62 protein-coding genes and 1 pseudogene (2 of these 63 only partly in view) are annotated in these 57,671 nt (G+C 44.2%); 23 read left to right on the forward strand and 40 right to left on the reverse strand.

Going from position 1 to position 57,671, the window contains the following annotated elements; all coding sequences use genetic code 11:
* The 5 genes from MN199_RS07485 to MN199_RS07505 form a co-directional block, all read left to right on the forward strand.
* Positions 1–2,538, forward strand: the 3' portion of a protein-coding gene (locus tag MN199_RS07485) for a nitrate reductase subunit alpha (RefSeq protein ID WP_335738944.1). It extends 1,179 nt beyond the left edge of the window; 2,538 of the gene's 3,717 nt are visible here — the last part of the coding sequence; its start codon lies beyond the left edge, outside the window; the stop codon is at positions 2,536–2,538.
* A 16-nt stretch (positions 2,539–2,554) separates the two neighbouring features.
* Positions 2,555–4,090, forward strand: coding sequence for a nitrate reductase subunit beta (gene narH, locus MN199_RS07490; RefSeq protein WP_335738945.1), 1,536 nt, complete (start codon positions 2,555–2,557; stop codon positions 4,088–4,090).
* 5 nt (positions 4,091–4,095) lie between these two features.
* A complete protein-coding gene (gene narJ / locus MN199_RS07495; protein ID WP_132583974.1) occupies positions 4,096–4,836 on the forward strand; it encodes a nitrate reductase molybdenum cofactor assembly chaperone in 741 nt (246 codons plus the stop codon).
* 10 nt (positions 4,837–4,846) lie between these two features.
* Positions 4,847–5,536: a respiratory nitrate reductase subunit gamma gene (narI, locus tag MN199_RS07500; RefSeq protein WP_132586771.1), complete on the forward strand. Its 690-nt coding sequence runs from the start codon at positions 4,847–4,849 to the stop codon at positions 5,534–5,536.
* Positions 5,537–5,635: 99 nt separating this feature from the next.
* Positions 5,636–6,403, forward strand: coding sequence for a peptidylprolyl isomerase (locus MN199_RS07505; RefSeq protein WP_335738946.1), 768 nt, complete (start codon positions 5,636–5,638; stop codon positions 6,401–6,403).
* Positions 6,404–6,977: 574 nt separating this feature from the next.
* Here the strand turns inward: MN199_RS07505 and MN199_RS07510 are convergent.
* Positions 6,978–7,535: a hypothetical protein gene (locus MN199_RS07510; RefSeq protein WP_335738947.1), complete on the reverse strand. Its 558-nt coding sequence runs from the start codon at positions 7,533–7,535 to the stop codon at positions 6,978–6,980.
* Between the two features lie 236 nt (positions 7,536–7,771).
* Between MN199_RS07510 and nrdG the strand changes: the two genes are divergently transcribed.
* Positions 7,772–8,221, forward strand: a complete 450-nt coding sequence (nrdG, locus tag MN199_RS07515; protein WP_335738948.1) for an anaerobic ribonucleoside-triphosphate reductase activating protein — start codon at positions 7,772–7,774, stop codon at positions 8,219–8,221.
* A 21-nt stretch (positions 8,222–8,242) separates the two neighbouring features.
* Positions 8,243–10,066, forward strand: coding sequence for an anaerobic ribonucleoside-triphosphate reductase (gene nrdD, locus MN199_RS07520; RefSeq protein ID WP_335738949.1), 1,824 nt, complete (start codon positions 8,243–8,245; stop codon positions 10,064–10,066).
* Positions 10,067–10,155: 89 nt separating this feature from the next.
* Here nrdD and MN199_RS14775 read toward each other — a convergent pair whose 3' ends face one another.
* From MN199_RS14775 to MN199_RS07530, 3 genes and pseudogenes are all read right to left on the reverse strand, one after another.
* Positions 10,156–10,542: a CZB domain-containing protein gene (locus tag MN199_RS14775; RefSeq protein WP_418338084.1), complete on the reverse strand. Its 387-nt coding sequence runs from the start codon at positions 10,540–10,542 to the stop codon at positions 10,156–10,158.
* Positions 10,543–10,593: 51 nt separating this feature from the next.
* Positions 10,594–11,259, reverse strand: a pseudogene (locus MN199_RS14780) (methyl-accepting chemotaxis protein); the annotation flags it as partial.
* 32 nt (positions 11,260–11,291) lie between these two features.
* On the reverse strand, positions 11,292–11,672 hold the full coding sequence (locus tag MN199_RS07530; RefSeq protein WP_335738951.1) for a SirB2 family protein: 381 nt from the start codon (positions 11,670–11,672) through the stop codon (positions 11,292–11,294).
* A gap of 324 nt (positions 11,673–11,996) precedes the next feature.
* Here MN199_RS07530 and MN199_RS07535 point away from each other — a divergent pair, with 324 nt between their 5' ends.
* The 6 genes from MN199_RS07535 to MN199_RS07560 all read left to right on the forward strand — a co-directional run bounded on the left by MN199_RS07535 (position 11,997) and on the right by MN199_RS07560 (position 18,609).
* Positions 11,997–14,252: a nitric-oxide reductase large subunit gene (locus MN199_RS07535; protein ID WP_335738952.1), complete on the forward strand. Its 2,256-nt coding sequence runs from the start codon at positions 11,997–11,999 to the stop codon at positions 14,250–14,252.
* Between the two features lie 107 nt (positions 14,253–14,359).
* Positions 14,360–15,550: an HPP family protein gene (locus tag MN199_RS07540; protein ID WP_335738953.1), complete on the forward strand. Its 1,191-nt coding sequence runs from the start codon at positions 14,360–14,362 to the stop codon at positions 15,548–15,550.
* Between the two features lie 150 nt (positions 15,551–15,700).
* The gene (locus MN199_RS07545; RefSeq protein ID WP_335738954.1) at positions 15,701–16,846 is read left to right on the forward strand and encodes a multicopper oxidase domain-containing protein; all 1,146 of its coding nucleotides are present in this window, start codon (positions 15,701–15,703) and stop codon (positions 16,844–16,846) included.
* A gap of 18 nt (positions 16,847–16,864) precedes the next feature.
* Positions 16,865–17,614, forward strand: coding sequence for a formylglycine-generating enzyme family protein (locus tag MN199_RS07550; RefSeq protein WP_335738955.1), 750 nt, complete (start codon positions 16,865–16,867; stop codon positions 17,612–17,614).
* On the forward strand, positions 17,611–18,273 hold the full coding sequence (locus tag MN199_RS07555; protein ID WP_335738956.1) for an SCO family protein: 663 nt from the start codon (positions 17,611–17,613) through the stop codon (positions 18,271–18,273). Before MN199_RS07550 ends, MN199_RS07555 begins: the two co-directional genes overlap by 4 nt.
* Positions 18,274–18,285: 12 nt before the next feature.
* The gene (locus tag MN199_RS07560; protein ID WP_335738957.1) at positions 18,286–18,609 is read left to right on the forward strand and encodes a c-type cytochrome; all 324 of its coding nucleotides are present in this window, start codon (positions 18,286–18,288) and stop codon (positions 18,607–18,609) included.
* Positions 18,610–18,687: 78 nt separating this feature from the next.
* Here MN199_RS07560 and MN199_RS07565 read toward each other — a convergent pair whose 3' ends face one another.
* Complete coding sequence (locus MN199_RS07565) at positions 18,688–20,649, reverse strand: methyl-accepting chemotaxis protein (RefSeq protein WP_335738958.1); 1,962 nt, start codon at positions 20,647–20,649, stop codon at positions 18,688–18,690.
* Between the two features lie 168 nt (positions 20,650–20,817).
* Here MN199_RS07565 and MN199_RS07570 point away from each other — a divergent pair, with 168 nt between their 5' ends.
* From MN199_RS07570 to MN199_RS07580, 3 genes are all read left to right on the forward strand, one after another.
* Positions 20,818–21,222 carry a ribonucleotide reductase subunit alpha gene (locus tag MN199_RS07570; protein WP_335738959.1) on the forward strand — a complete coding sequence of 135 codons (405 nt, stop codon included), beginning with the start codon at positions 20,818–20,820 and terminating at the stop codon, positions 21,220–21,222.
* 155 nt (positions 21,223–21,377) lie between these two features.
* Complete coding sequence (locus MN199_RS07575) at positions 21,378–21,650, forward strand: type II toxin-antitoxin system TacA family antitoxin (RefSeq protein ID WP_335738960.1); 273 nt, start codon at positions 21,378–21,380, stop codon at positions 21,648–21,650.
* The gene (locus MN199_RS07580; RefSeq protein ID WP_472511584.1) at positions 21,650–22,144 is read left to right on the forward strand and encodes a GNAT family N-acetyltransferase; all 495 of its coding nucleotides are present in this window, start codon (positions 21,650–21,652) and stop codon (positions 22,142–22,144) included. The genes MN199_RS07575 and MN199_RS07580 overlap by 1 nt, the downstream gene beginning before the upstream one ends.
* A 40-nt stretch (positions 22,145–22,184) precedes the next feature.
* Here MN199_RS07580 and sugE read toward each other — a convergent pair whose 3' ends face one another.
* The 27 genes from sugE to ubiT all read right to left on the reverse strand — a co-directional run bounded on the left by sugE (position 22,185) and on the right by ubiT (position 41,667).
* Entirely contained in the window at positions 22,185–22,502 is a 318-nt protein-coding gene (sugE, locus tag MN199_RS07585; protein WP_335738961.1) for a quaternary ammonium compound efflux SMR transporter SugE, read from the reverse strand.
* A 109-nt stretch (positions 22,503–22,611) separates the two neighbouring features.
* Positions 22,612–22,959 carry a VOC family protein gene (locus MN199_RS07590; protein ID WP_335738962.1) on the reverse strand — a complete coding sequence of 116 codons (348 nt, stop codon included), beginning with the start codon at positions 22,957–22,959 and terminating at the stop codon, positions 22,612–22,614.
* 135 nt (positions 22,960–23,094) lie between these two features.
* Entirely contained in the window at positions 23,095–23,394 is a 300-nt protein-coding gene (locus tag MN199_RS07595; RefSeq protein WP_132584014.1) for a type II toxin-antitoxin system RelE/ParE family toxin, read from the reverse strand.
* On the reverse strand, positions 23,395–23,664 hold the full coding sequence (locus tag MN199_RS07600; RefSeq protein WP_335738963.1) for a type II toxin-antitoxin system Phd/YefM family antitoxin: 270 nt from the start codon (positions 23,662–23,664) through the stop codon (positions 23,395–23,397).
* A gap of 146 nt (positions 23,665–23,810) precedes the next feature.
* Positions 23,811–24,236: a hypothetical protein gene (locus MN199_RS07605; RefSeq protein WP_132584020.1), complete on the reverse strand. Its 426-nt coding sequence runs from the start codon at positions 24,234–24,236 to the stop codon at positions 23,811–23,813.
* Between the two features lie 424 nt (positions 24,237–24,660).
* Complete coding sequence (locus MN199_RS07610; protein ID WP_335738964.1) at positions 24,661–25,002, reverse strand: hypothetical protein; 342 nt, start codon at positions 25,000–25,002, stop codon at positions 24,661–24,663.
* 36 nt (positions 25,003–25,038) lie between these two features.
* Complete coding sequence (locus MN199_RS07615) at positions 25,039–25,791, reverse strand: hypothetical protein (RefSeq protein ID WP_335738965.1); 753 nt, start codon at positions 25,789–25,791, stop codon at positions 25,039–25,041.
* A gap of 268 nt (positions 25,792–26,059) precedes the next feature.
* Complete coding sequence (locus MN199_RS07620) at positions 26,060–26,473, reverse strand: hypothetical protein (RefSeq protein WP_313909703.1); 414 nt, start codon at positions 26,471–26,473, stop codon at positions 26,060–26,062.
* Between the two features lie 85 nt (positions 26,474–26,558).
* The gene (locus MN199_RS07625; RefSeq protein WP_335738966.1) at positions 26,559–28,277 is read right to left on the reverse strand and encodes a hypothetical protein; all 1,719 of its coding nucleotides are present in this window, start codon (positions 28,275–28,277) and stop codon (positions 26,559–26,561) included.
* Between the two features lie 54 nt (positions 28,278–28,331).
* A complete protein-coding gene (locus MN199_RS07630) occupies positions 28,332–29,423 on the reverse strand; it encodes a DUF4297 domain-containing protein (protein ID WP_335738967.1) in 1,092 nt (363 codons plus the stop codon).
* A gap of 137 nt (positions 29,424–29,560) precedes the next feature.
* Complete coding sequence (locus MN199_RS07635) at positions 29,561–29,941, reverse strand: VOC family protein (protein ID WP_335738968.1); 381 nt, start codon at positions 29,939–29,941, stop codon at positions 29,561–29,563.
* Positions 29,942–30,054: 113 nt separating this feature from the next.
* Positions 30,055–30,384 (reverse strand): DMT family transporter, encoded by a 330-nt coding sequence (locus tag MN199_RS07640; protein ID WP_335739197.1) that lies wholly within the window; start codon positions 30,382–30,384, stop codon positions 30,055–30,057.
* A 100-nt stretch (positions 30,385–30,484) separates the two neighbouring features.
* Positions 30,485–31,006 carry a hypothetical protein gene (locus MN199_RS07645; RefSeq protein ID WP_335739198.1) on the reverse strand — a complete coding sequence of 174 codons (522 nt, stop codon included), beginning with the start codon at positions 31,004–31,006 and terminating at the stop codon, positions 30,485–30,487.
* 1 nt (position 31,007) lies between these two features.
* On the reverse strand, positions 31,008–31,229 hold the full coding sequence (locus MN199_RS07650; RefSeq protein ID WP_335738969.1) for a hypothetical protein: 222 nt from the start codon (positions 31,227–31,229) through the stop codon (positions 31,008–31,010).
* An 81-nt stretch (positions 31,230–31,310) separates the two neighbouring features.
* Complete coding sequence (locus MN199_RS07655; protein WP_278355337.1) at positions 31,311–32,111, reverse strand: DODA-type extradiol aromatic ring-opening family dioxygenase; 801 nt, start codon at positions 32,109–32,111, stop codon at positions 31,311–31,313.
* A gap of 106 nt (positions 32,112–32,217) precedes the next feature.
* A complete protein-coding gene (locus MN199_RS07660) occupies positions 32,218–32,994 on the reverse strand; it encodes a hypothetical protein (RefSeq protein ID WP_335738970.1) in 777 nt (258 codons plus the stop codon).
* Between the two features lie 142 nt (positions 32,995–33,136).
* Positions 33,137–33,562 (reverse strand): hypothetical protein, encoded by a 426-nt coding sequence (locus tag MN199_RS07665; RefSeq protein WP_335738971.1) that lies wholly within the window; start codon positions 33,560–33,562, stop codon positions 33,137–33,139.
* Positions 33,563–33,640: 78 nt separating this feature from the next.
* Positions 33,641–34,057: a GNAT family N-acetyltransferase gene (locus tag MN199_RS07670; protein WP_335738972.1), complete on the reverse strand. Its 417-nt coding sequence runs from the start codon at positions 34,055–34,057 to the stop codon at positions 33,641–33,643.
* Positions 34,058–34,420: 363 nt separating this feature from the next.
* Positions 34,421–35,152, reverse strand: coding sequence for a hypothetical protein (locus tag MN199_RS07675; RefSeq protein ID WP_335738973.1), 732 nt, complete (start codon positions 35,150–35,152; stop codon positions 34,421–34,423).
* A 462-nt stretch (positions 35,153–35,614) separates the two neighbouring features.
* Complete coding sequence (locus MN199_RS07680) at positions 35,615–36,154, reverse strand: manganese efflux pump MntP (RefSeq protein WP_016390346.1); 540 nt, start codon at positions 36,152–36,154, stop codon at positions 35,615–35,617.
* A 106-nt stretch (positions 36,155–36,260) separates the two neighbouring features.
* Positions 36,261–37,139: a hypothetical protein gene (locus MN199_RS07685; protein WP_335738974.1), complete on the reverse strand. Its 879-nt coding sequence runs from the start codon at positions 37,137–37,139 to the stop codon at positions 36,261–36,263.
* A 97-nt stretch (positions 37,140–37,236) separates the two neighbouring features.
* Positions 37,237–37,674, reverse strand: coding sequence for a topoisomerase DNA-binding C4 zinc finger domain-containing protein (locus MN199_RS14785; protein WP_418338078.1), 438 nt, complete (start codon positions 37,672–37,674; stop codon positions 37,237–37,239).
* A 75-nt stretch (positions 37,675–37,749) separates the two neighbouring features.
* On the reverse strand, positions 37,750–38,184 hold the full coding sequence (locus MN199_RS07695) for a hypothetical protein (RefSeq protein ID WP_335738975.1): 435 nt from the start codon (positions 38,182–38,184) through the stop codon (positions 37,750–37,752).
* 436 nt (positions 38,185–38,620) lie between these two features.
* Positions 38,621–38,908: a hypothetical protein gene (locus MN199_RS07700; RefSeq protein WP_335738976.1), complete on the reverse strand. Its 288-nt coding sequence runs from the start codon at positions 38,906–38,908 to the stop codon at positions 38,621–38,623.
* A gap of 304 nt (positions 38,909–39,212) precedes the next feature.
* The gene (locus tag MN199_RS07705) at positions 39,213–39,434 is read right to left on the reverse strand and encodes a hypothetical protein (protein ID WP_335738969.1); all 222 of its coding nucleotides are present in this window, start codon (positions 39,432–39,434) and stop codon (positions 39,213–39,215) included.
* 296 nt (positions 39,435–39,730) lie between these two features.
* Complete coding sequence (gene hemN, locus MN199_RS07710; protein ID WP_335738977.1) at positions 39,731–41,092, reverse strand: oxygen-independent coproporphyrinogen III oxidase; 1,362 nt, start codon at positions 41,090–41,092, stop codon at positions 39,731–39,733.
* A 44-nt stretch (positions 41,093–41,136) separates the two neighbouring features.
* Positions 41,137–41,667, reverse strand: coding sequence for a ubiquinone anaerobic biosynthesis accessory factor UbiT (gene ubiT / locus MN199_RS07715; RefSeq protein WP_132584040.1), 531 nt, complete (start codon positions 41,665–41,667; stop codon positions 41,137–41,139).
* A 106-nt stretch (positions 41,668–41,773) separates the two neighbouring features.
* Here ubiT and ubiU point away from each other — a divergent pair, with 106 nt between their 5' ends.
* From ubiU to mog, 3 genes are read left to right on the forward strand one after another with little or no spacing between them, the layout of a single operon-like run.
* Positions 41,774–42,766, forward strand: coding sequence for a ubiquinone anaerobic biosynthesis protein UbiU (gene ubiU, locus MN199_RS07720; RefSeq protein ID WP_335738978.1), 993 nt, complete (start codon positions 41,774–41,776; stop codon positions 42,764–42,766).
* A 4-nt stretch (positions 42,767–42,770) separates the two neighbouring features.
* The gene (locus MN199_RS07725) at positions 42,771–43,643 is read left to right on the forward strand and encodes a U32 family peptidase (protein WP_335738979.1); all 873 of its coding nucleotides are present in this window, start codon (positions 42,771–42,773) and stop codon (positions 43,641–43,643) included.
* A gap of 15 nt (positions 43,644–43,658) precedes the next feature.
* Positions 43,659–44,195: a molybdopterin adenylyltransferase gene (gene mog / locus MN199_RS07730; RefSeq protein ID WP_335738980.1), complete on the forward strand. Its 537-nt coding sequence runs from the start codon at positions 43,659–43,661 to the stop codon at positions 44,193–44,195.
* A gap of 35 nt (positions 44,196–44,230) precedes the next feature.
* Here mog and MN199_RS07735 read toward each other — a convergent pair whose 3' ends face one another.
* Positions 44,231–45,961, reverse strand: coding sequence for a bifunctional protein-serine/threonine kinase/phosphatase (locus MN199_RS07735; RefSeq protein ID WP_132584048.1), 1,731 nt, complete (start codon positions 45,959–45,961; stop codon positions 44,231–44,233).
* A gap of 52 nt (positions 45,962–46,013) precedes the next feature.
* Positions 46,014–47,507, reverse strand: a complete 1,494-nt coding sequence (locus tag MN199_RS07740) for a NarK family nitrate/nitrite MFS transporter (protein ID WP_335738981.1) — start codon at positions 47,505–47,507, stop codon at positions 46,014–46,016.
* Positions 47,508–47,807: 300 nt separating this feature from the next.
* Here MN199_RS07740 and MN199_RS07745 point away from each other — a divergent pair, with 300 nt between their 5' ends.
* The 3 genes from MN199_RS07745 (at position 47,808) to MN199_RS07755 (ending at position 50,838) form a co-directional block, all read left to right on the forward strand.
* On the forward strand, positions 47,808–49,124 hold the full coding sequence (locus MN199_RS07745; protein ID WP_335738982.1) for an MFS transporter: 1,317 nt from the start codon (positions 47,808–47,810) through the stop codon (positions 49,122–49,124).
* Positions 49,124–50,326, forward strand: a complete 1,203-nt coding sequence (locus MN199_RS07750) for an NnrS family protein (RefSeq protein WP_335738983.1) — start codon at positions 49,124–49,126, stop codon at positions 50,324–50,326. Before MN199_RS07745 ends, MN199_RS07750 begins: the two co-directional genes overlap by 1 nt.
* 128 nt (positions 50,327–50,454) lie before the next feature.
* Positions 50,455–50,838 carry a putative zinc-binding protein gene (locus tag MN199_RS07755; protein WP_132584056.1) on the forward strand — a complete coding sequence of 128 codons (384 nt, stop codon included), beginning with the start codon at positions 50,455–50,457 and terminating at the stop codon, positions 50,836–50,838.
* On the opposite strand, the gene moeB is transcribed toward MN199_RS07755, so the two are convergent.
* From moeB to norR, 3 genes are read right to left on the reverse strand one after another with little or no spacing between them, the layout of a single operon-like run.
* A complete protein-coding gene (gene moeB, locus MN199_RS07760) occupies positions 50,835–51,590 on the reverse strand; it encodes a molybdopterin-synthase adenylyltransferase MoeB (protein WP_335738984.1) in 756 nt (251 codons plus the stop codon). The genes MN199_RS07755 and moeB overlap by 4 nt on opposite strands.
* On the reverse strand, positions 51,583–51,969 hold the full coding sequence (locus MN199_RS07765) for a YbaN family protein (RefSeq protein ID WP_132584060.1): 387 nt from the start codon (positions 51,967–51,969) through the stop codon (positions 51,583–51,585). The genes moeB and MN199_RS07765 overlap by 8 nt, the downstream gene beginning before the upstream one ends.
* On the reverse strand, positions 51,969–53,507 hold the full coding sequence (norR, locus tag MN199_RS07770; protein WP_335738985.1) for a nitric oxide reductase transcriptional regulator NorR: 1,539 nt from the start codon (positions 53,505–53,507) through the stop codon (positions 51,969–51,971). Before norR ends, MN199_RS07765 begins: the two co-directional genes overlap by 1 nt.
* Before the next feature lie 170 nt (positions 53,508–53,677).
* Here norR and ytfE point away from each other — a divergent pair, with 170 nt between their 5' ends.
* Positions 53,678–54,373, forward strand: coding sequence for an iron-sulfur cluster repair protein YtfE (ytfE, locus tag MN199_RS07775; RefSeq protein WP_132584064.1), 696 nt, complete (start codon positions 53,678–53,680; stop codon positions 54,371–54,373).
* A 73-nt stretch (positions 54,374–54,446) separates the two neighbouring features.
* On the opposite strand, the gene MN199_RS07780 is transcribed toward ytfE, so the two are convergent.
* The 3 genes in view from MN199_RS07780 to MN199_RS07790 are tightly spaced (at most 18 nt apart) and all read right to left on the reverse strand, a layout consistent with a single transcriptional unit that may run on beyond the window.
* Entirely contained in the window at positions 54,447–56,186 is a 1,740-nt protein-coding gene (locus MN199_RS07780) for an ABC transporter transmembrane domain-containing protein (RefSeq protein ID WP_335738986.1), read from the reverse strand.
* 18 nt (positions 56,187–56,204) lie between these two features.
* The gene (locus tag MN199_RS07785; protein WP_132584068.1) at positions 56,205–56,912 is read right to left on the reverse strand and encodes a YdcF family protein; all 708 of its coding nucleotides are present in this window, start codon (positions 56,910–56,912) and stop codon (positions 56,205–56,207) included.
* A protein-coding gene (locus MN199_RS07790; RefSeq protein ID WP_335738987.1) for an O-antigen ligase family protein crosses the window boundary here: on the reverse strand, positions 56,909–57,671 show its 3' portion. The gene runs 530 nt beyond the window's last position; the window shows 763 of its 1,293 coding nt (coding positions 531–1,293); its start codon lies off the right edge, out of view; its stop codon occupies positions 56,909–56,911. Before MN199_RS07790 ends, MN199_RS07785 begins: the two co-directional genes overlap by 4 nt.

Raw genomic sequence — 57,671 nt, forward strand, 5'->3', positions numbered from 1 at the left:
CGCTGGGGCCAAAAAGGTAAGTGGAACTTACAACAAGAAGATAAAGATGGCGACGTAGAATTACACTTATCGTTAAAAGATAACTGTGATGAATTTGCCGATGTTGGCTTTCCGTATTTTGGTGGCGCACCACACGAATATAAATATTTCCAACATACCGCACACAACGATGTGCAAATGCGGAAAATTCCGGCTAAACGCGTACAGTTAGCCGATGGCACTAGTGCCTTGGTTGCTACTGTTTATGACCTAATGCTCGCGCATTATGGTGTTGATAATGGTGTTAATGACCCTAATCGCGCCACTAGCTACTTAGATGACATTCCTAATACACCAGGTTGGCAAGAAGCTATTACAGGCGTTAAACCTGAAGACGTTATTCGTATTGCCACCGAGTTTGGTCGTAATGCCGATAAAACCCGTGGTCGCTCTATGGTGATAGTAGGTGCTGGTTTAAACCACTGGTATCACATGGACATGAACTACCGTGGCATCATTAATATGCTAATGATGTGTGGTTGTATTGGTCAAAGTGGCGGCGGTTGGGCTCACTACGTTGGCCAAGAAAAACTACGCCCGCAAACCGGCTGGACGCCACTGGCCTTTGGTCTTGATTGGCAGCGGCCACCGCGTCATATGAACGGCACATCCTTTTTCTATAACCATTCAAGCCAATGGCGTTATGAAAAACTGAATATGACAGAAATCATTTCACCTTTAGCTAATAAAGAGAAATGGTCTGGCAGTATTATTGACTATAACGCCCGCGCCGAGCGCATGGGTTGGTTGCCGTCTGCACCACAGTTAGGCACTAATCCATTAAAGTTAGCTGCAGAAGCTAAAGCTGCAGGTGTTGAAGTTAAAGACTATGTGTTACAGCAATTAAAAGATCGCAAAATTAAATTTGCTTGTGAAAACCCTGAAGATCCAAAAAACTTCCCACGCAATATGTTTGTTTGGCGCTCGAACTTATTAGGTTCATCAGGTAAAGGCCACGAATATATGCTTAAACACTTATTAGGCACTAAACATGGCTTATTAGGTAAAGACTTAGGTGGCTTTGGTGGTAATAAACCACAAGACGTAGAATGGACCGAAGACGGTGCTGAAGGCAAAGTAGACTTATGGGTAACGCTAGACTTCCGTATGTCAACCACCTGTTTATATTCTGATATCGTGTTACCTACTGCAACTTGGTATGAAAAAGACGATATGAACACCTCGGATATGCACCCGTTTATTCACCCATTAACTGCCGCTATCGACCCAGTGTGGGAAGCGCGTAGTGACTGGGAAATATTCAAAGGCATTGCCAAGGCATTTTCAAAAGCCAGTGTCGGCCACTTAGGCGTAGAAACAGACATTGTTACTGTGCCGATGAACCATGATACTCCAGCAGAATTAGCCCAACCCTATGGCGTTAAAGCCTGGTGGAAAGGCGAATGTGAAGCTATTCCTGGTTTAACCATGCCGCATATCAATACGGTTGAACGTGATTACCCCAATACTTATGCTCGCTTTACCTCAATTGGCCCATTACTAGAAAGTAAAGGTAACGGCGGTAAAGGTATTAGTTGGGATACGAAAGATGAAGTTAAGTTTTTACAGCAATTAAATCGGGTTCATACCGACGAAGGTGCTAACAAAGGCATGGCAAAAATAGACACTGCTATTGATGCCTGCGAAATGATTTTATCTTTAGCGCCTGAAACTAACGGTCAGGTTGCGGTTAAAGCGTGGCAAGCGTTAAGTGAGATTACTGGTCGCGACCACACGCATTTAGCCTTACCCAAACAAGATGAAAAAATTCGCTTTGCCGACATTGTGGCACAGCCACGCAAAATTATTTCATCACCTACGTGGTCAGGTTTAGAAGATGAACATGTGTCTTATAACGCCTGTTACACCAACGTGCATGAGTTAATTCCTTGGCGCACCATTACTGGCCGTCAGCAGTTTTATCAAGATCACGAGTGGATGCGTGACTTTGGTGAACAGCTATGTAGCTACAAGCCACCTATTAACTTAAAAACTGTTGCACCGGTATTAAATAAAAAGCCCAACGGTAACACCGAAATTGTGCTGAACTTTTTAACGCCACACCAAAAGTGGGGTATTCACAGTACCTACTCTGACAACTTACTGATGTTAACACTGTCGCGTGGTGGCCCAATTGTCTGGATCAGCGAAATTGATGCTAAAGCCGCGGGTATTGTTGATAACGATTGGATTGAAGTGTTCAACGTTAACGGCGCCCTAGCCGCTCGTGCTGTAGTGTCACAACGAGTACCTGAAGGCACCAGCATGATGTATCACGCTCAAGAACGTATCGTTAACATTCCAGGCAGCGAGCAAACAGGCACTCGTGGTGGTATCCATAACTCGGTAACTCGCGCCGTTATGAAGCCTACCCACATGATTGGTGGCTATGCGCAACAGTCTTATGGATTTAACTATTACGGCACTGTTGGTTGTAACCGTGATGAGTTTGTCGTGCTGCGCAAAATGCACAACGTTGACTGGCTAGATACGAAATAAGGTTGGAGTAAGCAATATGAAAGTTAGAGCCCAAATTGGTATGGTGCTGAATTTAGACAAATGTATAGGTTGTCACACTTGCTCCATTACCTGTAAAAACGTCTGGACCTCGCGTGAAGGTGTTGAATATGCGTGGTTTAACAACGTAGAAAGTAAACCTGGTATTGGTTTTCCTAAAGAATGGGAAAACCAAGAAAAATGGAATGGCGGCTGGGTACGTAATAAAGCTGGCAAGTTAGAGCTAAAAATTGGTGGTAAACGCCGTATTTTAGCCAATATTTTTGCCAACCCAGATTTGCCAGAAATTGACGACTATTACGAGCCGTTCGATTTTGACTATCAACACTTACATACCGCCGGTGATTTAAAGCACCAGCCGGTAGCTCGCCCGCGCTCGCTTATTACTGGTAAGCGCATGGAGAAAATTGAATGGGGCCCAAACTGGGAAGAGATTCTTGGAACGGAGTTTGCCAAACGTAAAGCCGATACTAACTTCAACGAAGTAGTCGAAAAAGACATTTACGGTCAGTTTGAAAAGACCTTTATGATGTACTTACCGCGCTTATGCGAACACTGCCTTAACCCAGCTTGTGTTGCCGCTTGCCCGTCAGGTGCCATCTATAAACGTGAAGAAGACGGCATTGTATTAATAGACCAAGACAAATGCCGCGGCTGGCGTATGTGTGTATCGGCCTGCCCGTACAAAAAAATCTACTACAACTGGAAAACCGGTAAGTCAGAAAAATGTACTTTCTGTTTCCCACGCATTGAAGCTGGGCAACCCACAGTATGTTCGGAAACCTGTGTTGGCCGTATTCGTTACTTAGGTGTGTTGTTGTATGACGCAGATAAAATTGAATCCGCAGCCAATACACCCAACGAGAAAGACTTGTACCAAGCGCAAATTGATATCTTCTTAGATCCGCATGATCCAGAAGTTATTGCCGCAGCGAAAGCCGAAGGTATTGGCGATAACTGGATCAAGGCCGCACAGCGCTCGCCAGTGTATATGATGGCAATGGAATGGAAAGTTGCCCTACCATTACACCCAGAATATCGCACCTTACCTATGGTGTGGTATGTGCCACCACTGTCACCTATTCAAGGTGCAGTGCAAGCTGGGCATGTTGGTATGAATGGCGAAATCCCAGATGTGAAATCACTGCGTATTCCGCTACGTTATTTAGCCAATATGCTCACTGCTGGTGACGAAGCACCCGTAGCCCGTGCTTTAGAGCGAATGGTGGCGATGCGTGCTTTTAAACGTGCGCAGCAAGTCGACGGTGTTGAAGATGCCGATGTACTAGCACAGGTCGGCTTAACGCCGGTTCAAGTTGAAGAAATGTATCGCTACATGGCTTTAGCTAACTACGAAGACCGGTTTGTTATTCCAACCAGTCACCGCGCCTATGCCGAAAACGCCTACGACATAAAAACCAGCTGTGGCTTTAGTTTTGGTAATGGTTGTGGTGATGGTAATAACGACGTCAACATCTTTGGCTCTAAAGCCAAAGCGGTTCGCCAAGTTATTCCTGTAGAACTTAAGGATTAAAGCAGATGAAAATTTTTCAGGTTATATCCTTACTATTAGATTACCCAACGCCAGCATTGGTTGAAGCGCAAGCCGATTTATTAGCAATCGTTAGCGAGTCCACTATTAGTGCCGACCTTAAAAGCAAGCTAAGCGAGTTTATTCAAACTCGCTGCGCTAGCGACTTAATGGACTGGCAATCGGATTACGATGGCTTATTTGAACGCGGCCGCTCGCTGTCATTGCTGATATTTGAGCATATCCACGGCGAGTCACGCGATCGCGGTCAAGCTATGGTTAATTTACTTAACCAGTATAAAGAAGCCGGTCTAGATTTAGATAAAAAAGAGCTGCCCGATTACATTCCGCTCTACCTTGAGTTTTTATCAACGCAAGGTGAGCTAAATGGCCAAATCGGTTTAGAAGAAATTGCGCCTATTTTAGCTGTGCTAGCCTGCCGAGCTGAGCAACGAGAAACAAATTACGCAACACTGTTTCATACGTTATTAGCCCTGTCAGAAGCCGAAGTAGATTTACGCGATATTAAAGCGCAAATTTCTAACGAGCAGCGCGACGATACGCCAAAAGCCTTAGACAAAGTGTGGGAAGAAGAGATGGTTACCTTTATGGGTAACGATCAAACTGATTCTGCCTGTGGCAGCGGCAATAAACCAAGCGAAACCCAGCGCAAAGATCAATTCATTCCGCTTAGCACTGACGAGCTTGGTTCTGAACTATTTAAAGAAGCCGCAAACCCGCGCGCTTAAGGAGCATATGATGGCACACCTTAATTTGTTTGCCTTTGGTATTTACCCGTACATTGCCATAGCGGTCATGTTTATTGCTACTTGGATCCGCTACGACCGTGAGCAATACACTTGGAAAACGGGCTCAAGCCAATTGCTGGAAAAAAAGCAATTGCGCCGCGGTAGTATTCCATTCCATATTGGTATTTTAGGTATATTTTTAGGTCACTTTGTCGGTTTATTAATGCCGGCGAATGTTTGGCATTTATTTGGCATCACGCCAGGCATGAAACAAGTGATCGCGGTAGTTGCCGGCGGTATATTTGGTTTAATTTGTTTTTATGGTTTAACCATTTTAATTAAACGTCGGCTATTTAATCCACGTGTTCGCGCCAGCAGTGGCACTATGGATATCGTGATTTTATTCCTGCTGTATGCGCAATTAATCTTAGGCTTAATCTCTATTACCGTGTCGCTAGGTCATATGGATGGTGCAGAGATGCTGAAATTAATGGCATGGGCACAAAATACCGCCACCTTTAATAGTACCGCCGCCGTTGCCGCTATTAGCAACGTTCACTGGATATTTAAATTGCACGTGTTTTTGGGTATGACAATATTTTTAGTATTCCCATTTACTCGCTTAGTGCATATGTTAAGTGTACCAGTGCAATACTTTACGCGTCAGCATCAAATTGTGCGGCAGCGTTTTGTTCGCTAAGTGGTTGTAAGCAATAGCAACAAGCTCTAGTGCTAATCTGCTAGGCAGCACATCACTGCCTAGCACGATAGGCCGCTATATTAGCCAGTAGAGGTTTATATGATTCAAGTTAACCACACCACCATACCCGAAGCCACGGTAATGGCAGAAGTGCAATATCACCCCGCTGCCAGTAAACGCGAAGCCACGCTAAAAGCCGCAGAGTCTTTAATTATCGGTGAGTTGTTTCGCCAGCGCGCTAAAGCATTAGGTATTACTGTAAAAAGCGAGCTAAACATTGCCAGCGACGATAACTTCTTAGATGCGTTAATCGAGCAAGAAGTGCATATTCCCAAAGCCTCTGATGCCGAGTGCGAGCAATATTACAACTTAAACCCACAGCGTTTTCACAGCTCGCCACTATTAGAAGTTAGCCATATTTTATTAGCCGCCGCGCCTGAAGATCACAAAGGCCGCATTGAAGCGAAAATCTTGTCTGAGCAAATTATTGAGCAATTACAACAAGGCGCCAGTTTCGCCGAGTTAGCCAAGCACTACTCTATTTGCCCGTCTAAAGCCACCGATGGTAGCTTAGGCCAAATCAGCAAAGGCCAAACCGTATCAGAGTTTGAACGGCAAATATTCACCGCCGAACCCGGTTTAATGCCACAAGGTGTAGAAAGCCGTTACGGTATTCACGTAGTGTATATCGCCCGCAAAGTAGCCGGTAACTTACTACCCTACAGCGCGGTAGAGCTTAAAATTGCTGAATACTTAAATGAAAAAGTACGGCGTAAAGCCGTAGCGCAGTATATTCATACGCTAATTGTTAACGCCGAAATTGACGGTTACGACTTTAACTTATCAGACTCACCGTTAATGCAATAAAACATTGTTAAAATATTAAACGGTTATCAAAGCCAGCAGTTAAATGCTGGCTTTTTGTTTTAAGGCGTTTAGCGGAAACAATTTAATGATGATATAGCACTTGCAAAAGCTGGGGATCTATCTAATTTACTATCCGGAATTAGTTGACCATTACAATTAGGTTTCAGCACATGAAGAAATGCCAATTAGTATTGAACAAGAATAGCGTTAGCCTAATAGCTATTCTTTTATTGTGGGCCAATAAGTCGCTAGCAATGCAACCTTGCCCATTGGGTACTAGCCCGTGGGGCGCATTTAACATTGGCTTATTGGTTTTATTTGGCATTATTGCAACTGCTTTACTTGTCACCTTTTACAAAAAAGTAACGGCTGCAACCGGCACCTACCGGCTGTTTCTTATTATTTCACTTATATTAAGCACCATTTTATTGGTTTTATGTATGTTGGGTTTATTCGTGAATATAAGTTGGGTAGGAGCATGCGTATGACGACTACTTACGTGTTAAGGTTTTATTTAGCAGACCCAGCTAACGCTGCTGGGTCTGAAAAAAATTAAATTCTGGCAATCGCACTTTTAGTGGTTATAACGGCCATTATAAGCCCACGCGTTACGTAGAATTTTATCGCGTTTTTGATCAAACTTATCGTTAGCTTTATCTACTTTTTCAGAAAATTTGTAATACGCTTTATCGACTTTATATTGAAATTTTTCGCGTTTTTTAGCAAGTTTACGCCTATCTCTGGTGTCTCTGGCGTCTTCAGAAAAATCGCGGCTTAGTTCTCTTAAATCTTTATCCAGTTCGCGCTCTAGCTTAGCCAGCTTACGTTGATGCTCTTGTCTAAGCTCGCGCAGTTCTTCTCTACTATCGCGGTCTAACGCCGGTGGCTTACCACGATAATTTTGTTGCGAGCTGTAACTATAGCGCTCGGTATAACCACGTTGCTCGGTATTGATATTAGCCAGTTTAATTAATTCATTGGTCGCACGCTGTGCGGTATAGCCCACTACATCGGCAATAATTTGCTCTATTGGCCCAACTTCAATCATAACCTGCCTATCAGCACTCACCGAAGCCGCTGAACACATTAGCATTGTTGCTAATAACAATTTTTTTAACACTGCTGATTGCATAGCAAATACCTTATTTGATGATAAAGCGGCATTGTTACCGATGCAGCTGAATCGCTCCTGAAGCGGCTTACTCCTGAGGGGGTAAGCAGGTCACTAAAACCGCGCCTTAGCGCCCTATGCGCTATTCAACTAAGGCTAAAACTTGATCTAGATCAAGCTTTTTACGGCCAAGCAGATTAAGCTAAAACACAACATATAGTGCAAACACTAAACAACAACACTATATAAAGGGTTTTATGCTTAACTTTACTGACGAAAGCATTGTATTTCAGGAAGTGCCAGATGAAGTGTCACTGGCGTTTACCATTAGCGGTTGCCCTGTTGGCTGCAAAGGCTGCCACAGCAGCTACAGTTGGAATGCTAACCAAGGCACGCCGTTAACCACTGGCTATTTTCAGCAGCGCTTACAAAGCTATCAAGGGCTGATTAGCTGTGTATTGTTTTTAGGCGGCGAGTGGCATCACGATGCCTTAGTCGAGCTATTACACATTGCCCAATCTGCTGGGCTAAATACCTGCTTATACACCGGCTTAGATCAAGTTTCCGCCAAGCTTAAAAACCGTCTTACCTATTTAAAAACCGGCCGCTGGCTCGCAGAGCTTGGCGGTTTAGATAGCCCGAACACTAATCAAAAATTTATTGATTTACGCTCAGGCCACTGCCTAAACCATCGTTTTATTCGTTAATAACCAGCTGAGGGATCATTCATGCACGCGCTTAATTCTAACCAAATTCAACATAAGCTTAACTTTATCGATAAATACTTAAAGGCTAATAATGCTGCCGATGGCTCTACTTTAGATGCCAATGCCAACGTAACGCAAAAAAATATTGCTACGCTTGAAGCCGAAATAATGAAAGACCATTTTATTCAGGTGAATAGAGCTTTAGTCAGTAAAAAAATTAGCCAGCTATTCGGCCAAGACTTAGCAGTAGAATATGTAAGGCAAATAGAGCAACATGAAATTTATGTGCACGACGAAACCAGCCTAAAACCTTACTGTGTCTCGGTAACTATGTATCCGTTTTTGCGTGACGGTTTAACTAAGCTAGGTGGCGAATCACAAGCGCCTAAGCATTTAGAATCATTTTGCGGCTGCTTTGTTAACTTTGTTTTTGCCGTATCTAGCCAGTTTGCTGGCGCAGTGGCAACGGTTGAGTTTCTTACCTATTTTGACTACTTTGCCCGTAAAGATTACGGCGACAATTACCTAAACACCCACCGTAAACAAATTGAAAACCACCTACAGCACGTGGTGTATGCGCTAAACCAGCCCGCCGCAGCGCGTGGTTACCAAAGCGTGTTTTGGAATATCTCGGTGTACGACCAGCATTATTTTGACAGCATGTTTGGTAACTTTGTGTTTCCCGATTTTGTTAAACCAGAGTGGCAATCAGTATCAGCGTTACAGCAGTTTTTCTTAAGCTGGTTTAATGCCGAGCGCGAAAAAACTGTACTCACCTTCCCTGTGGTTACCGTAGCCATGTTAACCGAAAACGGTAAATGTAAAGATCAGGCCTTTGCTAATGATATGGCCAAAGAGCTAGCCGCCGGTAATGCGTTTTTTGTTTATCAGTCAGACAATGCCGACTCGCTCGCTAGCTGCTGCCGATTACGCAGCGAAATTAGCGATAACACCTTCTCTTATTCGTTAGGGGCTGGCGGCGTGGCTACCGGTTCAATTAACGTAATTACTATTAATATGAACCGGCTTATTCAAGATGGCCGTGATATTGCGACAGAAATAAGCAAAATTCATAAATACCAAGTGGCCTATCGCAAACTAATGGAAGAGTACAAAGACGCCGGCTTACTAACGGTATATGACGCCGGTTTTATTTCGCTTGATAAGCAATTTTTAACCATTGGTATTAACGGCATGGTTGAAGCGGCTGAATCGCAAGGTATCACCGCAAGCAATAACCCAGACTATATTGCCTTTGTGCAACAACAGTTAAAGGTTATTTTTGATGCCAACAAAGCGGCCAAAGCTGAATATGGTTATATGTTTAACACCGAATTTGTACCAGCAGAAAACCTTGGTGTTAAAAATGCGAAATGGGATCGCGAAGACGGCTATATGGTTGAGCGAGACTGCTATAACTCGTATTTTTATGTCGTTGAAGATGATAACTGCAACACCTTAGATAAATTTCAAATGCATGGCCGCCAGTTACTCGACTATTTAGATGGCGGCTCGGCGCTGCATCTAAATTTAGAAGAACGCTTAGACCAAGCTGGTTACTTAAACTTGTTAAATATTGCGGCGAATACTGGTTGTAATTACTTTTGTATCAATGTAAAAATTACCATTTGTAATCAGTGCGAAACTATTGATAAACGCACGCTATGCGCCTGCCCACGCTGCGGGAGCAAAGATATTGACTATGGCACCCGAGTTATTGGTTACTTAAAACGTGTATCGGCCTTTAGCAGCGGCCGGCGTTTAGAGCATAGCTTGCGCCATTACGAGCGCACCAGTAGCGATATAACCGCACATAAACCACTGACAATGCAACGCCAAGCTTAACCTACGCACTTCTCTGGCAGTATTGTTCAATAGCTGAGCAGTACTGCTATTTTGCTAGCCATATTTAACGATTAATAATTGGCCGCAGTTTATATATCGCGGCTAATATCGGCCAGTAATTGCTGCATTAATGCCATTACTTGCAAGTTTGCTTGCTCCATGTGGTTTAAACAACGTAGCACATTTGGCCACTCGGCTTTATGGTAATGATTCAACGCATCTTTTGCTTGCTGATGCACAGCGCGGTGTGGCTGATCAATCTTTTTATACACAGCACTGGGCTTTATCGTTTCTTGCGCCAGCATATTATCGTACAGCTGGCCTAACCGGCACTGATGCTCATCGGGTATATCCGCGGCATGAAAATCGGCACCACCGAGTACAGTGCGGTACACGGTCATTTTCATCGACAACTCCTGCAAATTGGCTAATTCAACAGCAAATACCATATCCGCAATAGTGCTACTTTTATCCATTTGAATACAACTAGCGCTTATCGCCTGTTGGCTATGCAGGCTATCGGCAAAGTACTCTGATAATGCCGCATTTTCTTTACCTATCTGGCTAATTTGTAGGCCGGTATCGGCTACCTGTTCGGCAATACGTTTAATAAAGTTATGTATTTGCGCCGTCGATTCTGTGGTTTTTACTGCCAGCTTTCGTACTTCATCAGCAACAACAGCAAAGCCGCGGCCATGCTCACCCGCTCTGGCCGCTTCAATAGCCGCATTAAGTGCTAACAAGTTGGTTTGCTCTGAAACAGAGGTAATTAAGTTAACAACGCTCGAGATTGCTTCAGTTTGCGCGGTAAGTTGTGAAAGGCTTTGCTCAGCTTTTTCACACTGCTTTTCTAGCTGCTGCAACTGCGTGGCTGAGGTATGCATTTGCGTGCCGCTTTGCTGGGCCAAGCCCTTTATTGATGAGGCTTCAAGCTGCTGTTTCGTTAACCGTTGCGACAGCTGTAACATGGAGTTTTGCATCAACTGCATGCTTTCTTCAAACTGACCTAGCTCGCCAACAATTTGTTGTTGTATCTGCGTTCGGGTTTGTAAGCTGGCATTTTGTGCTTGCGCGGCGCTAAGTTGAGCGTCGAGTTGCTGGTTACGTTGTTGTAATTCTCTAAGTTGTTGCTGACAACTATCTAGCTGTGCTGAATTTGCCTGCAAATCCTTACTGCGCACAATTTTCCACATCTTAACCTCGGCATAAAAGTAACAAAAACCGACTAACTAAAAAGGATGGGTTTAAAGGTAGCCAAATAAAAAATGCCCGCCAACTGCAGTAATGCAAGTATGGCAGTAACGGAGCGCACCACGGCACTTAGTGTTGGCTTTAACGCCATGATGCCAAAAAGGATATAGCCAATAAGCAGTAAAATTTTAAAGCCTAACCACTGATGGGCAAAAGGCTGCCACGGGCCAATAGCTAACAAGGTAAAAGCCATGGTTAACAATAAGGTATCATTGATATGCGGCAAACGCCGCCACTTGCTATTACGCCAACCGGGCTTGCCGGCCACATCGAGAGCTAAACGCAGCATAAATAATGTGGCGCTTAAATAGGCAAAGGCCATATGCCAATGCTTGACGGGTAAATAAAACTCCATTGCAGCGCCTTAAACAAAGCTATTTTCGCCGCACCTTAAACTAATTTTTTTCATCTGCCTATACAACTAAAGGGGTAGTTTTCACCCTGCACCAATAGCGTATAGGGTAAATGCAACCCACACGGTAAAATAGACCCAAATTAAGTTAGGTTTAAATTACCCAGAAAACTTTAAACCCCTTATTTAACCAGTAAAAACAAAGCTGTAAATGTCGGCCTAGTTTTTGCTTATACAACAAAAGCTAGGTAAGTACCTGGTAGTAAGTAAAAAAACAGGAGTGAAACATGACACTTTGGCGCGAATTTTTTGGGATCAGGAGGCAGTATGGCTGCATATCGTAAACTCTGGTGGGTGTTAATTTGCACCTTGGCAATAACCTTTGGCTTTTTAGGTTATTTTGGTACGGAAGTATATCGTTCGGCGCCGCCTATTCCGGCAAAGATAGTTAACGCGCAAGGCAATGTGGTAATGACCAATGAGACCATTTTAAATGGTCAAACCGCATGGCAATCTGTTGGTGGTATGCAGTTAGGTTCTATCTGGGGCCATGGTGCTTATCAAGCGCCAGATTGGACTGCTGATTGGTTACACCGTGAATTGCTAGCCTGGTTAGAACTAGCCGCACAGGACACCTATAGCGCGAGCTATGCGTCATTAACCCCTGCGCAGCAAAACGGCTTACAGTTTGAATTAAAGCAAGCCTATCGCACTAATACTTATGACGTAGCATCTGATACGTTGCAGTTAACTGACCGTCGCATAACAGCCATTGAGCAAACCGCTGAGCACTATATTGCGCTATTTGGTGACGACCCAACGTTAACCGAAACTCGCAATAACTATGCGATGAAAAACAATACGCTACCTTCATTGTCTCGTCGCCAAGAGATGACACAGTTTTTCTTCTGGACGGCATGGGCCGCATCTACTGAGCGCACACCAGATGCAGCAACCTATACCAACAACTGGCCGCATGAGCCGTTAATTGATAATAAGCCGACGGCTGAAAACCTAATATGGTCTTTAATCAGTATTATTATATTAATAGCCGGTGTTGGCGCACTAGTATGGGCGTGGGCTTTCCTTCGCAAACATGATGATGAACAGCCGGTATCGCCTAAAAAAGATCCTATTGCTAGCCTTAAACTAACGCCGTCACAAAAGTCGTTAGGTAAATATATTGTAGTAGTAGTTGCGCTATTTACACTGCAAGTGTTCTTGGGTGGTTTTACCGCGCACTATACTGTTGAAGGTGACGGCTTCTATGGCTTAAATACCACTGAGTGGATCCCTTATACTTTAGCCCGTACTTGGCACTTACAAGCAGCGATGTTCTGGATTGCCACCGGCTTTTTAGCCGCAGGCTTATTTTTAGCGCCGATTATCAACGGTGGTAAAGATCCTAAGTTCCAAAAACTCGGTGTCGACATACTGTTTTGGGCATTGGTGGTGTTAGTTGCAGGCTCGTTTGCCGGTAACTACTTCGCTATTATGCAAATAATGCCGCATGAATATAGCTTCTGGTTTGGTCATCAGGGTTATGAGTACATTGATATTGGCCGATTCTGGCAGATCATTAAATACATCGGAATCTTATTCTGGTTAGTATTAATGCTGCGCGCCATCGTTCCGGCGCTTAAAGCACCAGGTGATAAAAACCTATTGGCTTTATTTGCCGCATCAGTTATCTGTGTTGGTATGTTCTACGGTGCCGGTTTATTTTACGGCGAGCGTACACATTTATCAGTTATGGAATACTGGCGTTGGTGGGTAGTACACCTGTGGGTAGAAGGCTTCTTTGAAGTATTCGCCACGGTATCTTTAGCCTTTATTTTCCATAGCATGGGCTTGGTATCACGCACTATGGCTACCAGTGCTAGTTTAGCCTCAGCATCGTTATTTATGCTGGGTGGTATTCCTGGTACGTTCCACCACTTGTACTTCTCAGGCACAACTACACCGGTAATGGCTGTTGGCGCTACCTTTAGTGCGCTAGAAGTTGTACCTCTAGTAGTGTTAGGTTATGAAGCCTTTGAACAATGGCGTATGAAAAATCAGGCACCGTGGATGGCTGACTTAAAATGGCCTCTGATGTTTTTCGTTGCAGTATCGTTTTGGAATATGCTTGGTGCCGGTGTGTTAGGCTTTATGATTAACCCACCTATAGCGCTGTACTATATTCAAGGCTTAAACACTACACCAACCCATGCTCACGCGGCACTGTTTGGTGTATATGGTTTCTTAGCCTTAGGTTTCTGTTTATTGATACTGCGTTATATTCGCCCGCAGCTAAAATTTGATGAAAAACTAATGAAAACCGCCTTCTGGTGGATGAACGGTGGCTTGGTACTAATGCTATTTACCAGCTTGCTACCTATTGGTTTTATTCAGTTTTATGCCAGCGCAAGCCAAGGCTTATGGTATGCGCGTAGCGAAGCCTTTATGCAAAGTGATTTACTGCATACGCTACGCTGGGTTCGTACCATCGGTGACGTTATCTTCATCGTTGGTGCGTTAGCAGTAAGCTGGCAGGTCGTTAAAGGTGTGTTTAATACTAAAGCGGCAGAGCAGAAGATTTAACCACTAAGTTAGGCGTAAAAATTATAAGACACCACGGCCTTTGCTGTGGTGTCTTTTTTTAAAATCTTTATAATTGCCGCCCTTGCTCGCACATTCTGGACACTTCGGTGCAAACCAACGTTAAAAACCTGTTTCGTAACCTTGCCGCACAGTTAGGATTAGTTAAACAAGACAGCCAAACATTATCAGCCATTCCGCTTAGTGAACGCTTAAAAGTGGCGTTAGCAGCTTTTATTGCCCTGTTTGTTGTTACCTTTACCTGCTTACAATTAGCCGATACTACCAGTACTGTAGTGTTACTGGCCTCTATGGGCGCATCGTCAGTATTGTTATTTGGTTTACCGAACAGCCCGCTAGCTAAACCTTGGTCGTTTGTCGGTGGCCATTTAATTTCGGCTACGGTTGGCCTTATTTGCTCGCATCTATTTACCGATTTAGCACTAATGGCCGCCACCACTATTGGTTTAGTGCTATTTGTTATGTACATTTTTGAGTGTATGCATCCGCCCGGCGGCGCTACCGCCTTAGTACCGGTTATTGCTGCTAGTGATAAAATTTTAGGCTATGATTTTTTGCTGTATCCGGTAGCGCTTAGCGTGTTTGTAATGCTGGCGGTATCACTCGTATTAAACAAAGTGTTGTTAAAACGTGGCTTACAAAAGCCCAGCCAAAAATTCGACCCCGTGCATTTGCATCATGATAAATCACCGTTAAAACGCCTAGGCTTACAAACTGAAGATTTACTTAGCGCACTTAATAGCTTTGACACAGTAATTGACGTAAGCGAACAAGACTTAGAACGCCTATATCGCCAAGCACAATTAAATGCGTATCAGCGTAAAAGTGGTGAAATTCGCTGTCGCGATATTATGTCGCGCGATCTAATCACCGTAACCCCCGATACGGCCGTTGCTAGCGCGTGGCAACTGCTGCGTAAACATAAAATAAGTATGCTGCCAGTAACCGATAGCAATACGCAGTTACTAGGTGTGATCGCCACCGTCGATTTTCTGAAAAACTTAAAGGTGCCGCATTACTGGGGTTTATTGCGTCATCTCAATAACTTATTACTGAAAAACCGCCACAACAAACACTACAAACGTAAAGTAGAAGAAATTATGGTCAGTAACCTTACCGTAGTGCATGAAGATGACCATATTGTCGCTTTGGTACCCATATTATCTGATCAGGGTTTACACCATATTCCGGTGCTTAATGCCCAGCAACAACTGGTGGGTATTATTACCCAATCTGATCTAATTGCTGCACTGTTTAGCAACCAAGTTGCCAGTGCTTAACACTAAGGAACTTACCGCAACAACAAGCGGTGGTCATACCACCCATTCAGAGGTATAGCCACTACTCCCAACTACCATTATTCACCCTGCCTATTTACATTATCATTGCAACTAATAACTCAGTAGTCGTTCAATGATAAGAGGTAACCTATGAAAAATTTAGCCATATCGCAACTTGCAGCAGGCATTTTACTTGGGCTGGCATCAGTGGCCGCTTGCGCAGCGCCCACATTAAAACATCCCGGCGAATTTATTATTGATGGCATGGTGTTTGGCATGCCTAAGGCCAAAGTTTATACCGAAGATTACCAAGGCCCAGCTGTGGTTGGTGACTACGTTACGGCATTACCAAATTTGAAAAAACTCGACTATCGCGGCAATCGAGAACACCAAGTACGAATGGACGTATTTGCCCAGCAAGTAGAAGTAGCACCTGGCCAAAGTTATGCTGCTTGGTCATTTGGCGGTTCAGTACCCGGGCCAACACTGCATGTACGTGAAGGCGACCGCGTGGTATTTACTATGAAAAACCGCTCTGACGAAGAAGTATCGGTCACTAACCCGGTTAAAGGTGGCGCGCCCTACTTTGCTCAGCTGCAAGCTAACTTATACCAAAACAATAAACCGGTAATAAGCCCCATGCCGCACTCAATGGACTTTCATGCCGGCACAGTAGCCGCTGATGATAAGTGGCAAAGCATCGCTCCAGGTGAAACCATTCAGTTTGAATGGGTAGCTAACTATCCCGGTGTTTATATGTACCACTGCGGTACACCCAGCGTGCTAATGCATACCGCAATGGGCCAGTACGGTGCGGTAGTGGTATCACCGAAAAACGGTTATCCAACAGATAAAAAAGTGGACCATGAATATGTCATCGTACAATCAGAGTTTTACCTAGAAAAGTTTGAAAACAACTACATTTACAACCACGACGCGGCCATGGCGCGCAACCCAAGCCACGTTACCTTTAATGGCCATGTTAGTGCGTTATCCGATGCGCCATTAAAAGCCAATGCCGGTGATCGGGTACGCATTTATATGCTAAACGCTGGGCCAAGCGGTACCTCTAGCTTCCACGTTATTGGTGCCATTTTTGACCGTGTTTGGTACGAAGGCAATATTGAAAACGAATGGCGTGGTATGCAAACCGTGTTACTTGGCGCCAGCAACAGCGCAGTAATGGAGTTTATTGTGCCAGAAGCCGGAGTATATAAATTGGTAGACCACGAGTTTGCCGATGCCGAACGCGGCGCAGCCGGCGCATTAGTGGCCGGCCCACGTAAAGCCAAATAAGTGAAGGGGTGCCTACTGATGAAAGCATTAGCAACAGTTTTAGCTTTTGCGGTTAGCGCGGTCGCCGTTGCTGCGGATACAGTTGTCATTGACGCAGGCACCTTTACGCCGGCAATTCGGCTAAGCAAAACAAAGCAAACTATTACTATTGCGGCTTTTGCCTTAGACCGTAATTCAGTAGCAGAGCAGCAGTTTGCTAACTTTGTGCTCGCTAACCCACAGTGGCAACGCAGCCAAGTACCCGTTGTTTTTGCCGATAAAGATTATTTACGCCATTGGCAAGATGATGTAACACCGGCCGCCAACGTAAATGCCGACACGCCAGTAACACGAGTATCCTGGTTTGCCGCCCGCGCTTATTGTCAGGCGCAAGGCGGCCGCCTACCCACACTAAATGAATGGGAATACAGCGTACAACAGTGGCGCGAACAGCAACAATTATCCGACGCTAACTATGCCAAGCTGGTATTTAGCTGGTTTAGCAACCCGCAGCAAACCCTGTTTGCCGAGCAAATAACGGCTGGGCCAGCAGGTTTAATAGGCAAAGTTAATGAATGGGTTGACGATTTTCAGCTACTGCTCACCAATGGTGATGACGTAGACGCCCTTAGTGGTTCGTGTGGTGACACTGCTCGCTTTATGGCCGAGTTTGATACCGCGCACTACGCCAGCTTTTTACGCTATCAATCCCGCAGCAATTACCGCCCACAAAGCACTACCAGCACTCTGGGCTTTCGTTGTGCTTACTCAGTAAGGAGCAACAAATGAATAAACTAGTATTAGCCGTAAGTTTAGCGGCAGCAATTGGTATAACCACCAACGCTGTGGCACAGCAACGCGATGCGCATAGCCAACATCAGGCCGCTGCTACACATAACGAACATAACGCGCACACTATGCACCATACTGCGCTTAAACCTGCAGCGGTTAATTTTGACGACTCGCTGTATCACTTTGACGCCAACTGGCAAAGCCAACGCCAGCAGCAAGTGCAGTTAAGCCAGTTTCAAGGCAAGCCAGTAATTATCAGTATGATTTACGGTAATTGCCGCACCGCCTGCCCACTATTGGTATTAGATGCTAAAACACTGGTTGAAGCCTTACCTGTGCATGTAAGGGCCGGTATTAACGTGGTGTTTGTTAGCTTTGACCACGAACGCGATCAGCCACAGGCTTTAGCCGAATACGCAGAGCGCGTGGGCGCACTGGACGATAACTGGCATTTTTTACATGGCGACGCTAACGACATTCGTACGCTCGCAGCCCTGCTTGGTATTAGATACAATAAAAATGATGACGGTAATTTTAACCACAGTAATGTGCTAACCGTGCTTGATCAAGAAGGCCGCATTGCCGCACGCCAAGAAGGTTTACGCCAAGACCCTGCAGCGGCCGTAGCGCGCATTTCACAACTTATGCACCACTAAGAGGTAAAACTTATGAAACTCCTACTCTCTGGACTCGCCGCCCTCGCCCTTATTTTTACTTTACCAGCACAAGCTGAAGGCAATGCCGAGGCTGGCCAAGCCAAAGCCGGTATCTGTGCCGGTTGTCATGGCCGCGATGGTAATAGCCCAATGCCGAAGATGTACCCAACACTCGCCGGACAAAGCAGTGACGAGCTACAAGCTAAACTAAATGCTTATCGTAAAGGTGAAGGCAGCGGGCCTATGGTTGCATCTATGATTGCCATGGCTAAACCACTGAGCGAAGAAGATGTTGCTAATTTAGCCGCCTACTTTAGTCAGCAACAACGTCGTTAAACGTCAATTAAATAAAAAACACCGCAACATTTGCGGTGTTTTTTTATGCCTATTTTAGCAAAATACCTAAGGGCTAAATTAAGCTAACTTAAAGCGGCTAACTAAGGTTTGTAACTGCTCCGCTAAAGCGGCTAACTCATGGCTAGTACTGGCCATTTGCGTAGCACCGGCGCTAGTTTGCGCTGCAACATCACTAATGCTCAGTATCTTCTGGTTAATATCTTCAGCTACCGTGCTTTGCTGCTCGGCAGCAGAGGCTATTTGCATATTTTTGTCATTAATACTGTTAATACCTAACAACACACTAGCAAGAATTTCGCCGGTTTCTGCCACCTTATCACTGCCCTCGTGCGCCTGATCTAAGCTTAACCGCATAGCATTAGAGGCTTGTATCGCGCCTTGCTGCAACACTTCGATCATGCGTTGAATATCACCTGTCGATTGCGCCGTGCGCTGCGCTAACGTTCTTACTTCATCAGCCACTACAGCAAAACCACGGCCTTGTTCGCCTGCACGCGCGGCTTCTATTGCCGCATTTAATGCCAGTAAGTTGGTTTGGTCGGCAATGCCGCGAATGACATCGAGCACTGAAGCAATGGCTTCACTGTCATGTTTAACATTATCAATTACCGCAGCCGTGCTACCTACCTGTGCCGATAAGCGCTCAATTAGTTTAATCGTTTGCTCCAGTTTAGTTTGGCCTTCTTTTGAGCCTTGCTGCACCGATTCAGACAGCTCCGCCGCTTCTGCCGTGCTGCTAGCCACATCTCGTACGGTCGCGCTCATTTCATGCATGGCAGTAGCTACCATTTCGGTATCTTGCTGCTGCTGTTGCACGCCCTTACTGGTTTGTAAGGTAACCGCTGACGATTCTTCAGCCGCCGTGGCAATTTGAGCGGTAGCTGCACCAATTTCATTAAGTATGCGCTGTAGCTCTTGCGCCATAGTGTTGGTACTTTGGGCAATACGGCCAAACTCATCTTTACTTGCATAATTACTACGTACGGTTAAATTACGCTGCGATAACGCAATTATCGTCGTTTCGATACTGTGTACCGCTTCAGCAATACTGCGCACAGTAATAGTGGCTACCGTTGCCAGTAGGCTAACAATTAACACTATTGCTAAGGCAAATAGCCATAATTTACGTTGTGCTTGCTGATAAAGCTGCATCGCCTCAGCAACAATATGTTGGCTTAACAGCTGTTCAAACTCGCTCATTTTTGCCAAGCGCAGCGTGGCTAAATCAAACCATTGGCCACCATCAACCTGTAAGCTTTGTTCCAATGGCGACGTAGTTGTAAGTTGCTGCAAGCGTGTAACTTCAGTAAAACTATTATGCTGGCTTAGCTGTTGCCAAGCGCTTAACTGCACTGGGCTAAGCATGCGGGTAAAGTTCTCGTAATACGCATTAAAAGCGCCCATATTGCTGCTAACCCGCGCTAGCAATGCACTGTTGGCACTACCACGGTTGAATACTTCACCTAAAATAGCGCGTTCGCGGCCAGCGCGTTCTTTCATTTGGGTGAACTGGTTTAATGTTGCCAGCTGTTGCGCCATGCCTAAATGCGTTACCTCGCTTTCTAGCTTTTGGTTTACGTTAATTAATGCACTAATTAAGGCGGTATAACGTTCGGCCGACAAGGCACCCGTAATAGCTAACTTATCTACCTGGCTGCGCAGCGCCGATAATTGTTGTAACTGTTGCTGTGCCTGCTGTAGCTGTGGCACCTCAAGTACTAAAAACGTCTGTAATTGCAAATCCGTTTGTTGGCGCAATTGCACCACTCGTTCAGCAAACTTTGTACCGCTGCTCGCTATAAATACGCCACTGGCGCCGCGTTCAGCTTGCAGTACACCTACCAATTGGTCAGTTACAATTGAGGTGTCAATGGCGCTATTCACCTGCTGGGCCAAGTTTACCTGCTGCCAACTGGTGGTTAACTGGCTAACTAACAACCACAGCGCGATCACTACTGGCAAAAAAAGTAGCAACATCAGCTTTTGGCTGATGCTCAAGTTTCGAACGAATTGCGCCATTATGTTTGTCCTTTAGTGAATATCCTAACTATTTTAGGTAAAAAATACCCAGCAGCCTAACAAATAATGGTAGCTACCTCTTTATGGTTAGCCTTCTACCCTAGTGGGGTCAATGTAAGCAGTAAGTGGGTTTGTTACACTAACAAAAATAGTTACTGGGGCTTAAATATGAATATTGAATCTTATGCCGACTTAATTCGCGAAGCGAGCGTGCAGCCTGAGCCGCAGCGCCTAATGTTTGTATTCGCTAAAGCTGAATTACCACGGGGCTATACCGAAGCGCAGCAGCAAAGGTTCGCCAACCAGCAAGGCGGCACGTTAGCACCGGTACTTTGCGTTGATAAACTGCCTGAAGAAATCGAAGATTTTTCAGTACTGGTTGAAGAATCTACTCACACCGGTATTGACTGGGATATTGCTTTTGTTGCCGCTTTAGGTGGCCGCGGTGGTTTTGCACCCAACAGCGATGAAGCTGCTCAGCCATTAAAAATGATGATGGAAAAAATTCAAGGCGGCATGATTGCCGATTTTCTAACCTTTAATAAAAACGGCGAACTGGTCGCGCTGTACTAAGCTAGCCAGTAAATGGTAAAGCACACGCCAATGCGCCACTAAACCAGCTACCTCGTTTTGCTGCTGCGCGTGCCAAAGTGACACGCGCATTGCTTATCACCCAGGTTAAGACCATAATACTTATGTGACACTTTAATAGCACAGGAGATTATATTATGGCGACGCCGTTACCCCGCATTACCGCCAGAGTAGATATCGATACCCAAGATTTACTTACTAAAGCGGCTGCCATCGCTGGCATGTCTAGTATTAACTCATTTGTTTTAAGTGCGGCAATCGAAAAAGCAAAACAAGTAATTGAGCGGGAGCAAGCGATAACTCTTAGCCAAGCAGACGCCATATTACTGATGAACGCGCTAGACAACCCTGCAATACCAAATGCAAAACTAAAAGCGGCCTCTGAACGTTACAACAGCAAAACTCAATAATGAATACGCTGTTATTAGACAAAGCTAAACACGATAGAACTCAATTCAACTGTGGCATTGAAACACTTAATAACTATCTAAAAGTCATGGCGAGTCAGCAAGCCAAGAAAGACAACACCAGAACTTTTGTTTTAGAAGACAAAAACGATAATTCGCACATTATTGGCTTTTACACGTTAACCATGACGCCCATTAACTTAAAAGCCTTACCTGACAAGTTACAAAAAAAGCACCAATCGTCAACGTCTGGCGGCCTTATTGCCCGCTTAGCTGTAGACCAGCGCTACCAAGGTAAGGGCTTTGGTGAATGGCTGCTTATTGATGCACTGCGTAAATTAATCGCCGCAAGTGACATCGTAGCCTTTCCGGTGGTTATTGTTGACGCCAAAGAGGGGGCAAAGCAATTCTATCAACACTATGGCTTTCAATCCTTTGAAGATACGAAGCACAAGTTGTTTATCACAGTCTCAGATTTAAGAGCGAGCTTATATTAGTTAACCACCCGCTCGGCTTACTATAGGCTTGCACGTCTTATTAGGCATGCGCCAATTTAAGGCCAACAATACCCGCACAAATCAGCCCTAAGCTGACCAGCTTAAGTACGTCAGTGGACTCGCCAAACAATAATATTCCAAGAAGCGCCGTACCTACAGCACCAATACCTACCCATATCGCATAGGCTGTGCCGACTGGCAGCGTTTTCAACGCCAAACCTAGTAATAGAAAACTTGCAACCAGAGAAATCACTGTACCAACAGTAGGCCACAGCTTGGTAAAACCATCGGTGTACTTTAAGCCAATGGCCCAGCCAATCTCTAAAAGCCCTGCAACAAACAAAATTACCCAACTCATACCACACCTCGCAATTAGCTGTGGGGCCGTCCCCTAACGAAATTGAGAGGTGAGGTCGTCCTCAATTTCGAATACACAACGCACAGCAACATCAGCACAAACTAAGTGATTACTCCGACCATACCGCATATTCGTTACCACTGGGATCGCTAAAATGAAATCTGCGACCACCAGGAAAACTAAAAACTTGCTTCACAATTCTCCCTCCAGCCGCTTTTACCTTTACGAGCGTAGCTTCAAGGTTGGAACTATAAAGCACAACCAAGGCACTACCCTTTGCAGTTTCAACAACCAGTTCCGATCTATAAAAGCCGCCATCAAGACCCGCATTCTGCATGGCAATATAGTCAGGGCCATAATCTATAAATTGCCAGCCAAAAGCATCAGAGAAAAACTGCTTAGTACCTTCAAGATTTCTGGCCGGTAATTCGATGTAGTTGATTTTTACAGATGTCATAATTAACCTCGTAGCGCTGAAGAGCTGCTATAACTTGCACAAAATCGCAGAGTTATCTGGGCCAAGTTGTTAGCTGTCGCCGGCAATATAAAACTGCCCCACCTTAACCAAATCTACCTCAGCACAAGCTGTTTGTTATATTTGGCTATCGGGTAGCTCAAGCTGCCTCTCACTTCGCCATACTCGAATAAGTACAATCTCGGTCTCTTGCCTCAAGTAAACAACTCGAAAAGGCGAATGAATTAATTCTCGGATATGGTTCGAACCAAACTCGGGGACAATCCGGCCGGCATCAGGGTGGCGCAAAAGTATTTCAGCGTGTTTCAGAATGGCTATCACATATTCATCACCGATATGCGGCACACTCTCTTCGATGTAGTGCACTTGAATAGCTTGCAAATCTTCAAGAGCGGACTGTGCAATGCGTAGCTCCATTTAGTTAATGCCCAGTGCTTTCTTCGCATCAGCTAGAGAAACAGTGTTGCCCTCACGGGCATCCATAAGGCCTTTAGCCACGGCCTTAACGAACCGAAGCTCCTCAGCAGTTTTCTCAAACTCCTCAAGCCCTTGAACAACAGCTACGCCACGACCTCGGCTCGTAAGCAAGATTGGGCGATGTGTATCCTGAGCTCGGTTAACCACCTTTCCCGGATTAATTTTTAGATCTGAAAGAGGAACGACATCTTCTGAAAATTTCACTTGCATGACGCATACTCCAAAGCAAAACAGGCACCATTAATAGCACCAGTTAACAGGTCCGGTCAAGGCAATGTGACGCCAAAATTTAGCGCACAGCGGGTTGACGTCGCAGCCGGCGCTTTTTGCTGGCGATAATATTTGTTTGTTAGTTTTTACAACTTACGATACTGATAACTTACTTTTAAATCAGCACTTTTTCTACCATTAGGATTTATAGTCCGAGCTTTATAAAGATCAGAGACACTGATAACAAGCTCGTTGTCATTAACCCAATGTACCTCAAGCCCTGTTTCTTCAGGACGACCCACAAAGGTAAATAAGTTTTCAGCACGCAGTTTCGGATTGTTACTTTTTACATCAACACTACCAAAAAAGTCTGTAGTCGCCCCACCGCAATCGCCGATGCTTATTTCTGCTACTTGCTCACCATTTGGTGACGAAACCGCATTTACAACGGTATGGTGACAGAGCGTTTGACAACTTTTAAGGATAAGGAATAAAAAACCCCAGCAAACCAATAAAATCCAAAAAGAATAGCCACCAATATTAAACAATATTTTTTTAATTGTAGATTGCATCAACTAACCCTATAAAACTAACGCCCAAAGCAAGCGCGCGGTACGCGTCGCCGTGCCTTTGTTTGTTAGCAGCCTACGCCGAACTTGCGCGGCTTGCCGCACTAGCAAACTTGAATAACGGCAGACTGCCTTTAATTAAAACTAAACCAGTTAACTGCGAAACAACGCACTAACCGGAACTTGTAAAACTGTTTAAACGAAGCCTCAAAGAACAACGCCATTGTGCCAACAAAGATTGCACCAAACCAACAAACTGGCGCACGTTAACTTTTGGCGCTGCCGCTAAGAAAACAAAACGTGAGCAATGCCGCAACAAAACGATAAACTAAAGCCATTAACACCCGAAAACCTGCTAACGCTCAAAGCAGCCGCACCACAGGTGTCGGCTGCCTTTGATTGTTAGCGAATTAATCTCAACAGAACATCAATCAGACTTCACGATGAGGGGGTATTCACACGGTTCATCACGTAAAGCATAAGCTTTCTCTAAAGAATAGCTGTAATGGTGGCTATCCATCCGAGTACTAATACCTAAACTAACATATTCCTCATAGCCATTAATAGCGCAAGAGATTGAAGCATTAAGCCTTTTGATAATTTCTTCTCTGTCACTTTGCTGCACAGCCATTTCATATTTATATACAGCATCATTAATAATATCCATTGAAAAAGAACCAAATAAATTTCTTACCATCCATACTGATACAAGCCCTGCCAAGAGAAAGCCAAGAAAAAAAGTAAATAAACTATTTTTAAGAATTGCCATACAAAAGCCTCAATTTAAAATCCATCACATTAAAAATTAATAGACCGATATAAAACAAATCAACTGAGACTTCCATCCTGCCCCACTATTTGTAAATCCAGTTCTGCGAAACTGAACAATATTCAACCCAGGCAACGATGAAGAATAATTTCCATTACCATAGCCACCATTAAAACTATGAACAGCATTAGAGGGGGGGACTATAGGTTTGCCGTTCGCATCTAAAGCTGTGTCCGGCAATATTGACCATGGGAGAGTAAAAGATATAGATTCGTAACGTAGATCTATCACTGTATCGTCAGAAAATTTGACAGTAACAATTAATGGTTTCAAAGCTAGAAGTTTTTTAATAACCAATTCATAGCGCATAGTACGTGAAGTTATTAAAGCCTTATTCAACTCAAGACCTATAAGCCTTATTGCATCTAGATTGTCCATTATTTTATTTACTGAACTTGTATCAACACAAAAATGCGTGCATAACTGAGGCGGGATTGGGTAAGGTAGTCCCTGAACAGTTGCTACAGCATTCACAGTACCATTTACTGATAGCTGTCTCGGGATAGCGCTCCAAGACTTCTGGACTGCAAACATGCTATTTATGCGATCTTGCACCTGAAGATATTCATTGAATGAAAACTCATAATCCATAGGAACAGCAGTATACCAGGTATTAAAATGACTATATCCAGGTTCATAATTATACTGTTTTCCAATGGCAATAATACTTCTATTAATGAAATCGACAACGATTACAGTCCCATTTACTGTGTTGCTTTCATTAACCACCTTTAATTCTTTCTGATATTCATTGCAATTATCACAAACTATAACTTCGTAATTATCAGTTGCATTAGCCTTGAAACATACATTAAAGCAACAACCATAATAAATCTTAATGTAATCATAATATTCCCTTATAGCTAAGCTCACCTTTAGTAAGTAAAAGCTATTAGCCTGAAGGTGAAAAGCAGGCTAACGCAGCCAGCAGCGGCCGAAAAACCGCGCAGCGGGTTTGAGGTCCAGGGCACGCAGTGGCCGTTGCTGACTGGCCTTGTTAGGCATTTGCCCGATGCGTGCTGCGGACTAAAAAATAAAAACACACAGCCAATAACAAATAGCGTGGCAGCGTTGTAACGATTGTATTGAGCATTTGAGGCTGTGATTGCGCAACAAAATACAGTTGTAAGAGTACTAAAGGCGCGAGCAACAAAGCGTAAAAAGTGAAATCTGGTTTGCTGATTACCAGCTTACCGGCGATTGCCACCACTAAAAATGCTGCCGCCAACGGCACTGCGATAGTGAATAAGTCGACCAGCGTAACCGCAAGGAGGCTTGATACTTGTGCAACCGGTTTTAAAATGTCAGCCGGTATTGCTACTGCGGCACCAATGCCTGCAATAGCAATTGACGCATAAGCTAGTGCAACACCTAAAATGACGGCAATTACTCGATTTTTGATTTGATCCATCTACTTACTCCTTGTTTTGCCTAACGCCTTGCTCACCGGAAAAGCAGGAGCGCAGCGAGTAATTTTTTCCGAGTGCAGCAACTTGTTATACGCCACTATCTTCTAACTCAAATAGTCCCGAGTATTCAAAATCTATTTTTTCAAATTCATCACTTTTAAGTAAAGAATGTTCTACTTCTAAATATATTGCTTTTCCCTTAGCCTTTAAACGCTCCAACTTATTAGAATCCATACCACAAACAAATAGTTGTGAATGCTCTGGTAATTCATCAATTAGAAACGACACAATACTCTCATAATGCTTTTCGGCTTGTTCATGTTGGTTTGGAGTATCAATCACAAGCGGACTTAGAACGTGATTGCCATACTTATAAATAAGGTTGTACACGCTAATGTAATAAGCAAGCATTGCTCTCGTTGATTCTGCAGCACCACCACTTTCTGCAACTTTTGTGTGATTCTCTGGGGACTTAATTGAGTTTGTGTTAACGCCAAATGTCTTTAGCTTCGATAGATATCGTGGGAAGTACTCCTGAAAAGCCTTCTTAACCAGCTCCCTACTATTCTTCGATCCAGCTGTTCGTTCTTTAACCAACAACTTTTCTTCTTTATGTAGATTATGTAACGATTCGATTTTTAAACTACGGTTAGCCTCAACCTTCTTTCTTACTGATTTGGATGAGATCGCATCAAGAACAGAAGTTAATGATTGATTACTGTACTGATCTGATGAGTACTTCTCATCTAATTGGTTTATCTTCTCTCTTAACGACTTAAAGGCAGAGTCTTTTGTTAATATATCATTTTCTAAGCGCACTAAATCGGATTGAAATCTCTCAATAATCTCTTTAGCTTGGTTTCTATCTTGAAACAACGAGAACCTGTTCACTATAGAATTATCATGAACCACTCCGCATGTTGGGCATTCGATATCTTCATCAAGGCATTCGGCAAACTCATAATCCGCAACTGCACCCTCAAACGACTGTCTCGCAATGACAATTTGTGATTCTATGTGAGCCTTCTCAGCCCGCAGGTTTGCCAGCTCCTCAAAAAGAATTTCTTGTTGAAAGTGCAAATCCATGATGTCGATGCTTATTTCTTCCTCTATTTCATCTAGCTCGACTTCATCTATAACTATGCCGCTATTAGCTGAGAACTCACTTACTACTGAAATTGCAGTGTCAAAACGGTCTATTTCTTTCGTAGTTTCGGCCATCTCAACTTTTTTTGAGCATATTTCTTTTGTTTTGTCGAAATAATCCTTTCCAATCATTCCGGTATGATAGGGAATTATGGTCTTCTTCCAGCTTGAGAACTGAGCAAGATTATTGAAGCTGGACCAAGCATTCGCCCAACTCTGCTTTTGGTCTATATAAAATGGTAAGAAATAGTAGGCTGGTGGAGGTGTAACTACTTCATCTTTATCTCGCACGGCTAGTAAAGCGTCAAACTCAAACAAGGCCATAATCTCTACTGAGAAATCACCACCTGTTGCAGTGAACACTTTATGCTTTCCTTCTGGGCTCTTAAGAATAAAGCGGTTTCCATGTCTGGCAATTTGGTACGGCTTACCTTTTACGTCAAAATCCAAAATCACACGACAGTCTAGCGATTTCCAGCTGTCATCAAACTGAGGCTCACAACCAAAGCACCAAAATATATTTTTAACTAATGAAGACTTACCTACGCTATTTTTTTGCTTTGATAGTATTAAGTTGTAGCTCTTTGAGAAGTCGAACTGGGCTGCTTTCTTGGCTGTCTTGCTTAAGATTGTTAGTCGATTGAAGTACATTTCTTTCATCAGAGCTTTCCCTTAGACTTCTTATTAATTTTTTATAATCAAATTTAACATCACTCATATTTCAACACCCTCTAATAGCTCATATAAGAAAGCACCTGTTATATCTTCTTGGGTTTGAAAAAATGACAATGTTTTTTCATTTAGTTCTGCTTTCACGGCTGACTCTAGGTCGTTCGCATTTGAATGCTTTTCAGCCAGTTTTTCGATGCATCTGATGATATCGCTTGAAACTTCTTTTACGATTAACTCTCTACTTGATATTTTTTTCGTATAGTATCGATTAAATCCATTGACAATTTTCCTTCTAGATAGAGAATTCAATGAATACTCATCGTTAAGGATTTGAATCATTTCAGAAACTATATTTTCATCTGGCTTACGGCTAATATGCTGCCCGATAACATCAGACAATTGCGCGCTTGTTATAGCTTTTCTTTTGAGTGCATCATTCCAGTTTTTATAGTCAAAGCTATTCTCTCCTTTTCTATTAAGATCTCTTATTACACACTCATATATAGAATTAGCATCATATTTTAAGCCTGGAGCAATCTTGCTTATTAACGAGCTTATTTTACCTTCGACAACAAGATCAAAACCTCTTTCAGGTAAATATGGTATAACAAAAGCTAACTTCGGAAGAAAATCTGCGGCTCCAATTATTTTAGATATAGCATCTTCTACTTTCTTTACTTCCTCAGCATTCAGTTCGCCAGAGTCAATTACTTCAAAACTATATCCTTTTTTATGGGTGTTGAAGCTGTAACCTCCAGTTGAAACAAAATTGACCTTAGATATTTTTTGAGAATATGACTTATCACAACAACTTTTTGCTAGCTTCTCAATTAAGGACTGCGATTCACCTTTAGACACGCTAGTCAGACTATGAACTGTATGTTTCTTGGATGTTTCTTTAACCTGATTCAGTTCAAATGTTGTTTTGGTAACGTCAAGAGAGTTGGCAATAGTAACATCTTCATGCTCTTCAATAAAAAGAGCAAAATCATTGCCACACTCATGTTCATCCAAGATTCGGCAGAACGCCCAATGATATTGATAATTATACTTCCGGAAAGTATCACTCCCTGATTTTTCCCTTTTCGGCTCAAGACCCAGAGGATTAGCTTGCTTCAAGTTATCAACATCCATTTCCAATCCTTTTTTCGATATTCATCAAAGCCGATCTAGCGTATAACGCCTAAATAACAGGCTAAGTAATGGTTGGCTATAATTGTGTAGCGAAGCGAAACGTAGCCAACTGTTACGTGTCCTTGTTGATTTTCTTGTTAGGTACGCCTTTCGACACGCCATGGTGGATTAATTCGATTTACTCCTGCCCAATAGAGTTTTATTTTATGACCAGAAGGATCATGTAATATTGCCTCTCGCCACAGGTAACTTTGATCAATAGGTTCTTGGTCAAAGTTAAAGCCTTTAACTTTTAATTCATTAACCCAATCATCTAATTGTTCATGCTCAAAGTAAATCACTGTGCCACATAGAATCTTTGAATTTTCTAATGAGAGTGAAAAAGTTGAATCACCTTCAGGACATTCGAAGCGAGCATAATGTGGTGTATCTACTATTTGAGTAAAGCCTAAATCACGATAGAACTTAGTAGACATTTCCATATCATTAACAGGTAATGTAACTTGATTTAAATTCACCTAACCTCCTTGTGTACCTAACGCCCAATTAACGGGCTAAAAATTGTGGGCTAAAATGGTAGCGAAGCGGACAGCCCACTGTTTTTAGTCCTGTTGAATTTCTTGTTATATTTTTAATGGCTCACAGTCTTTGAAAACACATTAATAACAACAACACCTGCCAATATTAATAACATACCTATAATTGCAGGAAAGTCAGGTATTTGTTTATACAACACCGCACTTATTGATGCAATTAAGACAATCCCCATCCCAGCCCATATCGCATACGCAATACCTATGGGAACAGTTTTAAGAACTAAAGATAGGAAGTAAAATGCAACGGCATAACCAGTAACACAAATAGTGCTAGAAGTTGAATGAGAAAAACCATTTGACGCTTTCAGTGCTAATGTTGCTATCACTTCAGCACCAACAGCTATTGCTAAATACCAGTAACCCATACTCAACCCTTTGATAAAAATATAACGCAAAGCACACGGGCGGAAAAACGTGTTAGCGTTTGACGTCCCAGCAGCCGAAGGCTGCGCGTGATGCGTATTGTTAGGCATTTTTTACACCTAAAACTGACCACTGCTGCCAAGAACCTAGAGCAAACAGGCCGCCAATAAACAAACATATACCAGAACTAATTAACCAAAATGTCAGACTGTTTTCTGGGAACATTGGCATTAACCCGACGAATGAAACGCCACGAATTAAAAATATACTGGCAATCAGGATTAGGGCCAATTTTGTTAGAGGTAAACGTTTAATTACGCCCGCGCCCGACAGGCCGTAAAGCGCCCAAACCAAAAGCACCATGACAATGACAGAGGTTACAATTGTCGGATACCAAAGCCCTTGCTCTGCCATCCGAGCCATCTGTTCGCCTGCACCAAAGAAACGATACCAATCGCCCCCGAATACAATACAGCCGAGATGAGCAAGTGCAGCAGCGAAACAACATATCGCCGCAGCCAGAAGATACTTATTACTAACAGAATGCATCTTTCCTCCGTGAATGCCTAACGCCCAAAACAAGCGCGCGGTACGCGTCGCCTGCCTTTGCTTGTTATAAACCATATTACTCACTTACTGCAGCCGATGCTGAACTTACATCTTTTTTAAGTACCAGAACCACAAGATAAACCAGTGCAAACGGTGGAATGATTGAAAGCACCACACCGAGCAAACAAGCCAAAATCGGCGTTTGTGTTTTACGACGACCGAGGTAATAGCTTAATGCACCGACAACCAATATGAATACAATCATGATCTCGCCGAGCAGCGTAGCATTAATATTCAAATGAACTCTCCTTGTGGTTTATAACGCCCGGGTAATAGGCGAGAGCTTGCGAGCGTCCTAATTGACGCGTTTGTTAGCATTTTATGACCAGATGTACATGCTCGATTTTTTATTTAGAATCTTTAGCTCAAACGACTTAGTGCAAACACTATTAGCTATTCCATAGCAAACGTGCAACGGCAATAAATGCTCTTCTCTTGGGTGACAGTAACGAGCACCGGGGGCTTTTTCCCATTGGATAAATCTTTGTTCTCTTTCTTCTTCAGTAATACTACTGTTAGTGCAAGTCTCTAGCAGCCACGCTTCAAAAGATTCATTTAAAGTTTTTGATTCACTGGTTTCAGATGAAAAAAATGCTTTCATATTATGAAAGGAGAAACCAGAACCAATTATAAGTAAATTTTCATACTCCAAGTCTTGGATTGCTCGCCCTATCCCGATATGAGCTGCTGGACTGAGATTATCGACAAGAGAGAGCTGAATGCACGGAATATCTGCCTCCGGGTACATGATTTTCAGAGGAATAAATAGACCGTGGTCAAAACCGCGCTGCTCATCAAGTTTTGCGGAAATACCTGAATGCTCCAGCCGCTTATAGGTCTGCTCCGCCAGTGATGGCTCTCCCTGACAAGGATAGGTAATACTATAAGACTTTTCTGGAAATCCATAGTAATCGTAAATAAGGGAAGGGTTGGCGCCCGAAGTAATGGTTGGGATTTTTTCTTCCCAGTGCGCACTTACCACTAAAATGGCTGATGGCTTACGCAAAATAGATGAGATTTTTTGCAAGCAATCAATCATTTCTTTATGCCCAACATCACCTAGAAGTGGCATCGGCCCGCCGCCATGAGACAAAAATAATATTTGAGGTTTAGTGTTCATCACGATCCTCTTAATAGGAGAATGCTAACGCCGCCAGCAGGGGCAGACAAAACGCGCAGCAGTTTGGCAGTCCCTCTGGCTGGCCTTGTTAGCAGTTTTTGTATTCTTACCGATCTCGAATGGTAACCTCAATCGGCGCACCTCCTTCGAGAATGCAGCGGCCTATATACTTACCCTCTACTCCGAACGCATTCGACGCTTTAAATTCAATCTCCACGACATTTCTACCAGTTCTTTCGATTGCTCGATTAGACGCACCTAAAATTAGCGAGGGGTCGTAAGTGCTGGGATTGTTAGTCCGTTTTTTCAATTCTTGACTACAGATTTCTTTAGCAAGACTTTCGGATATAGGAGCGGTGGCTTTTTTGGCTATGCCTTGTTTTAGCTCATTCTCAGAAACCCAATAACGCTTTGTATTCGATGATTTGTCATTACAATCAACATAAAACATTCCTTTTCGTGATGTTGATTTGGCGGCATCAACTAAAAGGTGGCAAGCACTATCTGTTTTCATCAGATTGGTGGTATAGGCTTTCATTTGTTCCGCTTCTTGCTGATTCATTCCGTACAAACTTGGTTTTTCGGTGAATTTTCCTGAAAGCTCATCAATTATTTCACCACGGCTTTTTGGCTTATTCCCACAGGAAATTGATTTATCTAAAAGCCGATGCTTGATTGACGTTCCATCATATATCCAGTTTTTTGAAACCGAGGAACCTGTATGAACTGTTCCGTCTTCATGCTCGATTTTAGTTATTTGATTTCCTTGCACTGTTACTTTTTTTAAGCCACAGGTTAAGGTTGTCGCATTAGCGCTTGTGGATACAAAAAGCAAAATAATCAAAACTAAATATTTCGCTCCCATATTGTATATCAAATTCACGATACCCCCTCTTGTCGATATATTCACTGGCTCAGTGCTCCTCGATGCTTGGTTGACTGCTAACGCCCAAATTTAGCGCGGAAAGCCGCGCAGCGGGTTGACGTCGCAGCCAGCGCTTTTTGCTGGCGATAATATTTGTTTGTTATAAATCAAACCACACCTGCATTACTCGTTTACCATTCAAATCTATAAACTCTAAAGATGTTGGTTCATTTAATTTACTTATTGCAGTGAATGCGTTTTCGTACTCGGTGCCTTTGGTGACAGGAAAACGGACTAAGACGCCAGACCTTGTTCTAGGTCTCTCTTTCATCATTTTCTCGTCTACTCGCTCCACTTTATAAACAGGTGCAATTTGACTTAAACAAGTTATGAGCGTGTAAGGCGAATTGATATTGCCATTTCTTCCTGTATCCTTTGGGTACAACTTAGCCGCAAAATCAGGAATATTTTCAGATAGTTTTTGTGTTATGAGCCAAAATTGGCATATTTCGCTTTCAGTTACTTCGCCGCCTTGCTTTCTATAATTGCAATTCGAAACTTCTTCGACAAGCTCAACTATCGTCATGGCTACTCCGAATTAGAATTTGGTTTATAACGCTTGCAGCAGGGGCGCGACGTAAGGAGCGTCCCTTGCCTGCACTTGTTAACTGCTGATGCTCGAATCACGCTCAAGCACCCAACAACGTGGATTGTGGTTAAAGCCAATATGCTCGTAATACTGATTGGCCGATGGAGCGGCAATAAGTATAAGTTTACATTTGGGGCCAAGCTGCTCTTGAGTCAGGGCTTGTAGCCGTTTACCAATTCCAGATTTTTGATGTTTTAAACTTACAGCTAAATCAGATAGATAACAGGCATAGTGGAAATCAGTAACGCTTCGAGCGATGCCGACAAGCTGGTCATTGTGCCAAGCACTCACGACGAGATTACTGTTTGAAATCATACCTTCCATGCATTCCCAATCGTCAATCGGACGGCGCTCTCCCAGAGTCGATGCTTTCAGCAGTGCCACAAACTGATCTGTAGTTGTTGGCTCATTGATCTTGTATTCGATGCTCATATCTTCCCTACGCAGTTAACGCCCAAAGCAAGCGCGCGGTACGCGTCGCCGTGCCTTTGTTTGTTAGCAGCCTACGCCGAACTTGCGCGGCTTGCCGCACTGGCAAACTTGAATAGCGTCACGGCTGCTTTTAATTAAAACTAAACCAGTCAACTGCGAAACAGCGCGCCAACCGGAACTTGTAAAACTGTTTAAACGAAGCCTCAAAGAACAACGCCATTGTGCCAACAAAGATTGCACCAAACCAACAAACTGGCGCACGTTAACTTTTGGCGCTGCCGCTAAGAAAACCAAACGTGAGCAATGCCAAAATAAAACTACAAACTAAAACCGTTAACACCCGAAAACCTGCTAACGCTTTAGTTAAGGGGCGGCCGGCTGGCCGGACGTCCCAGCCTGCGGAGCAGGCGACTTCAACGAATTGTTATGTTCTTGGTTACCGGTTGGCTCTGCTTTTTCCAATGATTCTTTCACTGGAATTGCCTCGGGGGCCTCTGGCTTAGCGGGAGTTATTTTTAGTACGGCAACGACTACGAGAAAAATTATAGATAAGCCGACTGTAGCTAGAGCGGTCTTTTTTGCGGTTCTATAACCTTTTTCCCCATCTCTTGCTCGATCCCACTCATATTTCAGAAGCTCTCTGGATTGATTTATAAGGGATCCGATTTTTTCTTCAGCATCGCCGAGCTCTGCGGATTCAAAATCATTGTGAACTTCCTCAACAAGAGAGAGGAAACGATCGTTTATGTCTTTTATTTTTTGTTCTTTCTCTTTGTCATTAATTCGTAAGAGGATACTATTTTTTGAATTCAAAATGTCATTATATAACTCAATATGGCTGTTCTTTTTTGCCATGAACGCTTGCTTTGAAATAAATTGGCCATGATTCTCATGCCTCAACTTTTCTATCAGCGTCCTAACTGATGAAGTGTATTCAGCTATTTCCTTGCGAAGATCATTTATCCAGCTTTGCCGAAACTCTGACACTTTCGATTCTTTTAATGAAATTAAATTTATATACGAAAATACACCTGCAATTATTGCGGCGGCCATAACGCCAAAAGCTATAAAAACGGTGTCTGGAAGGCTGATCATCGGTACTCCAACTAAAGAACATAACGCCCAAAGCAAGCGCGCGGTACGCGTCGCCGTGCCTTTGTTTGTTAGCAGCCTACACCAAACTTGCGCGGCTTGCCGCACTGGCAAACCTAAACAACGGCAGACTGCTTTTAATTAAAACTAAACCAGTTAACTGCGAAACAACGCACTAACCGGAACTTGTAAAACTGTTTAAGCGAAGCCACAAAGAGCAACGCCGCTGTGCCAACAAAGATTGCACCAAACTCACAAACTGGCGAACTTTAATGGCTTGGTTTTGCTGCTATAGAAAACGAAACACGAGCAAAGCCAAAATAAAACGACAAACTAAAACCGTTAACACCCGAAAACCTGCTAACGCCCGCAGCACGCGCGGCTTTGTAGTGGAGGCGAAGCCGCAACGAAAAAGCCGTCGCTGTGACTGCGATTGTTATGTGTTTTTGGCTTCACTGCAGAGTCTCAAAATACCAGAAATTTCAACCCAATTATAATGAGTATTATACCGCCCAAAAGCTCTGCCTTGCTTTCTAGCCATGTCCCACTTCTAGCACCAATAAACACACCAACCAAGCTGAATATAAATGTCGTAACACCAATGATTCCGCAAGCAACTATCGGGTTGACTTCGAGTAGATTTAATGTAAACCCAGCAGCCATTGCATCTATACTCGTAGCAATAGCTAAAATAAGCATCACTTTATGAGTGATTTGTGCAATATCTTCTTCAACACCCTCGCTAATGGCTTCATAAATCATTTTTCCTCCAACTGTTATAAGAAGGAAGAATGCAATCCAATGTGCATAATTCTCAACCCAGCCGAGCACACCTTTTCCACCAAAGTAGCCTATAAATGGCATTAGCGCTTGGAATAACCCGAAATATATTGCAGCAATTATAGCTAGCGACTTTGTCTTCTTGACACGCTTTGATCCAAGCCCTATAGAAACCGCAAATGCGTCCATGCTCAGTGCTACTGCCAAAATTAAGACTTCAATCATTAAAATATCTCACAAATATACTCGGGTGTTTATTGCTGACGAAACATAACGCCGCGCTCTTGGGAAAACCGAAGCGTAGCGTAGGTTTGTCCCTAGCAGCGCTTTGTTATCTGAATACTTTTTTGCCAAATTGGTCGTGATCATGTGTGAACGCCTCAAATAACTTTGAACTTGCCGCTTTATCCGGATTTTTTCTTATGTACTCGTCAAAGCTAGCTTTATGCTTTTCCGGTATTTTGTCGTATGCATCTGAAACTGCCTGAGCCTTCTCAACAATGTAATTGACGAAACCATCAGGCCACCAATATTCTCTGGGGCTAATAATTCCGTGTTTAATGGCTATTCTGCTAGATCTAATTTTTCTCAGATCTTTTGCTTTAACCACACCCAAAATAATGAAACAGGGGAGTTTTGTGTATATGTATAAATCTGTCGAATTTCCAACAATATCCATTGCCATTGTACGCAAAAAATACCTATTGATATTTGGTGGCAACCCTGATTCTGTTGTTGATTCAATTCGTTCTAGAGGAAATACATGCTGCTCGTATTGATTGAGATTTGATTCTTCACCCAAGAGAAACTTTTCTAAATGTCGCTCAGCATCATCTAGAGATTTGTTGTATTCGTCTGATTTTTGTTCGGCTTCATTTTTACTGCGAATATATGTAAGAGTCCGCCAAGACAACGAAGCGCATAGTCTTGACATCCATTCGCCATAATTTGCTACTGATTCACCTTTATCTGCGAATGGGTAAAAAACCTTGTTTGCAAACTCTCGCTCCCACTCAGAAAACAGCGCTTCACAGTTTCCACAAAGCCAGTACTCCTTCGCGATATCCTGAGCTCGCTTATGAACTTCGTTACTTTCCCGAATGTAGCCAGTAATGCCGGTTCTTTTTACCCACTTACCAATGAACTTCGGAATGAAATGGCTTTCTTTTAACACCGATTCGGAATGGCAAAGCCGACATATTCCTTGCACCACAACCTCCTAGTTCAGATAACGCAAAGCACACGGGCGGCAAGCCGCGCAGCGGGTTGACGTCCCAGCGACCGCAGGGAGCGAGTGATGCGTATTGTTAGCTGACAATATTTACTATCCCCTTGCACTGTGGATATCTTGAACAACCAAAGAACTGCTGCCCAGCATAACGCCCCGTTTTGGCTTTTCTAACTATCATTTCTGATCCACACTTCGGACACGCTGGCGTATCTAACTGTATATCATGGGAATAATTTCCATCACTAGCACTCCGTCCTTCCTCTCTTTTAGGTGCATAAAAAAATTCTTTACGCTTTCTTATTGGAGGAGGCATAACTTTTGTGAAAAAAAAATAAGAACCAATAGGGGACCCAATTATCCAAAGACTCGCAAGATTCTTTTCTGTCTTGTTATATTTACTGTTCCAGCCGTGTGTGCAATTGCCATGAGTGCAAGAATCTCTAACTGCTTTGTGAGCCAGAAAAAAGCCAATGAAATAGATGACGATGACACTAATTATCAATTTATCACGCATTAACGATACCTTTAGATCATGTCAAACTTTAAAAGGGCTGGAAATTTAATGTACGGAGTCTTTACTTGTTAGCACTTAATCCCTCACGACAGACAGATCAAGTGTACCCGTTTTCCTAAAATTTAAAATTAAGGATTTCAGCTTCTGTTTTGCCTGCTTTGCAGATAAAGAAAAAATTTCTCTTCTTATAGACCTTACATCATCAGATTCGACTGATACGCCATGTGATTGTAAATATTTTCTTATGCGATCATCATTAATTTCGGGCATGCTCTCCTTTAGGTGAAACTGTCGCCCCCCACGCACTTCGATCCAGCCATTGTTTAATTTCCATATTTCAGCAGATGTCGCACCTTTCCGAACTTCCTCCAGAATCCTTTCTTGAACTGCTTGCCATTCTGACACTTCAGACTCTGTCGGCGCTAGCCTTTGAGCGTTGTTCTCTTGGATTCTCCTCCGGCCTTCTTCAACTCTCTCTTGCATTCGATCTAGTTCATCCCAACGAGACATGATGCATTACCTTCTTAAGCTAACGCCCAAAGCAAGCGCGCGGTACGCGTCGCCGTGCCTTTGTTTGTTAGCAGCCTACGCCAAACTTGCGCGGCTTGCCGCACTAGCAAACCTAAACAACGGCAGACTGCTTTTAATTAAAACTAAGCCAGTTAACTGCGAAACAGCGCGCCAACTGGAACTTAAAAATATGTAACGCGAAGCCACAAAGAACAACGCCGCTGTGCCAACAAAGATTGCACCAAACCAACAAACTAGCGCACGTTAATCGCTTGGTTTTGCCGCTATAGAAAACGAAACGCGAGCAATGCCGCAACAAAACGATAAACTAAAGCCATTAAAACCCGAAAACCTGCTAACGCCCGCCACAAACGCGAGCAACTTGTTGCGAGTCGAGCGCCCAACGGGCGCGTTTTTGATGGCGTTTGTTATACATTTATAAGGATGCGGCATAAAAAATAGTACCTATGCCGCACAAAGCTGATGCAAAACCTAGAATACGAATCCGATTATTAAAAATATCCTGATCTACGGAAAAGCGCTCAGTGCGCTGCAGCCCCACTACAAAAAGCAAAATTGACAGCGCTAATAGCCCAAACATGGCAAACGGAGCTTTGTCAAAAAGTGCCACATAGCTTGCGAAAGCAACCAAAACTGACAGCGACATCCATAACGCAGCGAAGAAAATGCTTTTGGGTGGCTTTACAGAACTCAAATTTAACACTCCTGAATGTATAAAGCTGCCGTGCTGCTGGCCTTATTAGAAAATACGTGCACCAAGAAAACCAACAGCAAATAGGACACCCCCTAAGACGCCAATTAATGATACGGCCTTACGTGATAAAAATAATGTAGGTATTTCGGTTTTAAATGTCTGCATAAAGGGCAAAAAGTACATTTTTGGCATGAACACCAACTGCTGATGCTGCTAACTCTTTTCTTTCGATGAACATAATATACCCCACTTCTCTAACGCCCAAAACAAGCGCGCGGTACGCGTCGCCTGCCTTTGCTTGTTATAAACCATATTACTCACTTACTGCAGCCGATGCTGAACTTACATCTTTTTTAAGTACCAGAACCACAAGATAAACCAGTGCAAACGGTGGAATGATTGAAAGCACCACACCGAGCAAACAAGCCAAAATCGGCGTTTGTGTTTTACGACGACCGAGGTAATAGCTTAATGCACCGACAACCAATATGAATACAATCATGATCTCGCCGAGCAGCGTAGCATTAATATTCAAATGAACTCTCCTTGTGGTTTATAACGCTTATTGGGCGGAAACATCCGTATTTAAACACGGAATTTTCCGTTTTTGTAAATTTAGTGTTGACGACATTACAATGATTTTATATTGGGCACAATAGGTTATAGGAACAACTGAATTTTATGTGGTGGCAAATACGGAAATGTCGGTCTAACAACGCTAATTACGCATTTATAAGCGTATGTATGTAATTACAGCTCTTAGCGATAAAATAAAATATTGAATCACCGCTTTTGATAAAAGCGGTGATTCAACTATTGGCGGGTTTTAATTTACACTACTTTTGAATAGCGCTGCTGGCCTTGGCTTAAATATGCGTCGAAGCAGGCGCAAATGCTGCGTACCCATAAGCGCCCTGTGTCACTTACTTTAATACCTTGGGTATGTACTTCAACTAAGCCATCTTCAATAAAGGGTTGCAAGCGTATTAAGGCATCAGCAAAGTATTGCCAAAAATCGGCTAGCTGCCATTGCTGGCTAAAAGCAGCGGTATCTAGCTTAAAGTGACAAATTAGCTGGCTAATTAGTGCTGCTCGTAGCTTATCGTCGGCATTTAAACTAAAGCCGCGATCTATAGGTATATCGCCCTGCTCTATCGCTTTGTAATATTCTGGTAGCTCTTTGGTATTTTGCCACAACACGCCTTTTACTTGGCTAATGCTGGATACACCCAAACCAATTAGTGCGTCTTGTCCGGCGGTGGTGTAGCCCTGAAAATTACGTTGTAACTTACCGGCTTGTTGCGCCTTGGCTAAGGCGTCAGAAGGTTTGGCAAAGTGGTCCATGCCGATAAACTGATAACCGGCATCAACAAAGGCAGCAATGCCCATGCTTTGCAACTGCAGCTTAATATCGGGCGTGGGTAAGCTGTCGTTGTCGAGTTTGCGCTGGGCTGGGAAACGCTCTGGCAAGTGCGCATAGCTAAATAGCGAGATACGATCTGGGCTTAAGCGCACAATTTCATCTAAGGTTTGCTGAAAACTTTCCGGATGTTGAAATGGCAAGCCGTAAATTAAATCTAAGTTAATTGAGCTAAAGCCTAGCTGGCGACATAGTTGTACTTGATGGCGAATTAAATCGGTGTCTTGTACCCGATTAATCGCAATTTGTACTTTTTCATCTAAATCTTGCACACCAAAACTAACGCGGTTAAAGCCTAAATAACGTAAGTGCCCCAACTTGGCATCGCTACAGGTGCGCGGGTCAATTTCAATACTAATTTCAGCATCAGCGTTAATACTAAAGTGTTTATGCAACAACGCCATTAATTGGCTAAGCTGCACTTCAGTTAAAAAGGTTGGCGTGCCACCACCTAAATGCAATTGGTTAATGCGCTTATTAACTAATAAGGGCGCATATAAGGCCATTTCTTGTGCCAGTGCCGTTAAATAGGTATCAGCTTTGTCTTGGTGGCGAGTAATAACTTTATTGCAGCCACAGTAGTAGCATAGCTTTTGGCAAAACGGGATATGGATATATAGGCTTAGCTCGTCGGCGCTTTCGCCAATGGCGCGAGTAATTAATGTGCGGTCAAACTCGGTGCTTAATGCCAGCGCAGTAGGGTACGAGGTGTAACGTGGGCCATTAATATTGTACTTACTGATTAACTTTGCATCCCACTGTATTGCGCTCATATTTACCTCTGTTATTTAGTACGCTTGGCTATTAAGCGCCGTTATTATAGCGGTGCCCGTGGTGCTAAACTTTGATCTGCCGCAGCTGTAACTACTTCGCGTTGTTGTTGCACCAGCCAATTTAAACAAGCGGGTAATGGTTTTGGCAAACGGGCAATACCAATGCTATCTAGCAAGTTTTTGCAATACAAACCCAACTCGGTGTCACCTAGCATTAATAAGCGGCGGCGAAAAAACAGCGTATCAGGGTCAACGCTATTGTTAATCATTGCCAAGAAATCTGCCGAGCTAGCACGTATTAGCAAATCTTGCTGCGGGCTTTGCATATCAACCTTAAGCTGCTTGCCTTGTAACTGTATGGCAAAGCTTAACTGATAGTCGCTTACCTCGATTACTACCGTTTTACCGGTTAAAAATGCCAGCTCGCCGGTTTTACATTCTGGGCGAAAAAAGCTGTTCAGCGCCAAGGATAACAGGCTGGCTTGCAGCGGTTTGGGTGCATAGCGGTTAAGTTGTTGCATCAAAGTGGGTATACCCGCTACCAAATTATGGTTAACTCTTTTTATATCAATCATATAGGCTTACTCCGGCGATATAGCACCCTATAATAAAACCACAGTTAACCCCGCCTGCGCTATAACCTGTCAGAGGTAGCAAGGTGGCAGCAACCTCAGGAACACTATGGAACTGTTATGTCCGGCCGGAAGCATGCCAGCCTTAATCGCCGCAATTGAAAACGGTGCCGACGCGGTGTATGTGGGTTTAAAAGACGATACTAATGCCCGCCATTTTGCCGGCTTAAATTTTGATCAAGGCAAATTAGAACAGGCGGTGCGTTATGTGCACCAGCATGGCAAAAAAATACATGTCGCTATTAATACTTTTGCCCACCCCGATAACTGGCAGCGCTGGCAACATGCGGTAGATAGCGCGGTTGCCGCCGGTGTTGACGTGCTTATTATTGCCGACATGGCCGTATTGGCCTACGCCGCCGAACGTTACCCTTATGTAGAACGGCATTTATCGGTGCAAGCGTCGGCCACCAATGCCGCTGCTATTGAGTTTTATCGCCAGTTTGGCGTTAGCCGCGTGGTGCTACCGCGGGTGTTATCGTTACAACAAGTGCGCGCTTTGGCCCGTAGCTGCGATGTCGATTTAGAAGTATTTGCCTTTGGTAGCTTATGCATTATGGCCGAAGGCCGTTGTTATTTAAGCTCGTATATGACCGGTGAATCACCCAATACTGCGGGTGCCTGTTCGCCCGCTGCTTTTGTGCGCTGGGACGAGCAAGATGGCCATTTAGAATCACGTTTAAACGGCATTTTAATTGACCGTTTTGCGCCAAATGAAACTGCAGGTTACCCTACGTTGTGCAAAGGCCGTTTTACGGTCGGCGAAGACACCTACCACGCGCTGGAAGAACCTACTAGCTTGAATACCCTAGATATTTTACCGCAATTACACGCCGAGGGCATTAAGTCGTTAAAAATAGAAGGCCGGCAGCGCAGCCCGGCTTATGTCGCGCAAATTACTCAAGTATGGCGCGCCGCCATTGATGCGGTAATGAAAGATCCTGAGCATTTCGCGGTGCAAAACCATTGGCAGCAAACCTTAGCCGGTTTATCTGAAGGCAGCCAAACTACCCTTGGCGCTTATCATCGAAAATGGAAATAACGCTATGAAATTCTCATTAGGGCCGGTGCAATATTTTTGGCCTAAAGCGCAAATGCAGCAATTTTATCAAGATGCCGCCGATAGCAGTGTAGATATTGTTTACCTAGGCGAAACCGTATGCAGCAAACGGCGTGAATTAAAATTTGAAGACTATATGGCCATAGGCCATATGTTACGTGACGCTGGCAAGCAAGTGTGCTTATCGTCGATGACCTTGTACGAAGCACCGAATGAGCTGCGCGAGCTGCGTAAATATATCGACAATGGTGAGTTTTCAGTTGAAGCCAATGACGTTGGCGCAATTGCTATGTTGCAAGAAAAAGCCTTGCCGTTTGTCGCAGGTGCGGCCATTAACTGTTATAACCAGCATAGCCTGCGCCGCTTAGTTGGCATGGGCTTAACCCGCTGGGTAATGCCGGTAGAGTTATCGCAACATTGGTTAGATACGCTATTAAGCCAAAGTGTTATTCAAGATATTCGCGATTGCTTTGAAACCGAAGTATTTGCCTTTGGCCATTTGCCGTTAGCATGGAGCGGCCGTTGCTTTACTGCACGTTCAGAAAACCGCGCCAAAGATCAATGTGAGCTGTGCTGCATTAAATACCCACAAGGGCGCGAAGTAGCTAGCCAAGATGGGACCTCGGTATTTGTGTTAAATGGTATTCAAACCCAGTCTGGTTACTGTTATAACCTTATAAACCAATTACCTACTATGCAGGGCATGGTAGATGTAGTACGGTTAAGCCCACAAGTAACAGGCACCTTTGATTGGTTAGAGAAATTTAAAGCCAATCTTAACGGTAATGCACCGCAAGCCCTTTCAAAAACCGATAGCAATGGCTATTGGCTTAGCTTAGCCGGCATGGCCAGTGGTTAATTTTCAGGATAAATAATGACTCCACACAGTACTAAAATTGGCATAGTAACGGTTAGCGATCGCGCCAGCGCGGGCGAGTATCAAGACTTATCGGGCCAAGCAATTATCGACACCTTAAACGACTATTTAACCAGTGAATGGCAGGCGGAATATCGGCTTATTCCGGATGAGCGTGAGCTAATAGCACAAACCCTAATAGAACTGGCTGATGAGTCTGGTTGCTGTTTAATTGTTACCACCGGTGGCACTGGGCCATCAAAGCGTGACGTTACCCCAGAAGCTACCGAAGCGGTGTGTGATCGCCTAATGCCAGGTTTTGGCGAGCTAATGCGTACTGAGTCATTAAAGTATGTGCCAACGGCCATTTTATCACGGCAAACGGCGGGCCTACGTGGCAGCTGCTTAATAATTAACTTACCGGGTAAGCCCAAGGCAATTCGCCAATGCTTAGATGCGGTGTTCCCTGCGGTGCCTTATTGCATTGATTTAATGGATGGGCCCTATTTAACCTGCAACGAGCAAGTAATAAAACCATTTCGGCCGAAAAGCTAATTAGCCCTATTAGCGTCTAATTAAAAATAGAGATATTAACGGCGAATTAAAAATAGCCATACCAATAACAGCAAGGTTACAAACCAAAAGCCTGATAATAGTTGCCAAAACAATAGCGGGTTAGCTTTGCGTTCTTGCTTTACCTCTTCGTGCAAAAATGCGGGGTTTGGCTGCTGCAAGTCACGCAGTAAGCTAGTAATACTTTGATAGCGTTCAGCGAGATCTAGGCTTACACCTTTTTGTAACGCACGGTCAAACCAGGTTGGTATAACGGGGTTAAATTGGCTAGCACTTAGGTAGCGTAATTTGTCGTAATCGCGTGCAGTGCGACACTGCTCTACCTTATCGCCATAGGGTAAATATCCACCGCTAAATAGCTCATAGGTAATGGTGGCTAAAGCGTAAATATCGCCCTGAACACCCGAGTTGTGGCCTAATAAATAATGTGGATCAGAATATACCGCTGTGCCTAAGGCAGCGTCTTGCTGCAGTGGGCTGTATATTTCGGCTAGCCCCGCCACATATACCGAGCCAAAATCGACAATTTTTAAACTGCCATCGGCTAGATAAATAATATTACCCGGTTTTAAATCTTGATGTACCGCGCCCATCCGATGAAAAGCTTTTAAGCCTTCGGCTATCTGTTTTACCAGCTTTATTGCCTGTGACGGTTTTAACGGTTTGGCTTGCAACTCTAGCCACTGCTCAAGATCTTGGCCGTTTAAATGCTCCATTAAATAATATAAAAACGTGCGTGGCCGACATTGGCGAATAACCTTAACCACGTATGGGCTTTGAATGCGCAGACCAATCCATTCTTCGCGAATAAAACGGTCAATGTATAAGGCATCATCGTCGTAGTTTATCGACGGGCATTTCAGCACGTACTCTTTGCCATCAAGTTCATCTGCAACCAAATACAAATGGCTGCGGCTACTGGCAAATAAGGTTTTTATTACTTTATAGCCATCCAGTTTCATGCCAGGGTTTAACGCCGGCGGAAAGGGTAAACGGGTTAGCGTTTGGTTTAAATCATCAAAGCTTTGTTCGGGTATGGCTTCTACGTTTATCACTATGGCACTTAAGTTATCATCGCTGCGATTTGTTTTAGCCAAGGCGAGCAAGCTATCGCAGCACTGCTTGGCATCACTAATTTGCGATAATTGCTGCTGTAAAACACTATCGTTAATAAAGTCGCTGATACCGTCAGAGCATAGTAAAAACCGATCGCCGGCTTGAATGCTAATGCTGCCCTGCTGCGCTTTTACTTGCGCATCCATACCTAGCGCGCGGCCTAAAAACTGGCGCTGTTCAGACAATACCGTGGTGTGATCTTCTGATAACTGCTTTAAAACGCCAGTACGCCAATGGTATAGCCGACTGTCGCCGATATGAAAAAAGTGCGCGGTTTGTGATTTCAACACTAGCGCAGTAAAGGTAGTAAGAAAGCCTTTTTGTTGCTGACTAAAACTATGACTTAGCTCGTATAATTCATTATTAATGGTCGCCAGTAGCTGCTCGGCACTGTAAGTTACCGACCAGCTATCAGGCGTTTGCATATACTCTTGGCAAAAACGCTGCACTGCCGTTTTACTGGCTTGTTGCCCCGCCTCTGCAGTACTAACCCCGTCGGCGACCACAAAACAGGCGCCCTTAAAGGTAAGCAAGTGGGTATCGTCAGGCACATTACAGGCAACCGCATCTTCATTTATCGGCTTGATACCTGCGTTAGTGCCGCTGGCTAGGCTTAGTTTAAGCTGCTGCATACCCACCTTTAATGTTGCTGTTAAAACGGGACTTTATTTATGCCATACTGATTTAGCCGACACTAATACGGTGCACCGTGCCGTCTTCACCAATTTCAGTAATATGACCTTTGGGGTCGTCTAAAAACATTACCGCAAATAGCCCTACCAGTGCTGAAGCTGCAATAACATAGAAAAAGTTACTGTAGCTCACGTAACTTAACACCGTTAAATAAATTACCGCACCAACGTTACCATAAGCACCGGCCATACCGGCAATTTGGCCGGTCATGCTGCGTTTAATCAGTGGCACTATAGCAAATACCGCGCCTTCACCGGCTTGCACAAAGAAGCTACAAGCCATAGTGGCAAATACCGCTAGTGGGATCCACCAATGGCTGTCCATTAAACCCATCACAAAATAGCCCGATGCCAAACCAGCAATTAAAATTAACATACTTTTGCGTCGGCCAAATTTATCAGAAAACCAGCCGCCCATTGGTCGTGAAACTAAATTCATAAAGGCAAAACCCGATGCCAATAAACCCGCTTCAATAGCGGTTAAGCCTTCAAAGGTTTCTAAGAAATACAGCGGCAACATTGACACTACCGCTAGCTCAGAGCCAAAGGTAGCAAAATAGGCCACGTTAAGTATGGCAACTTGTTTAAAGCTGTATTTATCTGCCTCGGGTACGCCAGTGCGTAAATGCTCGGCGTTAATGCGCCATGTTTGCTGTGTTTGCAGTACAAGCAAAACGGCCAGTAACGCCCACAATGCATACATCATATTAATAGAAAACAAATTTACGCCAGAAGGTGATAAGCGCCACGCCAACATGCCTAATGCTAAATGCATAGGAATATTCATTAGCATAAGCAAATACAGATCGCGCCAGCTAGTTACTACCATAGCACCGGTTTTTTTCGGTTTAAAATATACCGACCCCTTGGGCGTATTGCGGGCAAAATAGTAGAAAACTAAGGCGTAAACGGCACTGATCACACCAACAGACGCAATAGCATAGCGCCAGCCATCTTCGCCACCAAAGGTCAGTGCTAATGCAGGTAGTGTCATCGCAGCAGCGGCCGAACCAAAGTTACCCCAGCCACCATAGATACCTTCAGCCGTACCTACTTGATGATGCGGAAACCACTCCCCCACCAAGCGAATGCCGATAACAAAACCAGCACCGACAAAGCCAAGTAAAAAACGGAACATCGCAAGTGCCGCATAGGTTTGCGCAAAGGCAAAACCAATACACAGCAACGCGGATATAAATAGTACCACGGTATAAATAATACGTGGGCCGTAACGGTCAACCAGCATTCCCACCACAATACGCGCCGGAATAGTCATGGCCACGTTTAAAATAAGCAGGGCTTTAATTTGCGCATCGGTTAAGGCTAACGCTTCTTTAATATGAATAAGTAAAGGCGCATGGGCAAACCAGATAACAAAGGTTAAAAAGAATGCAAACCAAGTAAGGTGTAACATTTTGATTTTTTGCTCGGCAAAGTTTAGTAGCTTTATGCCACCATTATCTTGCCCAGAAGCTGCAGTGCCCATAATATCCTCCTACGGATACCTAAATAAACTTTAGCAAGTGTAAAGACTAAATAAGCCGAAATCATTGATGCAAAACAAAGCCACAACATCACTTTTATTAATAAAAATAGGCAGATACCACTAATTTGGTAAGCAATAACCTAACGTACAGCCACAGTTAATCGCCAGCCGCTACCCATAAAGTGATAGTTAAAAACACTGACGTTTAGTAAATTGCGCGTTAGAGGTACACCCTTAGAAGCTGCTGCGCTACTGCGTTTAGGCGTTAGAATAAAACCACTTACACTGTAGGAGCCAACTATGCTTCTTTCTGCACCGGCCAATACTCTGCCCCAAGCCACGCTTAACGGTGCGCGGCGTGCATTGCTTATGGCAACTTTGGCGTTTGCAGCCTGCTTTTCGGTTTGGACGTTATACGCAGTAATGGGCTTAACACTGCGTCAGCAATTGACACTATCGGCAACGGAGTACGGCATTTTATTAGCCACACCGATATTAAGTGGCGCGCTGTTTCGCATTCCGCTGGGGCTAATGGCCGACCGCTACCGCGCACGAAACTTATGGGGCTATTTAATGCTCGCCGTATTACCGGCTTTAGCATTGCTGCCACAAATTAGCAGTTACAGCGGCTATTTATGCTTGGGTTTATGGTTTGGTATTAGCGGCGGCGCGTTTACGCTGGGTATACGCTATGTCTCAGACTGGTTTAGTTCAGACCGGCAAGGCTTAGCACTGGGGTTATTTGGTGTGGGTAATGCCGGTGTAGCACTTACCTTTATTTTAGTGCCATTAATACAACATTATGCTGGCTGGAACTGGATTGGCCCCATATACGCAGTGGGTTTAGCTTTTATTGCACTACTGTTTTTCGTACTAGCGCCAACCTTACCCCTAGCCTATCGCGCCACAACCGCACAGCCTAACGCTTCGGCATTAAACTTAAAGCAATTAGTTAGCGATGCCAGAATTTGGCGTTTTGGCCTGTATTATTACTTTGTATTTGGTAGTTTTTTAGCCCTACTGTTGTGGCTACCGCAGTATTATATGCAGGCGTATCAAATGACTGAGCCGCAAGCAATGGCATTTACGCTGTTTTTTGTTGCTACCTCCAGTATGATACGCGCACTAGGTGGCTGGTTTGCCGATCGCTACGGCGGCCGTGCGGTAAACTGGGGCGTATTCTGGGTATGCATTGTCTGTTTGTTTTTCTTGAGTTATCCCCCCACTACTTTAGTGATCCACGGTGTAGAAAAGGACGTGCAACTAGAAATTTCAATGAATGTCTGGTGGTTTACGCTACTTATTTTTATTATTGGCGTAGCCCAAGGGCTTGGCCGAGCTAGCGTATATAAAGTATTACATGATTATTATCCGCGCCATATGGGTAGTGCTGGTGGCTTTGTTGGTGCCATTGGTGCACTAGGTGGCTGCACGCTGCCAATATTGTTTGGTATGGCACAAGATATTCTCGGTATTGTTACCGGCTGCTTTATGATTTTGTATGGCGTGTTAGCGCTGTGCATGATTACCATGTTTTTTGCTAATCAGGCTGCGCGCTATCAATATAAGCTACACCGCGCTCGCGAACATAATTTTTTACTGGACGAGGATGACTAATGCAAATCACCGATCTAGCCACTGAGCAAAAGCTATCACCGCTGCTGCGTCAGGCGTTTAGACCCATGTTTTTATTTGGCGCAGCTTTTAGCGCCATTGCTATATTACTTTGGGTATTAGCGCTCACTGGCAATATTCAGTTAACGCCATTTCGTGACGTAATGTTTTGGCATAGCCATGAAATGATCTTTGGCTTTGTTAGTGCCATCATCGTAGGCTTTTTACTTACAGCAGTGCAAAACTGGAGTGGCCTGCGCGCCACTCACGGTAAAACACTCTTCGTTATTGTTGCACTGTGGTTTAGCGCTAGGTTGTTGCTGTTATTTGGCGCCGGCTTACCACTATGGTTAGTGGCTGGCGTTGACCTACTATTTTTACCGTTATCCGCCGTTTTACTCGCGATACCGCTAGTTAAAACTGGGCAAAAACGTAACCTGTTTTTTATACCGGTATTATTACTAATCACCGCATGTAACGCGTTAATGTATATCGGCGTGGCGTACAACCGTTATGACATTCAGCAACTGGGCAGCCAAAACGCGGTGTGGTTAATTACCTTGTTAATGGCAATTGTCGGTGGCCGCGTGCTGCCAATGTTTACCGCTAATGGCACACAAACGAAAAAAGCGGAAGCCATAATTTGGGTTGACCGCATTGCACTAACTTCGTTATGGCTTATTTTTGCGCTGCACTTTTTAAACATAGCGACACGCTTACCTAGTTTGGCAATCAGTATCTTGTTTGCTATTAGTGCCATTTTTACTGCGATACGCTGTTTTCGCTGGAAATTTTGGCTCACCGTTAAGGTGCCATTACTTTGGTCGTTACATATTGCCTATTGGTGTATTCCGATTGGCTTAGCCTTATACAGTGCACGTTATGCTGGCGTTAATATTAGCAATAGCATAGCGCTGCATACCCTGACTGCCGGCGCTATGGGTTCAATGATTCTATCGATGATGGCGCGGGTATCATTAGGCCACAGTGGCCGAGTATTAAAACCTAAAACTATTATGTCGCTGGCGTTTATCTTAGTTATTATTGCCGCCATTAGCCGCACCGTGCTGATTGGCTTTTGGCCAGAGCAAACCATGCAATGGTTATGGTTAGCGGCTATTGGCTGGGTAACCGCCTATACCTTGTATGTGATAGTGTATTTTCCAGTGCTGACGACACCAAGACCCGATGGTCGTCCGGGTTAAGCCGACAAGACAAAACGCAGTAGCTTACCTATGAAGAGGTAAACACTACTGCGCTTTGATTTATATCAAGCCGCTAGCCTGTAGCGGCTTTACACTGAAATTCATCGTTATATTGCATGGAATTCAGTATGAACACCGAACAGCACCACAAACCCTTGGTTTATTCATGCTCTGGTTGCTCTAATGTAGCGCAGCTAGCTAATGATCTGGCCGTAGTACTAGACCGTGAAGGCTCAGCCGAGATGTCTTGCATTGCGGGTATCGGCGGTAACGTTAAACAACTGGTTAAGTTGGCTAAATCTGGGCGGCCGATTCTAGCCGTGGATGGTTGTGCTTTAAACTGCGTTAAAAAAACACTCGCAACAATAGATGTAGTGCCAACCTGGCATCTTGAATTAACGTCGTTAGGGTATAAAAAACGCGAGCGTGAAGACTGCGGTTTAGCCGAAACCTATGCGCTAATGAAAATGGTACACCAAGATATTTTAGCGCCGATGGCGAACCCTAATTAAACCTGAGCACACACACTGCAAGCAGGATCTTTAGCTAAATTAAATTGCCGCCACTGGCTGTGCATGGCATCGAACAGTTGTAGCTTGCCAAACAACGGGTTACCTAGTTTTGCCAGTATTTTTACGGCTTCAAGCGCTTGCATAGTGCCAACTATGCCTACGACGGGGCTTAAAATTCCGGCTTCCATACAACTCAGTTGCTGTTCACCAAATAACTGACTTAAACAGTGATAACAGGCTTGTTCGCCATTCATGCTAAAGCTAGCAACTTGGCCTTCCAGACGAATGGCTGCGCCTGATACCAGCGGTACTTTAGCGACCACACAGGCCGCATTAATGGCATTGCGGGTGGCTAAATTGTCGCTGCAATCTAATACCAAAGAAAACTGCGGTATTAGCGTTAACAAGTCCTCTGCCGTTAGGCGTTTATTGATTGCTGTTAATGTAATGCCACTGTTCAATGTGGTTAAACGTTGTCGCGCTTGCTCAACTTTTGCCAAACCAATATCGGTTTCACTATATAAAATTTGCCGCTGCAAGTTTGAGCTATCAATATTGTCATCATCAACCAGTGTAATATTGCCGACACCCGACGCCACCAAATAGGGGGCTGCGGCACAGCCCAAGCCGCCCATGCCGATAACAAGCACCTTGCTGGCTAATAGTGCTTCTTGGCCGTGAAAATCTAGCGCCGGCAGCATCAGTTGTCGGCTGTAACGCATCGCCTGCGCAGGGGTTAAAATATCAGTCATGGTTTTGCTCTATCTGTTCGGGTCGGCACCATAGCCATACTGCTACGGCAAGTAAAAATAACGGCAATGCCAGCTTCATGCCCCAAGGCGCGGCCGAAAACTGGAGCATTATGGCACTTAATGCCATCATTATGCTGGCCAGATATTTAGCGCGCCGCGACACGATACCGTGCGCTCGCCATTGTTGTATTGGTGGGCCAAGTGTGGGATGAGCTAATAGCTTTTGCTCTAATGCTGGCCAGCCTTTGCCGGCGGCCCAAGCACTTAATAATACAAAAGGTACCGTGGGCAAACCCGGTAAAGGTATACCAATTAACCCCAGTATTAGGCTAACAATAGCCAGTGTTCGCCATGCTAACACTCGTGTAAACTGCCACATTATTTTAAACCCAGCCGCTGGGCTAATTTATGCAGGTTACTGGGATCTAACTCTAGCTGTCGTGCGGCTTGCGACCAACTGCCCTTATTTTGTTGTAATGCCGTTTCTATCATTTGCCGTTGCAGCTGGCTTACTGCTAACTTAAGTGGAATTGCTAAGTTATTGCTAGCTAATACGTTTTGCGCATTTTGCGCGCTATGCAGCACAGCAGCAGTTACGCTATCAATATCAAGCAGCTCCGCACCTAGAGTAACAATATCTGTGCGCGCCACGCCTTGGCTTAAAGCTTTTATCGCCGCGCGGCTAATAACATGCTCTAGCTCTCGCACATTACCCGGCCAATCGTAACTGAGTAACGCTAATTCGGCTTCTGGCGATAAACGCAGCGCGCGTAAGCCTAAACGACCCCTGTTTTGCTCAAGAAAGTGTCCCGCTAATAACGGGATATCGTCGCGCCGCTCCCGCAGAGGTGGAATAGGCAGCGGATATACGGATAAGCGATGATACAAGTCAGCACGAAACTCGCCCTGCTTGACCTGTTGTTTTAAATCGCGGTTTGTTGCCGCCACCAAACGCACGTTTACCTGGCGTGGTTTATCTGAACCCAAGCGTTGTATTTCACCATTTTGCAGTACCCGTAACAGCTTAGCTTGCACACCCAGTGGTAACTCACCTACTTCATCTAAAAACAAGGTGCCGCCATCGGCGGCTTCAAACCGACCAGCGCGTTCAGTATGGGCACCAGAAAATGCGCCCTTGTTATGACCAAATAATTCACTTTCAGCCAAGCTTTCTGGCAAGGCCGCACAGTTAATGTAAATAAGTGGTTTACCCGAGCGTGACGAACTACGATGTAAATGCCGTGCAAACAGTTCTTTACCTACGCCAGTTTCACCCAGCAATAACACCGGCAAATCTGAGGTGGCCACCACCGTTAGCTCTTGCAGAATTTGCTGCAATACTTTGCTTTGTCCTATTAGCTCATAACGCTGCTGTGCCGCAGGTTCAAATTGCTGACTACCATTTTGATGGTTTAATCTTAGCGCACGGTTAGCTTGCTCTAGCTCAGTAATACGCACCGCCGCTTCAACAAATAAGCTAAAACGTTGTAGTTCAAATAGTGTCGCTTCGGAAAAGCTGCCAGCTTGTAACGCGTCTAAAGTTAGTACGCCCCAGCAACGGCCTTCTATGTATAACGAAATGCCCATGCAATCATGCACCGGCAAGGCGTGGCCAGGCTTTTCTGCCAGCAAGCCATCGTACGGATCCGGCAATTCAGAGTCAGGTTCAAACCGCACCGGATTGCGACTGGCTAATATTGCCGCCAACCTTGGGTGTTCAGCCACCGTAAAACGTCGGCCCAACGCATCACGCACTAAACCATACATAGCCACTGGCTTTAACACATCATGTTCTAGCTTTAATAAGCCAACCGCACCGCACGTAAAATGGTTGCATAGCGTGGTTACCAAACGCTGCAACCTAACTGCTGCTGGTAAATCTGTTACCAAATCAACAACTAAAATCTCTTCCAGCATGGTAGTTTTTACCTTTGGGTACATTAAACCCGAAATTGAGTGGGTGTAATGTACCATGACACATAATAAAGCTATATAAATCAAAGGTGGTAGTTTTGGCCTGACTCTTGCTCTTTAACTGTAGTCGCGTGCAGGACGCGGAATATTTCGTTAAGTATGCAGGAGTTAGTATGCAATTATTAGATCAGTCTTTAGGCCAAATTGCCACATCAGTAGCCGGTGCCACAGCGGTATTTCATCAGCATAAATTAGATTTTTGTTGTGGTGGCCAGCACAGCTTACGCGACGCATTAGCGAAAAAAGGCCTGCCAGAACAAGATATTGTTAATGCCTTAACCGCATTAACTTTACAGCCAGTTCAGTTTACCGATTGGCGCAAAGCACCAACTAAAGAGTTAATAACGCATATTTTAGAACGTTTTCATCAACGTCATCGTTTACAGTTACCAGAGCTTAGCCGCTTAGCGCGTCGGGTTGAGCATGTGCACGGTGATGACCCAAGTTGCCCTACCGGTTTAACTGATCACCTTGATGATATGTATCAAGAATTAGAAAGCCATATGATGAAAGAAGAACAAATTTTGTTTCCAATGCTAGCTGGCGGTATTTATCCTGCTGGCCCGATAAGCGTAATGGAAGAAGAACATATACAGCACGGTGATGCGTTAGAAAAACTTGAGCTATTAACTAACAACATTACGCTGCCAGCACACGCATGTAATACTTGGACGGCGTTATACATTGGTTTAAAAGAGCTTAAAGAAGATTTAATGCAGCACATTTTATTAGAAAACGAAATTTTGTTTGTGCAACCTAAAGCCAAAGCGCACGGCGAAGGTGGTGTGTGCTGCGGTGGTTGTCAGTAGTTTTTAGCCGTATCTAACCTGTGTTAGTGCTTAAGCATTAACACAGGTTTATTCCACTGTTTAGGTCCGCTTATTAACTTAATAATTGCAGTTTGGCTAACTCGCTATACAGCTCGCTAGTTTGCATTAGCTCTTGGTGGGTGCCGCTGGCAATAATCTGGCCTTTATCTAATAACAAAATACGATCGGCGTTAATCACTGTCGCTAAGCGATGGGCAATAATTAATGTGGTTTTACCCTGCATCAGATGATCTAGCGCTTGTTTAACCTGCAGCTCGCTTAACGCATCTAATGCGCTGGTGGCTTCATCTAACAGCAACACAGGTCGGTCGGCTAGTATGGCTCTGGCAATAGCAATACGCTGCTTTTGTCCACCCGATAACCGTACACCACGCTCACCTAGCTCGGTGGCATAACCGGCGCTAAACTCCTGAATAAACTCATCAGCGCGCGCAGCAATACAGGCTTGGCGCACTTCAGCTTCAGTAGCATCGGGCCGGCCATAACGCACGTTTTCTAACACAGAGCTGGCAAAAATAACCGAGTCTTGTGGTACCAAAGCAAATTGTGCCCGTAGCGTGGCTAAATCTAATAAGCTGATATCGGTATCATCGAGTAAAATTTGCCCTGAACTAGGTAAATAAAAACGCTGCAATAATTGAAATAACGTGGTTTTACCCGCGCCGCTGGGGCCAACTAATGCTACCCGCTCACCGCGTTGTATCGTTAAATTAAGCTGATGCAGCACGGTTCTATCTGCTACTTGTGGGTAAGCAAAGCTAAGTTGCTGCAAACGAATATTCCCTTGCACCGGCAAGCTAAGTGATACTGGCTGCGCTGGTGAGCCAATGTCTACCGGTGCACTGACTAACTCAATTAGGCGATCGGCGGCACCCGCCGCCCGTTGAATGTCGCCAATTACCTCGCTGATGGTCGCGGCTGCACCTGCCACCATCACCGCATAAAACATAAAAGCCGTAAGCTGACCGGCCGTAACGTTACCGTGCATCACATCTCGTGCGCCGACCCAGCTAATTAATACCATGGCGCTAATACTTAGCAACATAACGCCAGCAATAAGCATGGCACGATATAAAATCCGCCCTTCTGCTGCCTGCATTACTTGCTCAATACGCCCAGCAAACAGCTGTTGATCACGTGGTTCGTGGCCGTATGATTGCACGGTATGAATTTCGTGTATGCTTTCATCAACGTACGCACCAACATCGGCTAGCCTATCTTGACTGGCACGCGACAATTTACGCACCTTACGGCCAAGAATAATAATCGGCAGCAGTACTAAAGGCACAGCCAACAGCACCAAACCGGTCATTTTAAAACTAGTTAATGCCATCATAACCAAGCCACCCACTGCGGTAACAGCCGAGCGCAAGGCCATAGATAAACTTGAGCCAACCACACTTTGTAATAATGTGGTATCGGCGGTAAAACGCGAAATGACTTCGCCCGTGCGCATTTGGCTATAAAACGTTGGCGAGAGCTTTAACATATGCTGATATAGCTTATTACGAATATCGGCGCTAACCCGCTCACCTAGCCAGCTCATTAAGTAAAATCGGCAGAAAATAGCGGCGGAAGAAAGTAAACACAGCAACAAGATAGCAACGGTAATTTGGTTTAGCTTATCGGTATTATTGGCAACAAAGCCGTCATCGACCAACATGCGCACGCCCTGTCCCAGCGCCAGCCAGCCAAGCGAACCAATCAGTAAAAACAGTAATGCCAGCAACACACGTTTACGATACGGCTGTAAAAAGCCAACAATCCAGGGCAATACCTTTGGTTGCGACATTAATTAGGTGTCCTTTGTTTATTCGGTGTCGGGAATATACCAGTCTGTCCAGCTATAGGTCAGTGAATATACGGCAAAGCTAGAGAACTCAGAGATCAGCTTGCTATAAAAATCAAAGTTAGACAGGTTGACGGTAAACATACAATTACCGTTACAGTTTAGCTCGCGAAAGGTTTGGCTGGACGTCGATAACACCTTGCTGTGCATATTGTGTTGTTTAACCAGCTGATTTACCCGCCACGCATGAAAATCGCTAGTAACAATATAATCGGGTTTCAATTCAGTTCTTGCCGCTAGGCTATTAAATTCTTGATAAGTATTTTCGCCGCCATCAATACAGTCTACCGCAACTTGTTTATGTTCAATTAACGACTTCAGCTTATTTAAATACGGCTTACAATGCTTACTGGTCATCAGTACGCTTGCGCCCTCTGCTGGTAATAATTCGGCCAAATGTTGTATACGCGCACTAGCGCAGGCCGTTAATTTATCGTCTGTGCCACCGCAGCCCAATAATACCACTGCACTGCCAGGTGCTATAGCATGGCTAACCGTTTGGCCGACATAAAGGCTACGAAATTGATTAGCAATAAAATTATTACCACTTAAATAATAAAACAATAACAACACCAGCAAACCTTTCTTACGATAGCAGATATAGGCAGCCACCAAGCCTAACAACGTAAGATTATGTGGATATAAAAACGGTTCAAAAAAATCTTTCACGCGCTCTCCTTCTGTTGGCGTAAATGATGGCTAACGCCAAGCTTATCCGGTTGCAATAGCAATACCGCGGTTAACGCCCAAGGCAGCCAGAGCATACCGGATGTCATAATATGCCCCACTACCGAGGAGACGGTTAATAACAAAACGTTAAGCAAGATTAAACAACGAGCCATACCGCTCGCCCGAGCTTGCCAGCTACGACGAATAAATAGGCTAAAGGTGAGTAAGAAGGCGAATAATCCGGGTAAACCATGAAATATCAGTAAGTCAAACCAGTCTAATTCAGCAAAGTATTTTTTAAGATACAAACCTACTCCACCCTGACCAACGCCAAGATAGCGCTGCCATTCGCTATAATGTTGGCTGGTAGTTTGCCAAATTTTGCCGGCATAATAATCGCGTGATGACAGCAAGATGCCGCTAATGCCGCGCTGGTGGTAAACAAACGTTAACTTGTCGTAGATACCTAGGCTACGAAGCAAATATTCGCCATTAAGCCATACCAGTAATAACACTAACGCCAGAACTACTGCTCCTGCTAGCAAGCCAAGCCGCTTTTGCTGCCAAAATGGCGCAGGCTGCAACAGCAGCGGAACAAATAACACCAACACTAAGACACCAAAGAGGCCGGTTTTAGTGAGCATAAGTGCCGCTGCCGCCACGGCTAATAAGCTAATGATGAGATAACGTGGTTTGTGTTGGGGCCAACTGAGCGCCAGCACGGCCGCAGATAGCACCAATAGCACTGCGGATAGCTCG

Origin of the sequence: Rheinheimera metallidurans, from assembly GCF_036983985.1 — a bacterium.
Lineage (GTDB): Bacteria > Pseudomonadota > Gammaproteobacteria > Enterobacterales > Alteromonadaceae > Alishewanella > Alishewanella metallidurans.

Excerpts from the sequence above, each read along its gene's own strand:
- MN199_RS07510 (WP_335738947.1), bottom strand. The coding sequence starts at position 7,535 with ATGCAATCAGCAGTGTTAAAAAAATTGTTATTAGCAACAATGCTAATG.
- MN199_RS07740 (WP_335738981.1), bottom strand. The coding sequence starts at position 47,507 with ATGGGCACTGCAGCTTCTGGGCAAGATAATGGTGGCATAAAGCTACTA.
- MN199_RS14785 (WP_418338078.1), bottom strand. The coding sequence starts at position 37,674 with ATGCGTGATAAATTGATAATTAGTGTCATCGTCATCTATTTCATTGGC.
- MN199_RS07535 (WP_335738952.1), top strand. The coding sequence starts at position 11,997 with ATGGCTGCATATCGTAAACTCTGGTGGGTGTTAATTTGCACCTTGGCA.
- MN199_RS07530 (WP_335738951.1), bottom strand. The coding sequence starts at position 11,672 with ATGGAGTTTTATTTACCCGTCAAGCATTGGCATATGGCCTTTGCCTAT.
- MN199_RS07765 (WP_132584060.1), bottom strand. The coding sequence starts at position 51,969 with ATGTGGCAGTTTACACGAGTGTTAGCATGGCGAACACTGGCTATTGTT.
- MN199_RS07655 (WP_278355337.1), bottom strand. The coding sequence starts at position 32,111 with ATGAACACTAAACCTCAAATATTATTTTTGTCTCATGGCGGCGGGCCG.
- nrdG (WP_335738948.1), top strand. The coding sequence starts at position 7,772 with ATGCTTAACTTTACTGACGAAAGCATTGTATTTCAGGAAGTGCCAGAT.
- MN199_RS07570 (WP_335738959.1), top strand. The coding sequence starts at position 20,818 with ATGAATATTGAATCTTATGCCGACTTAATTCGCGAAGCGAGCGTGCAG.
- MN199_RS07725 (WP_335738979.1), top strand. The coding sequence starts at position 42,771 with ATGAAATTCTCATTAGGGCCGGTGCAATATTTTTGGCCTAAAGCGCAA.
- MN199_RS07590 (WP_335738962.1), bottom strand. The coding sequence starts at position 22,959 with ATGACATCTGTAAAAATCAACTACATCGAATTACCGGCCAGAAATCTT.
- MN199_RS07695 (WP_335738975.1), bottom strand. The coding sequence starts at position 38,184 with ATGTCTCGTTGGGATGAACTAGATCGAATGCAAGAGAGAGTTGAAGAA.
- ytfE (WP_132584064.1), top strand. The coding sequence starts at position 53,678 with ATGCAATTATTAGATCAGTCTTTAGGCCAAATTGCCACATCAGTAGCC.
- MN199_RS07505 (WP_335738946.1), top strand. The coding sequence starts at position 5,636 with ATGATTCAAGTTAACCACACCACCATACCCGAAGCCACGGTAATGGCA.
- sugE (WP_335738961.1), bottom strand. The coding sequence starts at position 22,502 with ATGAGTTGGGTAATTTTGTTTGTTGCAGGGCTTTTAGAGATTGGCTGG.
- narI (WP_132586771.1), top strand. The coding sequence starts at position 4,847 with ATGGCACACCTTAATTTGTTTGCCTTTGGTATTTACCCGTACATTGCC.
- MN199_RS07565 (WP_335738958.1), bottom strand. The coding sequence starts at position 20,649 with ATGGCGCAATTCGTTCGAAACTTGAGCATCAGCCAAAAGCTGATGTTG.
- MN199_RS07625 (WP_335738966.1), bottom strand. The coding sequence starts at position 28,277 with ATGAAAGAAATGTACTTCAATCGACTAACAATCTTAAGCAAGACAGCC.
- narH (WP_335738945.1), top strand. The coding sequence starts at position 2,555 with ATGAAAGTTAGAGCCCAAATTGGTATGGTGCTGAATTTAGACAAATGT.
- ubiU (WP_335738978.1), top strand. The coding sequence starts at position 41,774 with ATGGAACTGTTATGTCCGGCCGGAAGCATGCCAGCCTTAATCGCCGCA.
- MN199_RS07780 (WP_335738986.1), bottom strand. The coding sequence starts at position 56,186 with ATGTCGCAACCAAAGGTATTGCCCTGGATTGTTGGCTTTTTACAGCCG.
- MN199_RS07610 (WP_335738964.1), bottom strand. The coding sequence starts at position 25,002 with ATGGCAATTCTTAAAAATAGTTTATTTACTTTTTTTCTTGGCTTTCTC.
- MN199_RS07735 (WP_132584048.1), bottom strand. The coding sequence starts at position 45,961 with ATGCAGCAGCTTAAACTAAGCCTAGCCAGCGGCACTAACGCAGGTATC.
- MN199_RS07620 (WP_313909703.1), bottom strand. The coding sequence starts at position 26,473 with ATGGATCAAATCAAAAATCGAGTAATTGCCGTCATTTTAGGTGTTGCA.
- MN199_RS07550 (WP_335738955.1), top strand. The coding sequence starts at position 16,865 with ATGAAAGCATTAGCAACAGTTTTAGCTTTTGCGGTTAGCGCGGTCGCC.
- MN199_RS07600 (WP_335738963.1), bottom strand. The coding sequence starts at position 23,664 with ATGCAAGTGAAATTTTCAGAAGATGTCGTTCCTCTTTCAGATCTAAAA.
- MN199_RS07670 (WP_335738972.1), bottom strand. The coding sequence starts at position 34,057 with ATGAGCATCGAATACAAGATCAATGAGCCAACAACTACAGATCAGTTT.
- MN199_RS07595 (WP_132584014.1), bottom strand. The coding sequence starts at position 23,394 with ATGGAGCTACGCATTGCACAGTCCGCTCTTGAAGATTTGCAAGCTATT.
- nrdD (WP_335738949.1), top strand. The coding sequence starts at position 8,243 with ATGCACGCGCTTAATTCTAACCAAATTCAACATAAGCTTAACTTTATC.
- MN199_RS07580 (WP_472511584.1), top strand. The coding sequence starts at position 21,650 with ATGAATACGCTGTTATTAGACAAAGCTAAACACGATAGAACTCAATTC.
- MN199_RS07545 (WP_335738954.1), top strand. The coding sequence starts at position 15,701 with ATGAAAAATTTAGCCATATCGCAACTTGCAGCAGGCATTTTACTTGGG.
- MN199_RS07640 (WP_335739197.1), bottom strand. The coding sequence starts at position 30,384 with ATGGGTTACTGGTATTTAGCAATAGCTGTTGGTGCTGAAGTGATAGCA.
- MN199_RS07645 (WP_335739198.1), bottom strand. The coding sequence starts at position 31,006 with ATGGTTTATAACAAGCAAAGGCAGGCGACGCGTACCGCGCGCTTGTTT.
- MN199_RS07680 (WP_016390346.1), bottom strand. The coding sequence starts at position 36,154 with ATGATTGAAGTCTTAATTTTGGCAGTAGCACTGAGCATGGACGCATTT.
- MN199_RS07745 (WP_335738982.1), top strand. The coding sequence starts at position 47,808 with ATGCTTCTTTCTGCACCGGCCAATACTCTGCCCCAAGCCACGCTTAAC.
- MN199_RS07605 (WP_132584020.1), bottom strand. The coding sequence starts at position 24,236 with ATGCAATCTACAATTAAAAAAATATTGTTTAATATTGGTGGCTATTCT.
- MN199_RS07665 (WP_335738971.1), bottom strand. The coding sequence starts at position 33,562 with ATGACGATAGTTGAGCTTGTCGAAGAAGTTTCGAATTGCAATTATAGA.
- MN199_RS07675 (WP_335738973.1), bottom strand. The coding sequence starts at position 35,152 with ATGATCAGCCTTCCAGACACCGTTTTTATAGCTTTTGGCGTTATGGCC.
- MN199_RS14775 (WP_418338084.1), bottom strand. The coding sequence starts at position 10,542 with ATGGATAAAAGTAGCACTATTGCGGATATGGTATTTGCTGTTGAATTA.
- MN199_RS07630 (WP_335738967.1), bottom strand. The coding sequence starts at position 29,423 with ATGGATGTTGATAACTTGAAGCAAGCTAATCCTCTGGGTCTTGAGCCG.
- hemN (WP_335738977.1), bottom strand. The coding sequence starts at position 41,092 with ATGAGCGCAATACAGTGGGATGCAAAGTTAATCAGTAAGTACAATATT.
- mog (WP_335738980.1), top strand. The coding sequence starts at position 43,659 with ATGACTCCACACAGTACTAAAATTGGCATAGTAACGGTTAGCGATCGC.
- MN199_RS07755 (WP_132584056.1), top strand. The coding sequence starts at position 50,455 with ATGAACACCGAACAGCACCACAAACCCTTGGTTTATTCATGCTCTGGT.
- MN199_RS07555 (WP_335738956.1), top strand. The coding sequence starts at position 17,611 with ATGAATAAACTAGTATTAGCCGTAAGTTTAGCGGCAGCAATTGGTATA.
- MN199_RS07575 (WP_335738960.1), top strand. The coding sequence starts at position 21,378 with ATGGCGACGCCGTTACCCCGCATTACCGCCAGAGTAGATATCGATACC.
- narJ (WP_132583974.1), top strand. The coding sequence starts at position 4,096 with ATGAAAATTTTTCAGGTTATATCCTTACTATTAGATTACCCAACGCCA.
- moeB (WP_335738984.1), bottom strand. The coding sequence starts at position 51,590 with ATGACTGATATTTTAACCCCTGCGCAGGCGATGCGTTACAGCCGACAA.
- ubiT (WP_132584040.1), bottom strand. The coding sequence starts at position 41,667 with ATGATTGATATAAAAAGAGTTAACCATAATTTGGTAGCGGGTATACCC.
- norR (WP_335738985.1), bottom strand. The coding sequence starts at position 53,507 with ATGCTGGAAGAGATTTTAGTTGTTGATTTGGTAACAGATTTACCAGCA.
- MN199_RS07560 (WP_335738957.1), top strand. The coding sequence starts at position 18,286 with ATGAAACTCCTACTCTCTGGACTCGCCGCCCTCGCCCTTATTTTTACT.
- MN199_RS07750 (WP_335738983.1), top strand. The coding sequence starts at position 49,124 with ATGCAAATCACCGATCTAGCCACTGAGCAAAAGCTATCACCGCTGCTG.